The sequence below is a fragment of the Mycobacterium scrofulaceum genome (assembly GCF_002086735.1).
GTDB classification, from domain to species: domain Bacteria; phylum Actinomycetota; class Actinomycetes; order Mycobacteriales; family Mycobacteriaceae; genus Mycobacterium; species Mycobacterium scrofulaceum.
Map to the genome: position 1 here is coordinate 1 of NZ_MVIJ01000035.1, position 56,877 is coordinate 56,877.

Genomic DNA, 56,877 nt, shown 5'->3' on the forward strand with positions numbered 1-56,877 from the left:
GCCCCCGGCGACGTCGACGGCCGCGGCGCCCCCGCCCCCGACCACGACACCGACCGGGCCGCGTCAGGTGACCTATTCGGTGACCGGGACCAAGGCCCCGGGCGACATCATCTCGGTGACCTACGTCGACGCGTCCGGGCGCCGGCGCACGCAGCACAACGTGTACATCCCGTGGTCGATGACCGTCACGCCGATCTCACAGTCCGACGTGGGCTCCGTCGAGGCTTCCAGCCTCTTCCGGGTCAGCCGGCTCAACTGCTCGATCACCACCAGCGACGGCACGGTCCTCTCGTCGAACACCAACGACGCCCCGCAGACGAGCTGCTGATGGTCAGCAGATATTCGGCGTACCGCCGCGTGGCGGGGGACGACACCATTTCGCCCGACGTGGTCGACCGCATCCTGATCGGGGCATGCGCCGCCGTCTGGCTGGTGCTGCTGGGGGTGAGCGTGGCCGCGGCCGTCGCCTTGGCCGACCTGGGGCGCGGCTTTCACAAGGCCGCCAGCGGCTCCCATAGCACCTCGTGGGTGTTGTATGCGGTGATCATCGTTTCCGCGCTGATCATCGCCGGGGCGATCCCGATGCTGCTCCGTGCCCGCCGGATGGCGCAGACCGAGCCGTCTGCGCGGGGGATGACCGCGCCGAACCGCCCCCCGGTGCGGCTGATGTCGCAGGCGCCGCGCACCGCGGCGGACCGCGCGCGCCAGCCGAGGGTCCAGGCGCCCGCTCAGGAGGCCGACGCGGAGTGGTCGGGGGAGGCGGTCGATCGGGTCTGGTTGCGCGGCACCGTGCTCCTGGTGACCGCGATGGGTGCGGCGCTGATCGCAGTCGCGGCGGCCACCTATCTGATGGCTGTGGGCCACGACGGGCCGTCCTGGACCGCCTACGTCGTCGCCGCCGTCATCACGGCCGGGATGCCGGCTGTCGAGTGGCTGCACGTGCGCCAGCTGCGCCGGGCCGTCGAGGCGCAATAGCCGCGCAATAGCCGCGCAGTAGCCGCGCTACGACGCCTTGGCGTACCGGCGCACCAACTCGTCCTCGCCGAAGGTGCTGGTGTGCTGCGTGCCGTTGGCGTCGCGCCCGAAGAAGGTCCAGCGCCGGGGGGTGGTCTGCGGCCCGCTGATCATCTTGACGGTGTAACGAAGTGGCGTGGGACGGACAGTGCCGATGATGTCACCGACGCGGATCTTCGAAGGATGGATCTCTGGGGCGTCGCCCCAGTCCTGTGTAGCCATTACGCCCGTCCTCATCCTGTCGGCCCCCCGCTCACCCGGACAGCGCCACGGTCAGGCCCTCGCCACTGTAGTGCACCGGCGTGGCCGGGGCAGGTCATCAGCTGTCGGGAGCGGCCGTCCGGTCACCCTGGCCGCGCCGTACGCGCACCGTTGGCGTAGCGTCGAGCGCGAGCCGTTTCGTTGTCAGCGGTGTTGCACGCGATCGAGCGGACGGCACCCACGGGCAATGCGATTCCTCCGTCCGCCCCGCGCTCGCCGGGGCGAACGACGCCGACGTGAAGGGATCCGCCAGTGGTCGTCGCGAATCTGCCCGGCCTCAGCCAGGTCCTTCGATGATCGAAGTGTTCGAACGCCGACGCCGGGCCAACCCCGTCCGGCTGTCGGTGGCCCGTGAACTCGGCCGCGCCATCGACGGCGCGTGGTGGCCGCGCGCGGATCGCATCACCAACGAACTGCCCGAGTTGGTCGCCATCCTGACCCCGTTGCTGGGAGGCATCACCGCGATCAACGTCAACTGGCCGCCGCTGCAGCGGCCGCCCGACCTGAACTGGTCGGGCTGGGAACGCAAGCGCCAGCACGTGATGACGTTCGTCGGGGACGACTCACGCATCAACCTGTTGGTCATCCCGTACGCGACCAACAGCGCGCTGGCCCTGATGGTGCTGCGCTGCGCGGCCAACCTCCCCGTCGAAGCCGGCGACCAGATGAAGCCGGCCTTCCTGACCGCCGGCTCCATCCTGCGCGCCGCCCTGCAACAGTGCGCCACCACCGCCGGCACCGAACCGGTGCGAGGCTAGTGGTGTTCGCCGTTCTTGCCGTTCGGCGAACCGACGATGCTTTCCTGGTGCTCGCGCAGCGCGGTGAGGGCGTGTTGCTCCGAGCTGTGCGCGGCCTCGCGTAGCGCCGCGTCCTCCGACGCCGGGTCGGCGAACAGGAAGCTGCCGCTGCCCGGTGAACCCGCGGAGCCCAGCTTGTTCATCCGCTTGGGCAGCGCCGTGCCCTGGTATTCCAGCGGAATCGGGTGACCGTGGTCGTCGACCGGGCCGAGCGGCTGATGCAGCTCGATGTATGCGCCGTGCGGCAGCCGCTTGATGATCCCGGTTTCGATGCCGTGTGCGAGCACCTCACGGTCGCTGCGCTGCAGCGCGATGCACCACCGGTAGGCGGCGAAGTAGACGATCGGCGGCAGGACGACCATCCCGATACGGCCGATCCACGTCGTCGCGTTCAGCGAGATGTCGAACTTCAACGCGATGATGTCGTTCATCGCGCTCAACGTCAGCACCATGTAGAACGCGATCGCCATCGCGCCGATCGCGGTGCGCACCGGCACATCCCGCGGCCGCTGCAACAGGTTGTGGTGCGCGTAGTCGCCACTGAACCGCTTCTCCAGGAAGGGGTAGATGATCAACAGGACGAAGATCAGCCCCATGAGCAGCGCCACCCAGACGGGGGCGGGGACGGTGTGGTGCCAGAAGTAGAACTCCCACGGCGGCCAGATACGGGCCAGGCCTTCCGTCCACATCATGTAGAAGTCGGGCTGCGAGCCGGCCGAGACGTGAGATGGCTTGTAGGGCCCCAGGTTCCAGATCGGGTTGATCTGCAGCAGCCCACCCATCAGACCGAGCACGCCGACGATCGCTGCGAAGAACGCGCCGGACTTGACGGCAAAGATCGGCATGACGCGCACACCGACGACGTTGTGCTCGGTGCGGCCCGGCCCCGGGAACTGGGTGTGCTTCTGGAACCACACCATCGCCAGGTGCAGACCGATCAGCGCCAGGATGATCCCGGGAAGCAGCAGGATGTGCAGGGCGTACATGCGCGGGATGATGGTGCCCACGGTGGCGCACTCGTTACCCACACCGCCGCACGGGAAGTCACCGCCGAACAACGCCCAGTGCAGCCAGGTGCCGATCACCGGCATGCCCAGCGTGATCGAGGACAGCGCCGCCCGCAGCCCGATGCCCGAGAGCAGGTCGTCGGGCAGCGAATAGCCGAAGTACCCCTCGAACATCGCCAGGATCAGCAACAGCGAACCGATGACCCAGTTGGCCTCGCGGGGCCGGCGGAACGCACCGGTGAAGAAGATGCGGGCCAGGTGCACCATGATCGACGCGGCGAAAATCAGTGCGGCCCAGTGGTGTACCTGACGGACGAACAGGCCGCCCCGCACCTCGAACGAGATGTCGAGAGTGGAAGCGAACGCCTTGGACATGTCGACGCCACGCAGCGGCTGGTAGGCGCCGTTGTAGGTCACCTCGGCCATGGACGGGTCGAAGAACAGCGTCAGGTACACGCCGGTGAGCAGCAGCACGATGAAGCTGTACATCGCGATCTCGCCCAGCAGGAACGACCAGTGGGTCGGGAAGACCTTGTTCAGCTGCCGGCGCACCGCCGCCGAGGGGTGATAGCGGGTGTCGATGTCTTCGCCCTGACGGGCCAAGACCTCACCGATCTTGGGCGGTTTCGGGGGACTCAGTTTGGGACTCATGTTGTCGTCCTCTCCCAGAATGCCGGTCCGACGGGCTCGACGAAGTCGCCGTTGGCGACCAGATACCCGTTGGTGTCGATCGTGATGGGCAGCTGCGCCAGCGCGCGCGCCGCCGGGCCGAAGATCGGCTTGGCGAAATGCAGGGCGTCGAACTGCGACTGGTGACAGGGGCACAAGATTCGGTAGGACTGCTCCTCGTACAGCGAGGCGGGGCAACCCAGGTGCGAGCAGACCTTGGTGTAGGCGAACAACTCGCCGAAGTTGAAGCTCTCCTGGCCCTGGCGCTTGACCACGCGCGGCATGTCGGACGGCCGGACCCGGATGAGCATCACGGGGTTGCGGACGCCCTGGTTGATTGCGCGGAGCTTTTCCTGCGACTCCGGGGTCGTTCCGTCACCGTCGGACTCGCGCCAGGGAAAGACGGTCTCCATGCCGCCGGCGTCGAGGTCCTCCGGGCGCATCTTGATGAACGGCGACGCGCCGGCGGAGCCGGTGGCCCGGGCCAGGAAGATGGTCTCGCCGGCGTAGCGCGGCGTCCAACCGGACGTCCACAGCACCGCCTTCTTCCCGTTGGCGGTGGGCACCACCGGTTTCCACGGGTTCTTGATCAGCCCACCGGCGAACGCCACCAGGGTGGACAGGCCGAACGCGCCCAGGCCCAGACCCAGCGACATCCCGATCACCTTGCGCCGCCGGACGGTCGAGCCGTCCAGGGCGTCGGTCAGGTTCGCCACCACCGTCTTGCGGTCGATCTCCCGGGAGGCGCCGTCGTGCCGGTCCTGGATCGAAATCTCTTCCGGGATAAACCTTTTCTGGTAGAGGATGGTGCCGACGGCGATCGACAGGATCGACATCCCGAAGGTCAGCCCGTACAGGGGGGTGGTCAGGTCGTACAGCAGGCTGCCGGGCGCGGCCTTCGGCTTGTACTCCCACGGCCAGAACAGGAACACCAGCAGCAGCGCCAGGCCGAAACCACCGCCGAGCAACAGCCACAGGGCGACCCCACGCTCGGCGCGCTTCTCGGCCTTGGTGCCCTCGACGGGCCAGCGGGGCTCTTTGACAATCGTCTCGACGCCGTCGAGCTTGCCGCCCAGCGTGACCAGTTCCTGCTGCGACATGGCGGCCAGGGCGGCCTCGTCCGGTTCGTTCGGCGCGCCGCCCTTGTCGGTGTCAGAGCCGCGAAAGTCGTCGTTCGTCATTTTGCGCCGCTCCTCTTCATCGCTTCGGCCCCCGCAAGCAGGTGGGGGTCCCCCCAACCGCAGCGCGGTGAGGGGGCCTGCCCCCACCGCATCGTCTCGGCGCGGCTCATGATGCTCGTGCCCCAATCCACAGTGCCAAACCGATGGCGGCGACCATCCCGATGATCCACGCGGCCATGCCCTCGGGTGCGGGCCCGAACCCGCCCAGGCCGTAGCCGCCGGGCTGCCGCTCCTCGGTGACCGCCTTGATGTAGCCGATGATGTCCTTCTTCGCTTCGAAGGACAGCTGGCGGTCGGAGAATTTCGGCATGTTCTGCGGGCCGGTCCGCATCGCCGCCAGGATCTGCTGCTCGTTGGCCGGCTCCAGGGACGGCGCGTACTTGCCCGACGACAGCGCCCCACCCTTGCCGGTGAAGTTGTGGCAGGAGGAGCAGTTCAGCCGGAACAGGTCACCACCGCGGCCGAGGTCGTCGCCGCGCAGCGATTTCATGGCCAGGCTGCCGTCCGGGTTGCGCACCGTGGTCGGGCCGCCGCCGTTGGCCTGCACGTACGCGCCCAGGGCGTCGACCTGCGCCTCGTCGAAGATCGGCTCCTTGCGCGGCGCCTGGGCCTCGCCCGTCATCGCGGGCATCCGGCCGGTCGACACCTGGAAGTAGACCGCCTCCTCGCCGACGCCGATCAGGCTCGGCCCGCGGTCGGCCACGCCCTGCAGGTTGGCGCCGTGGCACGACACGCACGACGTGTCGAACAACTGTTTGCCGGTCCGCAGCAGCGCCGAGGACGACTCGTCGGCGACGGCCACCTGCGGGCGCGGCGTCAGCACGGCGGCCAGCCCGCCGGCGATGGTCAGCGCGATCAGCAGCAGCAACCCGCCCGACAGGCGGCGGCGCAGCCGCCGCCGTGAGCGGTCGCTCACGGCTTTTCGCGCCTGCCCCTGTCGCGGCTTCCGGTTTCGCATGGACCCCAGTTTCTCCAACCGAGTACTCCTGTTCATTCCTTTATTCGGAGCCGCCGGCTCATCGGATGAAATAGATCACGGTGAACAGCGCGATCCACACGATGTCGACGAAATGCCAGTAATAGGAGACGACGATGCTCGCGGTGGCCTGCGCCGGGGTGAACTTGCTCATCCCGGTGCGGGCCAGCAGGAAGATGAAGGCGATCAGACCGCCGGTGACGTGCAGGCCGTGGAACCCGGTCGCCAGGTAGAACACGCTGCCGTAGGCGCTGCCGGGGATGGTGGTGCCGTGCGTCGCCAGGTGGTAGTACTCGTAGCCCTGCCCGCAAACGAAGAACAAACCCATCAGGAACGTGATCACGTACCAGCGGCGTAGCCCGAAGACGTCGCCGCGTTCGGCCGCGAACACGCCCATCTGGCAGGTGAACGACGACGCGATCAGCACGAGCGTCACCGGCACGGCCTGATAGAGATTCAATTCGGTCGGCGGCGGCGGCCACTTCCCGCCCGATTGGGCACGCGCGGTGAAGTACATCGCGAACAGGCCAGCAAAGAACATCAGCTCGCTGGAGAGCCAAACGATGGTGCCGACACTGACCATGTTGGGTCGATTCAACGAATGAACCCGCGACGTGATTGCAGTACCTGAGGTCCCTACAGCGCTGGTCACATCCGCAAGTATGACGCTTTGTAGTTGTTCAACTCCACCCGGGGCGGCATTTGATGTTTTCGCGTCGCGACCGCGCCGTGACCGGGCGACCTTCCGCGCCGGTTGGGGCGCCGGTTGGGGGAGGTGCCGCCGCCGTGGGACCATCGGCGCGTGGCTCTGTCATCTGAGGCTTCGGCGCTCGGCGGCGCCGGCGCGGCGGCACCGTCGTGGCCGCGGATCCTGGCCCGGTTGACCGACGGCCACGACCTGGCGCGCGGCCAGGCGGCCTGGGCCATGGACCAGATCATGGCCGGCGACGCGAGCCCGGCGCAGGTGGCGTCCTTCGCCGTGGCGATGAAGATGAAGGTCCCGACGTCGGCCGAGGTCAGCGAGCTGGCCGACGTCATGCTCAGCCACGCGCGCCCGATGCCCGCCATCCGCGACGACGCCGTCGACATCGTCGGGACCGGCGGCGACGGCGTCAACACCGTCAACCTGTCCACCATGGCGGCGATCGTGGTCGCGGCCGCGGGCGTGCCGGTGGTCAAGCACGGCAACCGCGCGGCGTCGTCGTTGTCCGGCGGCGCCGACACGCTAGAGGCGCTCGGGGTGCGCATCGACCTCGAACCCGACCAGGTCGCGCGGAGCCTGACCGAGGTCGGCATCGGGTTCTGCTTCGCCCCGCTGTTTCATCCGTCCTACCGGCACGCGTCGGCGGCGCGCCGGGAGATCGGCGTCCCGACGGTCTTCAATCTCCTTGGTCCGCTTACCAATCCGGCCAGGCCGCCGGCCGGGCTGATCGGCTGCGCGTTCGCCAACCTGGCCGAGGTGATGGCCGGGGTGTTCGCCGCGCGCCGGTCCAGCGTGCTGGTGGTGCACGGCGACGACGGGCTCGACGAATTGACCACGACCACCACCAGCACGATCTGGCGGGTGCAGGCCGGGACGGTGGACAAGCTGACCTTCGACCCGGCCGGATTCGGTTTTGCCCGAGCCGATCTCGGCGATCTGCTGGGCGGGGACGCGGTGGCCAACGCGGCGGAGGTGCGTGCGGTGCTCGGTGGCGCCACGGGTCCGGTCCGGGACGCCGTCGTGCTCAACGCCGCCGGGGCGATCGTCGCCCACGCCGGGCTATCCAGCCGCGCTGAATGGTTGCCGGCGTGGGAGGACGGGCTGCAGCGCGCCGGCGCGGCGATCGATTCCGGCGCCGCCGAACAGCTGCTCGCGCGATGGGTGCGGTTCAGCCAGCAGGTGTGAATCGTGTTGGGCCGCTTGCGGCGAGATCTGTTCGTAGGCCAGCCGCGCCGACCGCGCCGTGGCCGCCCACCGTGCCCACGGGCCGGCCGAGCGCAGGGGCGAAGCCCAGCCGGCGGCGTCGGGGGCGTCGTCGACGCGGACGATGCGCACCCCCGGGCCGGCCAGCCAGCGGGCGATCAGGGCGGATTCCTCCACGAGCGCTCCGCCCAGGGGCGCCGCCGTCGGCAGGATCGCTTGCGCCCCAGCCACAATCGCGTCGACCACCGGCATCGGGGGCACGCCGCGCCGTGCGGAGCCGGCCGCCGCGAGCTGGCCATGCCGAACCACGGCGAGGTGGTAGCCGCCCTCCCCGTCGGGCGCGGCGGCGATCAGCTCGGGCAGCGTGGCCAGGGCGCGCAACCGCTGGCCGCGCCAGAGAATCTCCACCGCGGTGGCGGTGCGGTCGCGCAGGCGCGCGGCGCTCTCGAAATGCCGTCGCTCGGCCAGCGCGGTCAGCTGATCGGCGGCGGCCGACAGCGCGGCGTTGTCCATCCCGTCGATCAGCGCGGCGACGCGCGCCACGGCCGCGGCGTATTGCGTGGCGGTGATGTTGCGCGCCGCGGGGCAGGGCGAGACCTCCGCCTCGGCGCAGGCCGGTCCGTGCAGGACCGTGCGTCCCAGCCGGGCCGTGCAGGTCCGCAGGCCGGTGAAGCGGGCCAGCAGGGCGGCCGTGTCGGCGGCGTCGGCGCGCGACCGGAAGGGGCCGACGGCCCGGTCGTGGCGGGGCGCTCGCACGACCGCGAGCCGCGGGAACGCCTCGTCGGTGAGCGCCACCCACCACCACCGGTGCGGGAACCTCGACCGGCGGTTATAGGGCGGGGCGTGGGCGGCCAGCAGGCGCAGCTCGCGGACACCGGCCTCCAGCGCGTGGGCGCACTCGACGTGGTCGACGGCGGTGGCCAGGTTGACCATCTCCTTCATCCGCCCGCGCGGGTCGGCGCCGGTGAAGTACTGGCCGACCCGGCGGCGCAGGTCGACGGCGGTGCCGACGTAGAGCACCTCGCCCGACGGTCCGCGAAACAGGTAGACCCCGGGCCGGCGGGGCAGCCCCTCGGCGAGGACCCGCTTGCGCCGCTGGGCCGGGGTGACGTCCGGCAGGTAGGAGCGCAGGTCGGCGTAGGTGTGTATGCCCTGGTTGCCTACCCGTTCGATCAGCGCGTGCAGCACGTCGACGGTGGCGCGGGCGTCGTCGAGGGCGCGGTGGGTGGGCTGGGTGGTGACGTTGAACAGCCGCGCCAGGGCGGCCAGCCGCACGCTGGGGGCCTCCTCACGGCTGAGCACCCGGCGGGCCAGTCGCACGGTGCACAGGACCTTCGGTCGCGGCCAGGCGATATCGCAGCGCGCCGCCGCGGCGCGCAGGAATCCGACGTCGAACCCGGCGTTGTGCGCGACCAGCACCGCGTCACCCGCGAACTCCAGGAACATGGGCAACACCGCGTCGATCCTCGGAGCGTCGGACACCATCGCGGTGGTGATGCCGGTCAGCTGTACGACCTGCGGCGGGATGCTGCGCTCCGGGTCGACCAGCGTGGCGAACTCGCCGAGCACGGCGCCGCCGCGGACCTTGACGGCCCCGATCTCGGTGATGGCGTCGGGCGGGTTGCCGCCGGTGCCTTTCGTGCGCCCGCCGGTGGTCTCCAGGTCGACCACCACGAAGGTGGTGTCGCGCAACGAGACGTCGTCGGCGGCGGCGAAGGACGACCCCAACTCGGCGAAGCTGAGCTGAGTCGCGCCACCGGCACCCATGGCCGTGACGTTAAGTCCCGCCACCGACACCCGGGTGGGTCCCACGCCGGACGGGTCCGGGGATGTCGCCGGCGAAAACGCCGCGCGGCCGGGTTGTCGGTGGCTGCGGATACGGTTCGGGGAGTCCGACCTGACGTTCGCAATGCCTGACCGAGAGGACCGATCCTGATGGCACGAAGCAGTGGGCCCGACAGCACCGGCGCGCTGGCGCCGGACGCGGGGGCGCCGGTGGTGATCGACTGTGACGACTGCGCGGTCCGCGGACCCGGCTGCCGCGACTGCGTCGTCAGCGTGTTACTCGGGGTCCCGGAAACTTTGTTGGAGGACGAATGCGCTGCATTGGCGGTGCTTGCCGATGCTGGCCTGGCACCGCGATTGCGGCTGGTGCCCATCCGCCGCGAGCGCGATTTTGGCGTGGCCTAAGATGCTTGCGTGCCAAAGGTTTACGAGGGGGTCGGCGTCGTTCACACGATAATGACAGAAATCTTTCCAATTTCTTAACCGCTCGCTTTGGACAAACGTCGATATCGTTTCGTAACCTGTTTGAGACCTAAACCAGCTCGACGGCGCATCGGTCGTCGATGGCCGTTTAAGGAAGCAAAATCTTGAGGCTTGACTCTAGATACCCGTTTGCGCGTGTCCTCACACGATCTGCCATCGGGACGCTAGCGGGCTTCACGGTGCTATCCGGTGTCCTTGCCGCGCACGTCTCTGCCGACCCGGCCGATGACGCGCTGGCGAAGCTCAACCAGCTGTCCCGCCAGGCAGAGCAGACCACCGAGGCGATGCACAGCGCGCAGCTCGACCTCAACGACAAGGTGAAGGCCCAGCGCGCGGCGGACAAGAAGCACGACGACGCCCAAGCCGCCGTCGATGCGGCCCAGGCCCACCTGGCGTCCTACCAGAGCGCCGTCAACAAGCTCGCCGCCGCGACCTACATGGGTGGTCGGGTGGACGGCATGACGGCCATGCTGACCGCGGGTTCGCCGCAAGGGCTCATCGACAAGCTGGCCATGCAGCGGCAGATGGCGACGCAGATGGCCGACCAGATGGCGAACTTCCGGGCCGCCGGCGAGCAGGCCGCCAAGGCCGAACGGGAGGCCGCCAAGTCCGCCGCCGACGCGAAGAGCGCCGCCGAGCAGGCCGCCGCGGTGCGAGCGAGCTTGCAGTCCAAGCAAAGTCAGCTGCAGGTGCAGATCGCGGTCGTCAAGTCGCAGTACGTTTCCCTGTCGCCCCAGCAGCGCACCGCGCTCGCGGACCCCGGTCCCGTCCCGGCCGGCGCCCCGGCGCCCGGGGCGCCCGCCCCGGAGGCCGCGCCGCCCGGCGCGCCCCCGCCCGCTCCGCAGGCGCCCGGTGAGGCCCCGCCTCCCGGCGGAATGCCCGGACCGTTCGGCGGCGGGTTCGGCGGCAGTGACCGCGCGACCGTCGTGCAGGCTGCGCTGACCCAGGTCGGCTCGCCCTACGTGTGGGGCGGCGCCGCGCCCGGTGGGTTCGACTGCTCCGGCCTGGTGATGTGGGCCTTCCAGCAGGCGGGTATCTCGCTGCCGCACTCCAGCCAAGCGCAGGCCGTAGGCGGCCAACCGGTGGCGCTGTCGGACCTGCAGCCCGGGGACGTGATCACCTTCTACAACGACGCATCACACAGCGGCCTCTACGTCGGTGACGGCATGGTGATCCATTCCTCCACCTACGGCCAGCCGGTGCGGGTGGTGCCGATGAATGCCGCAGGCCCGGTCCACGACGCCCGCCGCTACTAGCGGCCCCCACCCGCGGCGCCGGCGGCTGACGCCGCTGCTGGCCTGGGTGTTCGTCGTCGAGTTGATCCTCGCGGCGGCCGTGCCGCTGCAGGCCGGACACGATGGCGGGGCCCGGCCCGCGCAGCTGGTGACCCCCGCGCCGAGCCGCGTCAGCGCCGCGAACAGGTCGCTGGTCGTCGGCGATCGCACCGTGCGGCTGCTCGGACCCGGCGGCCCGGCCGGCGACCGCCTGCTGTCGCGGGTGGCGTCCGCGATCGGCGGGGCGATCAACGCCGTCGAGGCCTTCTGGGGCGCCGACTGGTCGCGCGAGATCCCGGTCGTCGCGGCCCACACGGACGAGGAGTTCCGCGCCGCCGCCGGCGGGGGACCGGCCGCGCAGTGGGCCGACATCGCGGCCGTGACGGTCGTCGACCGGGTCGACGCCGCGCACCGCGTCGCCATCGGCGAGCGGATCGTCTTCGCGCCTGGGGCCGCCAACATGACCGCGGGAGCGCTGCGAATCGTGTTGACCCACGAGCTGTTTCACTACGCCGCGCGCGTGGACACCGCCCCGGATGCGCCCCGGTGGCTGACCGAGGGCGTCGCCGATTTCGTCGCGCGTCCCACGACCCCGGTGCCCGCCGACGGGCTGCCCGTACCGCTGACGTTGCCCTCGGACGCCGACCTGGACGCGCCCGGGTCGCAGCGCTCGCTGGCGTACGACCGCGCGTGGTGGTTCGCCCGTTTCGTCGCGGACACCTATGGGGCGGCCAAGCTGCGCGACCTGTACCTGGCCGCCTGCGGCCCCGGGCGCACCGACGTGCCCACCGCCGTCCACGACGTCCTGGCCACCGAGGTGCCCGGCCTGCTGGTGCGCTGGCACGAGTGGCTGACCCACGCGCGCTGACGGATGCCCCGCACGGACCACCCGGGCGTCACGCTAGCCTGACGCAGTGAGTCGGGTCCTGCTGGTAACCAACGACTTTCCGCCTCGGCCGGGCGGCATCCAGTCCTACCTGAGTGACTTCGTCGGCCGGCTGGTCGACGCCCGGTTGCATTCGGTGACGGTGTACGCGCCGCAATGGAAGGGCGCCGACGCCTTCGACGCCGCCGCCGACGAGGCCGGTTACCGCGTGGTCCGTCATCCCGGCACGTTGATGCTGCCCGGCCCGGCGGTGGACGCACGGATGCGCCGGCTGATCGCCGACCACCACATCGACACCGTCTGGTTCGGCGCGGCGGCCCCGCTGGCGCTGCTGGCCCAGCGCGCGCGCCAGGCCGGGGCGACCCGGGTGGTGGCCAGCACGCACGGCCACGAGGTGGGCTGGTCGATGCTCCCGGTCGCGCGGTCGGTGCTGCGCCGCATCGGCGACACCACCGACGTCGTGACGTTCGTCAGCCGCTACACCCGCGCCCGGTTCGCGCCGGCCTTCGGGCCCAACGCCTCGCTGGAGTACCTGCCGCCCGGGGTCAACACCGACCGGTTCCGCCCCGACCCGGCGGCCGGCGCCGCGCTGCGCGACCGGTACCGGCTCGGCGACCGGCCCACGGTCGTCTGCGTCTCCCGACTGGTCCCGCGCAAGGGCCAGGACACCCTGATCAAGGCGTTGCCGTCGATCCGGCGGCGCGTCGACGGGGCCGCCCTGGTCGTCGTCGGCGGCGGCCCCTACCTGGAATCGCTGCGCAAGCTGGCGCGCGAATGCGGGGTGGCCGACCATGTCACGTTCACCGGGGGCGTGCCCGCCGACGAGCTGCCCGCACATCACGCGCTGGCCGACGTTTTCGCGATGCCGTGTCGCACCCGCGGCGCCGGCATGGACGTCGAGGGTTTGGGCATCGTCTTCCTGGAGGCCTCCGCGACGGGCAAGCCGGTGATCGCCGGTGACTCCGGTGGGGCTCCAGAAGCCGTGCAGCACAACAAGACCGGGTTGGTGGTCGATGGGCGCTCGGTGAACGCGGTCGCCGGCGCCGTCGCCGAGTTGCTCGGCGACCGTGAGCGGGCCGCGGCCATGGGCGCGGCCGGTCGCGAGTGGGTGACCGCCCATTGGCGGTGGGACATGCTCGCGGCGCGGCTGGCTGAGCTCCTGCGCGGCTGACGGCTCGAACGTCACGCCAGCGTGGCGCGCGACGCCCCGCGTCACGCTGGCGTGACGCTCGGCGGTCAAGCGGTCAAGCGGTCAAGCGGTCAAGCGGACAAGGGGGCCGAGTCACAGCCCAAGCGGGTCGCTAGTCCTTTTCGTAGATCCAGTCGATGTCGGCGGCGAACTTCTCGGCGACGACGTTGCGCTTGACCTTCATCGTCGGCGTCAGCTCGCCGGTGTCCTCGGTGAAGTCGACCGGCAGGATGCGGAACTTGCGGATGGATTCGGCGTGCGACACCGCCTGGTTGGCATGCTTGACGGCCGCGTCCACTTCGGCGACCAAATCCGGGTCGGTGGCCAGCTCGGCCACCGAAGCGCCGGCCGCCTTGTGGTTGCGCTCCTTCCAGGCGCCGAACGCCTCGGGGTCGATGGTGATCAGCGCGCCGATGAACGGCTTGGCGTCGCCCACCACCATCGCCTGGCTGATCAGCGCGTGCGCCCGCAGCTGGTCCTCGAGCACGGCCGGGGCGACGTTCTTGCCGCCGGCGGTCACGATGATTTCCTTCTTGCGGCCGGTGATCTTCAGGAAGCCGTCCTCGTCGAGCGCGCCGAGATCGCCGGTCTTGAACCAGCCGTCGGTGAACGCGTCCCGGGTGGCCTGCTCGTTGCGCCAGTAGCCGCTGAACACCACGCCACCGCGCACCAGCAGCTCGCCGTCTTCGGCGATGCGCATGCTGTTGCCGGGCAACAACGTTCCGACCGTCCCGATCCTGACGTTGCCGACCTGGTTGACCGTGATGGCCGAGCTGGTCTCGGTCAGGCCGTAGCCCTCGTGGATGGTCAGGCCCACGCCGCGGTAGAAGTGGCCCAGCCGCGCGCCCAGCGGTGCGCCCCCGGAGACCGACGCGTGGCATTCGCCGCCCAGCGCGGCGCGCAGCTTGTGGTACACGAGCCGGTCGAACAACGCGTGCTTGGCGCGCAGCAGCGGACCCGGCCGCCCGCGGTCCCGCGCCTGGCTCCAGTCGACCGCGGTTTGCACGGCGGCCGCGAAGATCCGTCCCTTGCCATCGTTGACCGCGTTCTGCTCGGCGGTGTTGTAGACCTTCTCGAACACCCGCGGCACCGAGACCACCACCGTCGGTTTGAACACCGCGAACATCGGCAGCAGGTTCTTGATGTCGCTGGTGAACCCGACGGTCACCTTGTTGGCGAACGCCGACAGCGTCAGCGAGCGCGCCAGCACATGGGCCAGCGGCAAAAAGATCAGCAGCCGCTGCCCCTCGTCCAGCAGGGTCGGCAGGCATTCCTTGGCCCCGCGGGTCTCATAGAGCAGGTTGGAGTGGGTGAGTTGGCAGCCCTTGGGCCGTCCGGTGGTCCCGGAGGTGTAGATGAGCGTGGCCGGGTCGTCGGCGCGCAGCCCCTCCTGGCGCGCGGTCAGCTCGGCGGGCTCGACCGCCGCGGCCGCATCGGCGAGCTGATCGAGCGCCTTGGGGCCCGAGCCGTCGATGTGCAGCACGCGGCGCAGGGCGGGCAGTTCGGCGGTGAGCTCGGTGACCATCGCGGCGTGTGCGTCGCTCTCGGCGAAGGCCAGCACCGCCTCGGAATCCTGTAGTACCCAGCGCACCTGCTCGGCCGACGACGTCTCGTAGATCGGTACGGTGACCGCGCCCACGGACAGGATCGCCAGGTCGACGATCGCCCACTCGTAGCGGGTGGCCGAGAAGATGCACACCCGGTCACCGGCCTGGACACCGAGCCCGATCAGCCCCAGCGCCGCGGAGCGAACCTGGTCGGCCACCTCCGCGCAGGTGACGTCGGTCCAGACGCCGTCGACCTGACGCCGGAAGATGACGAGGCCGGGGTCCTCGCGCTCGTGCTCGAAGACCATGGCCGCGATGTTGTCGTGCTCGCCGACGGAGAAGCGGGCGGGGACGCTGTACTCACGCACTCTTACTGACCTCGTTTTGGCTTGGCTGACGTTCCGGTGGCCGGCTTGTTGTCTCCAGCCTAATCCGCGCATTCGCGCAGGAACGGTGGCAGCCCGCCCGCCCTCGGCGTCGCCTCCCGCGCGGGTGTGTGAAGCTGAGATGGTGAACAGCATCCAGATCGCGGACGAGACGTTCGTCGCCGCCGACGGTGCGCGGGTCGGCGCCGCTGTCGCCGATCGGTCGTGCTGGCGCCGCTGGTGGCCGGACCTGCGGCTGCAGGTCGTCGAGGATCGCGGCGACAAGGGCATCCGGTGGGCCGTCACCGGAGCGCTGACCGGCACCATGGAGATCTGGCTGGAGCCCTCGCTGGACGGGGTGGTGCTGCACTATTTCCTGCACGCCGAACCGACGGGCGTGGCGGCCTGGCAGTTGGCCAAGCTGAATCTGGCGAAAATGACGCACCGCCGTCGGGTGGCGGGCAAGAAAATGGCCTTCGAGGTCAAGACGACACTGGAACGGTCACGTCCGGTCGGAGTTTCTCCGGTAGTTTAGCCGGGTCAGGTTTGCAGGGAGAGTACCGTTTCGGACCGGAGGCCCGGGGGTCAGACCCACACGGTATTTTCCCCGCCGGCGGCGTCGACCGCCCGCGGGAGAGAGGGCAGCACCAGGTGGCGGAGAAGACGTCGCAGACCATCTACATCGAGGCCGACCCGGGCACGGTGATGGACGTCATCGCGGATATCAATTCCTACCCGCAGTGGATCTCGGAATACCGGGAAGCCGAGGTGCAGGAGACGGACGCCGACGGTAACCCGAAAGTCGCGCGGGTGGTGCTCGACGCCGCCGTCCTCAAGGACACGTTGGTGATGTCCTACGAATGGCCCAAGGACCGGCAGTCGGTGAGTTGGACGCTTGTCTCCAGCTCGCTGCTGCGCTCGCTGGAGGGCACATATCGGTTGGCGCCCAAGGGTTCTGGAACCGAAGTCACCTACGAGCTCTCGGTCGACCTCGCCGTCCCGATGATCGGTCTGCTCAAGCGCAAGGCCGAGCGCAGGTTGACCGACACCGCCCTGAAGGATCTGAAGAAACGAGTCGAGGGCTGAGTGAGTCCAACGAATCGCGGGCGCCCACCCCGGCCCGGATCAGTCTCTTCGTTGGCAAGGGCGGGGTAGGAAAATCCACGCTGGCGTGCGCCACGGCGGTCGGTGCCGCGAGCGCGGGGCAGCGGGTGCTGGTGGTGTCCACCGACCAGGCGCACTCGCTCGGCGACGTGCTCGGCGTCCCCGTGCCGCCGAGCCGCGACGAACTCGTTCGGGTCCTCGCCGATGACGCGCAGGCCGGCGGTGGCTTGCTCGACGCGCTGGCGTTGGACACCTTGGCCCTGCTCGAGGCCCGCTGGCGCGACCTGGTCGACACGCTGGATCGGCGGTTCCCTGATTCCGAGCTGAGTGCCATTGCGCCGGAAGAGCTTTCGGCGCTGCCGGGGGTTCAGGAGGTGCTCGGACTGCATGCCGTCGGTGAGCTGGCCGTCTCCGGGAGCTGGGATCGCATCGTCGTCGACTGCGCGTCGACCGCCGACGCGCTGCGGATGCTGACCTTGCCCGCCACCTTCGGGCTCTACGTCGAACGCGCGTGGCCGCGGCACCGCCGGCTGTCCGTCGGCGGCGACGACGCCCGATCGGCGGCGCTGGTGGAGCTGCTGGAGCGCGTCAGCGCCAGCGTCGAGTCGCTCAGCTCCTTGCTGACCGACGGCGAATTGGTCGGCGCGCATTTGGTGTTGACCCCCGAGCGGGTGGTCGCGGCCGAGGCCGCGCGCACGCTGGGTTCGCTGGCCCTGATGGGGGTGCGCGTCGAGGAGCTGATCGTCAACCAGGTTCTGACCGAAGACGAGTCTTACGAATACCGCAACCTGCCGGAGCACCCCGCGTTTTACTGGTACGCCGAACGCATTTCCGAACAACGTGGTGTTCTCGACGAGCTCGACGCCACCATCGGTGAGGTGGCCCTGGTGATGACTCCGCACCTGTCCGGGGAGCCGATCGGCCCTAAGGCGCTGGGCGCGTTGCTGGACAGTGCCCGCCGTCGTGGCGGAACGGCCCCGCCGGGCCCGCTGCGGCCCACGGTGGACCTGGAATCCGGAACGGGGCTTGGTGCCATTTATCGTATGCGGCTAGCGTTGCCGCAACTCGATCCGTCGGGGCTGGCGCTCGGGCGCGTCGACGACGACCTGATCATCAGCGCCGGCGGATTGCGGCGCAGGGTTCGCCTGGCGTCCGTACTGCGGCGGTGCACGGTGCTGGACGCGCACCTGCGCGGTAGCGAGCTGACCGTCCGATTTCGACCAGACCCGGAGGTGTGGCCTAAGTGAGTGGGGCTCATCCCGAAATCGGTCCGGAGCTGCGCCGTCTCGCCCAGGCGATCCTGGACGGCATCGACCCGGCCGTGCGGGCGGCCGCCGCGCTGACGGCCGGCCGCGGACCCGGGACCGGCAAGTGCCAGCAGGTGTGGTGCCCGGTGTGCGCGCTGGCGGCGGTGGCGACCGGCGATCAGCACCCACTGGTCACCGTCATCGCCGACCACAGCGTCGCCCTGCTCGAGGTGCTGCGCGCCATGCTCGACGACATCAACGGCGCGCCCAAACCGCCGCCCGACGGTCCGCCCGCCGAGGGCGTCAGCGGGACGCCGGCTCCGGACGCCCCGTCCGGGATCCGCTACCAGCCCATCCCCGTCACCGTCGAGGAGTGACCCGACCGCGCCGGAGGTGGTCGCGGCCGCACGCGGTGGGTACAGTTGGCGCAGAACACCGGCGGGCGGGCGAGAGGGAGGGCCATGTGGTACTGGCTATTCAAGTACGTGCTCCTCGGCCCGTTGCTGTACTTGCTCGGTCGGCCAAAAGTTGAAGGCCTGGAACACATTCCGAGTTCCGGCCCGGCGATCCTGGCCAGCAATCACCTGGCCGTGATGGACAGCTTCTATCTGCCGTTGGTGGTGCGCCGCCGGATCACCTTCCTGGCGAAGGCCGAATACTTCACCGGAACGGGTTTGAAGGGCTGGTTCCAGCGCTGGTTTTTCACCGCCGTGGGCCAGGTGCCGATCGACCGGACCGACGCGGACAGCGCGCAGGCCGCGCTGACCACCGCCGAGCGGCTGCTCTCGGGGGGCAAGTTGCTGGGGATGTACCCCGAAGGCACGCGTTCGCCGGACGGCCGGCTGTACAAGGGCAAGACCGGCCTGGCGCGCCTGGCCCTGCACACCGGGGTCCCGGTGATCCCGGTGGCGATGATCGGCACCAACGTCGTCAACCCGCCCGGCACGAACATGTTGCGCTTCGGGCGGGTCACCGTTCGGTTCGGCAAGCCGATGGACTTCTCCCGTTTCGAGGGCCTGGCGGGCAACCGCTTCATCGAGCGGGCCGTCACCGACGAGGTGATCTACGAGCTGATGGGTCTGTCCGGCCAGGAGTACGTGGACATCTACGCCGCCAGCATCAAGGAGCATCGCAACGGCTCGGCGGGCGAGGGATCGACCGACGAGGCGGCGCGGATCCCCGAGACCGCCGTCGGCTGAGCGCCGGTTCCTATCCCGCCGCCGTCACCGGCGTCAATCGCTCGGGCGCCGAACGCCCCGACGGCGTGCGGGCGGTAACCGTCAGGCCGGCCGCGACGAGGACCGCCAGCGCCCACCACACGTAGGACATCCCGGCGAGTTGGCGCCACCAGACCGCCGCCGCCTCATGATGCTTGGGCAGCAGGTCGATCGGCGACCATCGCATCAGCGCCACCCCGGCCACGCCGACGACGGCCAGCGCCACGCTGCGGCGCCGCCACGCCAGCACGGCGAGCACCACGACGGTCGGCAGCCCCCACACCCAGTGGTGTGACCAGGAGACCGGCGAGACCACCAGCCCGAACAGCGCGACGCAGACGACCGCCAGCGGGGGCTCGTCGGCGCGCAGCACCCTGCGCATCGCCCAGACCGTGAGCGCGAGCACGAGCAGTGAGGCCCCCACCCACAGCAGGAAGCGCTGCTGCTCACCCAGCCCGAGCCGCGCCAGCGCGCCGGCGATGTTCTGGTCGGTGTTCAACCCCGCCTCGCCGATTCGATCGGTGTGATGCAGGGTGTGCGTCCAGTACTCCCACGAATCACTCCATGCCAGAACGAAACCGATCGCCGTCGCCGCCACGAAGGACGCCAGCGCGGTCAGGGCCGCGCGGTTGTCGCGGCGCAGCAGGAAGTAGAGCAGGAACACCGCGGGCGTGAGTTTGAGCGCGATGCCCAGGCCCAGCAGCAGGCCGCGCGGCCAGGGCGTGCGGCGCGGCATGCAGTCGGCGATCACCAGGGTCATCAGCACGACGTTGATCTGGCCGAAGGCGAAGTTCGAGGTGACCGGTTCCAGCCACATCGTCGCCGCCACGGCGATCACCACGGCCAGCCACCAGCGGCGCAGCCACGCCGGGCCGGGCAGCGCCGTCGAGGCGTCCCACACGTCGAGGCGGGTCAGCACGATCACCGTCGAGACGACCAGCAGCACCAACGTCAACGCCGTGATCGCGACGCTGGCGGCCGGCATCTGCAGCCAGGCGAACGGGCAGAACACGATCGCCGCCAGCGGGGGATAGGTGAACGGCAGATTGAGCCCGATCGGTGTGTGGAACAACACATCACCGTGGTACAGCGAATGCCCCTGCATCCAGGCCTGCGCGCCCATTTGATACACGTCGATGTCGATGCGGTAGGGCGTGTGACCGAACAGTTGCCAGGCCACGTAGCCCAGCCCCGCCGCGGCCACCAGCCAAAGCCCGCACCACAGCAGGACCTGCCCGGGTTTACTGCCCGCGCCGGGCGCCCGCCATCTACTCATGTCGGACAACAGCGTAATCGGTGCCCGGGCGTGGCAGGCGGCACAGCGCGGCTCCCGCGGCCCCGGCGCCCGCAGGCGTACGTTTCAAGAGTGCTCCACTGGTTCGTGCCGCGGGTGACGCGCTGGTTCGCGCACGACATCCTCGGTGGCGGCCGGTTGCCCCTGCTGTGCTGCCTGCTGGCTTTCATCCTCACCTTCTTCGTCACGCGAACCTTCGTGCGCTTCATCCGCCACCGCGCCGAAACGGGCCGCCCGGCCAGATGGTGGCACCCGCGCAACGTCCATGTCGGCGGGGTGCACATCCACCACGTGACGTTCGGTGTGGTGCTGGTGCTGCTCTCCGGGCTGACCTTGGTCACCCTGTCCATCGACGGTCACGAACCCGAATTCACGTTGTCCGCAATCTTTTTCGGGGTCGGCGCCGCCCTGGTGCTCGACGAGTACGCGTTGATCCTGCACCTGTCCGACGTCTACTGGGAAGAGGACGGGCGCACGTCGGTCGACGCCGTGTTCGCGGCCGTCGGGGTGGCCGGTCTGTTGATCATGGGCCTGCATCCGCTGATGTTTTTCCTGCCGATATGGGAGGGCGCCGACACTTGGCCGCTGCGGGCCGCGGTGGCAGGCGCGTTGGTGTTGACGCTGCCGCTGGCCGTGGTCGTGGTGCTCAAGGGCAAGGTCTGGACCGGTCTGCTCGGCATGTTCATCGTGGTCCTGCTGGTGATCGGCGCGGTCCGGTTGTCGCGTCCGCACGCGCCGTGGGCCCGCTGGCGCTACACCACCCAACCGGAAAAGATGCGCCGCGCGCTGCAGCGGGAGCGGACGCTGCGCCGCCCGGTGGTGCGGGCCAAGCTGTATCTGCAGTGCGCGATCGCCGGCACGCCCCGGCTGCCCGACGACCGCACCGTCGACGCCCAGCTCGACCACGAGGTGCACCCCGCACCGCCGCCGACCGGGCCCATCCTGATCAGTCGATAGGCTGCTCATACCCTGTCAAGGTGCGGTATTTCTACGACACCGAGTTCATCGAGGACGGCCGCACCATCGAGTTGATCTCCATCGGGGTGGTCGCCGAGGACGGACGCGAGTATTACGCCGTCTCCACCGAATTCGACCCCGAGCGTGCCGGCGCCTGGGTGCGCGCCAACGTGCTGCCCAAGCTGCCGTCCCCGGCCTCGCAGCTGTGGCGCTCGCGCAGGCAGATCCGCCTGGACCTCGAGGACTTCTTCGACGTGCGGGGCAGCGACCCGATCGAACTGTGGGCGTGGATCGGCGCCTACGACCACGTGGCCCTCTGCCAGCTGTGGGGCACCATGCCCGAGTTGCCCCGGGCGCTGCCCCGCTTCACCCGGGACCTGCGGCAATTGTGGGAGGACCGGGGCTGCCCGCCGATGCCGCCGCGGTCGCGCGACGCCCATGACGCGCTGGTCGATGCCCGCGACCAGCTGCGCCGATTCCGGCTGATCACCTCGGCCGGCGGGACGGGCGCCGGGGGCGGCCCGGAGGGGGAAGCGCCGCCCTGAGCCCGTCCGGGCGGCGTTCGCCCTGATCAGTCACCCTCGCGACCCGGTTACGATGGACCGATGAACTGGACCGTCGACATCCCGATCGACCAGCTGCCGTCGCTGCCCCCGTTGCCCGGCGACCTGCGGGCGCGGCTGGACGCCGCACTGGCCAAGCCGGCCGCCCAGCAACCCAGCTGGCCCGCCGACCAGGCGGCGGCGATGCGCACGGTCCTGGAGAGCGTGCCGCCGGTGACGGTGCCCTCGGAGATCATCCGGCTGCAGGAGCAGCTGGCCCAGGTCGCCAGGGGTGAGGCGTTCCTGCTGCAGGGCGGCGACTGCGCGGAGACGTTCACCGACAACACCGAGCCCCACATCCGCGGCAACATCCGCGCTTTGCTGCAGATGGCCGTGGTGCTGACCTACGGCGCCAGCATGCCGGTGGTCAAGGTGGCGCGCATCGCCGGCCAGTACGCCAAGCCGCGCTCGGCCGACATCGACGCGCTGGGGTTGCGGTCCTACCGGGGGGACATGATCAACGGCTTCGCCCCGGACGCGGCCGCGCGCGAGCACGACCCGTCGCGGTTGGTGCGCGCCTACGCCAACGCCAGCGCGGCGATGAACCTGGTGCGGGCGCTGACGTCCTCGGGGCTGGCGTCGCTGCACCTGGTCCACGATTGGAACCGAGAATTCGTCCGGACGTCGCCCGCCGGCGCGCGCTACGAGGCGCTGGCCACCGAGATCGACCGGGGACTGCGCTTCATGAGCGCCTGCGGTGTGGCCGACCGGAACCTGCAGACCGCCGAAATCTACGCCAGCCACGAGGCTTTGGTGCTGGACTACGAGCGGGCCATGCTGCGGCTGTCGGAGAGCGAGGACGGCGAGCCGCAGCTGTTCGACCTCTCGGCGCACACCGTCTGGATCGGTGAGCGGACCCGTCAGCTCGACGGCGCGCACATCGCGTTCGCGGAGGTGATCGCCAACCCGATCGGCGTGAAGATCGGCCCGACGATGACCCCGGAACTGGCCGTCGAATACGTGGAAAGGCTTGACCCGCAGAACAAGCCGGGCCGGTTGACGTTGGTCAGCCGGATGGGCAACAACAAGGTGCGCGACCTGCTGCCCCCGATCGTGGAGAAGGTGCAGGCCACCGGTCACCAGGTGATCTGGCAGTGCGACCCGATGCACGGCAACACCCACGAGTCCTCCAACGGCTACAAGACCCGGCACTTCGACCGTGTCGTCGACGAGGTGCAGGGCTTCTTCGAGGTGCACCGCGCGCTGGGCACCCACCCGGGCGGCATCCACGTCGAGATCACCGGCGAGGACGTCACCGAGTGCCTCGGTGGGGCGCAAGACATTTCGGACCTGGACCTGGCGGGACGCTACGAGACGGCGTGCGACCCGCGGCTGAACACCCAGCAGTCGCTGGAGTTGGCGTTCCTGGTCGCCGAGATGCTGCGGGACTGACGCCCCGAGCGCCGCGCCCTACAGCAACCCGTTGAGGTTGCTGCCGATCGTCCACGCCGCGGTGGCGACCAGCCCGGTGAGCGCCAGTATCGCCGCCACCCAGATCAGCACCATGCGCCGGCCGTGCTGCCGCGCGTAGGCGAACTCGCTGATCGGAATGCCCGCGAATTCCCCTGTGAGGGGCTGGTATTCGTCGTCGTCGGGTTCTTCGTCGGGTTGCTGGCGCTCGGGGCGCCGCGGGCCCGGCCAGTCGTCACCGGGACCGCGGGTCAACTGGCGGGTGGGCTGGCGGACCGGCGCGGCAGCCGCCGCATGTTGCGCGGTGACCTGGGCCGCCGATCGGTGCTGCGCGGAATTGCGCGGCGCGGGGACCCGAAAGTCCGGCAGCGCAAGTTCTTCGGCGATGGCGTCGAGCTCTGCGCCCATGTCGATCGCGTCCGCGTACCGGTCGGCCGGGTCACGCGCGGTCGCGCGCCGCACGAACTCGTCGAACTGCGGTGGCACGCCGTCGATCGCCGCACTGGGCGGCGGCACGTCGGCGTCCAGCCGTCGGTAGGCGATCGACAACGGCGAGTCACCGGTGAACGGGGTGCGGCCCGTCAGGAGCTCGTAGGTGAGGATCCCGGCCGAGTACACGTCGCTGCGGGGGCTGGCGTCGCCGTGGCGCACCTGCTCGGGCGACAGGTAGGCCACGGTTCCCAAAATGACGCTGGTGGAGGTGATTCCGGCGGCCGCGACGGCGCGGACCAACCCGAAATCGGCGATCTTCACGTCGCCGTCGTCGGAGATCAGCACGTTCTCGGGTTTGACGTCACGGTGGACCAGACCGGCCCGGTGCGCGGCGGCCAGCCCGCCCAGCACCGGGCGCAGCACGGCGGCCACCGCGTAGGGCGGCATCGGGCCGCGCTCGGCCAGCAGTTCGCGCAGCGTGCCGCCCTCGATGAGCTCCATCACCAGGAAGGGGTGCCGGGCGTCCAGGCCCTGGTCGTAGACCGCGACCAGTCCGGGGTCCTTGAGCCGCGCGACCGCGCGGGCCTCGCGCTGGAACCGGGTCAGGAACTGCGCGTCGCCCGCGTACCGGGAATCCATCACCTTCACCGCGACGGGCCGGTCGAGCCGGGTGTCGAGCCCGCGGTACACCGTGGACGTGCCGCCGCTGGCGATCTTGGACTGCACCAGGTAGCGGCCGTCCACCAACTCGCTGTCCAAGGGGTCTCCCGCTCCGGGTCCGGCCACGGGGCCATCGTAGGTGTGCCCGTGCGATTGGGCGTACGAACGGGGGTTCAATCCCTGTGCCAGGGCCTACACTTGCGCGGGTGAGCAGTATTCCTGCCGGCGACGACGTTTTGGATCCCGACGAGCCGACGTATGACCTGCCGCGGGTCGCCGAATTGCTCCGGATCTCGGTCAGCAAGGTGCAGCAGCAACTCCGGGAGGGCCACCTGGTCGCGGTGAAGCGTGACGGCGGCCTGGTGGTGCCGCAGGTCTTCTTCACCAAGTCCGGTGAGGTGGTCAAGAGCCTGCCGGGCCTGTTGACGATCCTGCACGACGGCGGCTACCGCGACACCGAGATCGTCCGGTGGTTGTTCACCCCGGATCCGTCGCTGACGATCACCCACGACGGCAGCCGCGACGCCGTCAGCAACGCCCGCCCCGTCGACGCCCTGCACGCCCACCAGGCCCGGGAAGTCGTGCGCCGGGCGCAGGCCATGGCCTACTGAGCGGCCGATTCCGGTTCCGCTTCCGTGGCTGTCGATTCGGCGGCCCCCGCGTGGGGGGTGCGATAAAGGCTGTACCCGGCGAGCACCGCGCAGGCGGTGGCCAGCCCAACATGCAACCACGAGTACATCCCGTGCGAGCCATCGGGTTTGAAGATCACCATCACCCACGTCGACAGGCCGCCGATGATCGCGACCGCCCGCCGTGACTGCGCCAGCGGCGCCACCACCGCCAGCGGCCACGAGTAGTACCACGGCAGGGCCGCGGGCACGAACAGGACCACGATCAGCATCGAGAACGCGATGCCGGTCAGCGCGGCCCGGTCGTCGCGCCGGAACCGCCACCACAACAGCGGCAGCGACACCGCGATGATCGCGATTCCCACCAGGCGGGTGACGCGCAGCAGGGGATAGAAGTGCACCGCGAAGACCCCGCTGAACACGGCGTGGATGAGGTTGGCGGCCGCGGTGGGCACCGTCAGCCAGTTGATGATCTTCACTGACCCGGCCAGCGCGGTCAGCCAGCCCAGGCCGACGCCCGCCGCCGCCGACAGGATGCCGAACACCACGGCGAAGGTCAGCAGCGTCATCGCCGTGGCCGCCGCGAACGCCCAGAGCGGCCGGTATCCGCGGCGGTCGCGCAGGTGCCGGGTCCACACCCAGACCATGAACGGCAACGCGATTCCGGCCGTGGCCTTGACCGCGATCGCCACCGTGATCAGGGACGTGCCCAGCACGTGGCGGCCCGCGAAAATCAGCGCGATACCGGCGGCCATCAGCCCCACCATGAGCATCTCGTTGTGCACCCCGCCCATCAGGTGGATGAGCACCAACGGGTTGAGCGCGCAGATCCACAGCGCCGTCGAGCCGTCGGTGCCCAAGTGCCGGGCCAGCCGCGGTGCGGCCCAGATGAGCAGCGCCAGCCCCGGCAGCATGCACAGCCGCAGCAGCGCGGTTCCGGCAACCACGTTGTTGCCGACGGCCATGGTGACGAACTTCGCCACCAGAATGAACGCCGGGCCATAAGGCGCGGTGGTGATCGTCCAGATGGGACTTACGTTGTCCAGCAAGATGTTCGGGTTGGCGACCGGTCCGACCGCGTAGGGATCCAGGCCGTCGCGCAGCAGCGCGCCCTGGGCCAGGTAGGAGTAGGTGTCCCGGCTGAAGACGGGCACCGACAGCAGCAACGGCGCCAGCCAGAAGCCGGTGGTGGCCTTCATCATGAACTCGGTCAGCTCACCGGCCAGCACGCGCCGGCCCAGCCCCAGCCACGCGATCAGCATCAGGCCCACGCCGGCCCACAGCACGATGGAGGACAACACCAGGCCGTGGCCGAAACGCAGCCAGGACATGTGCATCGACTCCAGCAGCGGGTCATGCTGCCGGGTGCTGCCCGCGCCCAGGCCACCCAGGGCGATCAGCAGCGAACCGACCATGCCCAGCTTCGCCGGACGGGACTGCACGGCAGCGAGGAACGCGCGCAACTGCGAAAACCATTCGGCGCCAGATGCTTTCGTCGCTGGCAGGTCGGGCGGCGAACCGGACGGCGGGGTGTGCGTCGGGGTGGTCATCGGCTCAGGCGGACCGGTCGGTGGCCATTCTGGCCAGTTCGGCCAGCCCCGCTTTGGCCGCCGTGCTGATGGGGGCGGCGGCCAGGGCGGCCAGCGCGCGTTGCGTCAGTTCGGCGATGCGTCGCTCCGCCGCGGCCAGGGCGCCCACCGACGCGATGACCTCGCGCAGCCGGTCCACCTCGGCGTCGGTCAGCTGAGCTCCGATCGAGTCACGTAACAGCTTGGCGGCCAACGGATCCGACTTGTCCGCCAGCTCCACCGCCTCGGCGAGCAAGACGGTGCGTTTGCCCGACCGCAAATCGTCACCCGACGGCTTGCCGGTCACCGCCGGATCCCCGAACACGCCCAGCACGTCGTCACGGAGCTGGAACGCCACCCCGATGTCCGTTCCGAACCGGCCGAAGACGTCTTGCACGTCGGGTCGGTCGGCGGCGGCGGCGACCCCCAGCTGCAGCGGCCGCGACACGGTGTAGTAGGCGGTCTTGTAGGTGTCGACGTTCATCGCCGACGCGATCGACTCCGCGCCGCTGGCTTCGGCGACGATGTCCAGGTATTGACCGCCCAGCACCTCGGTGCGGATTTCGGCCCACACCCGCTGGACCCGTCGCGCCGCGCCGGGTGCCAGCTCGGCGCGAAACACGATGTCGTCGGCCCAGGACAGCGCCAGGTCACCGAGCAGGATGGCGGCCGACATGCCGAACTGCTCCGGCGAGCCGCGCCACCGCCGGGCGCGGTGCAGCTCGGCGAATCGGACGTGCGTGGTCGGCCGGCCGCGGCGCGTGGAGGAGTCGTCGATCACGTCGTCGTGCACCAGCGCGCAGGCGTGCAGCAGCTCCAGTGCGGAAAACAGCAGCAGCACTTCGGAATCGGGCTCGTCGGCGGCCACCGCGCGCCAGCCCCAGTAGGCGAAGGCGGGCCGCAGCCGCTTGCCCCCGTTCAGCGCGAAGTCTTCCAGGGCGGCGACCAGGTCCTCGTAATCGCTGCCGATGTAGGCCGTGTCGGCGCGCCGGTCGTGCAGATACCGCCGGAGCCGATCGGTGATCGCGCCGGTCAACTCGACGGTTGCCGCTGCAGCTGGGGCTTTTGGGCTCAGCGCGGCGCCCCTTTCTGCTCGGCGTGGGCCTGGTGTGGCGGGCCCGACCAGTGTATTCGGCGCGGCCCTGGGGAGCCGTGCAACCTGGCGTTGCCGCGCGACCGCGTTTGCTTCGACTGCCTCACTATTCCCCCGCAAGCGGGCGACGCACCCCCGCCTATGCTGGCGGGGGTGTCGAGGCCGCCCGCTGATGTGCGGCCGGGAGACGCCCCACCCTTCGTCGGATGGAGAGAAGCCGCGTGACACTCAACACCATTGCGCTCGAGCTGGTGCCGCCCAACGCCGACGAAGGCCGGGAGCGGGCGCTGGAAGACGCGCGAAAGGTGGTGCAGTACTCGGCGGAATCCGGTCTGACCGGCCGGCTCCGGCACGTGATGATCCCGGGCATCATCGCCGAGGACGACGACCGTCCCATCACGATGAAGCCAAAGCTGGACGTGCTGGATTTCTGGTCGATCGTCAAGCCCGAACTGGCGGGGATGCACGGTTTGTGCACCCAGGTCACCGCGTTCTCCGACGAGCCGACGCTGCGCAAGCGGCTGACTGATCTGCGCGAGGCCGGGATGGAGGGCGTGGTCTTCGTCGGCGTCCCGCGCACGATGAACGACGGGGAAGGCTCGGGCGTCGCACCGACCGACGCCCTGTCCATCTATCGCGAGTTGGTGCCCAACCGCGGTGTGATCCTGATTCCCACCCGCGACGGCGAACACGGCCGGTTCAACTTCAAGTGCGACCAGGGCGCGACCTACGGCATGACCCAGCTGCTGTACTCCGACGCGATCGTGGGATTCCTGCGTGAATTCGCCAAGAACACCGATCACCGGCCCGAGATCTTGCTGTCGTTCGGGTTCGTCCCGAAGATGGAGAGCCGCGTCGGCCTGATCAACTGGCTGATCCAGGACCCCGGTAACCCGGCGGTGGCCGCCGAGCAGGAGTTCGTCAAGCGGCTGGCCGCCAGCGAACCGCCCCAGAAGCGCCAGCTCATGGTCGACCTGTACAAACGCGTCATCGACGGCGCGGCCGAGCTGGGCTTCCCGCTGAGCATCCACCTCGAGGCCACCTACGGCGTGTCGGCACCCGCGTTCCAAACTTTCGCGGAGATGCTGGCGTACTGGTCACCCGCCCAGGGGGCCTAGCCCGGTGGCGGCTGGTCGCCCGGCGCGGTGAAGCGCGGCGAACGGTCGCGGTTCATCCAGGCCAACAGCGCGACCACGCCGGCCGCCGCGAACGACGCGATGCCCAGCCACACGCCCGCCCCGGTGAAGGAGCGCGTGTTCGGGTCGGTGTAGCGGGCCTGGGCGGTCATGGTGCTCACCACGCCCGGTTTGAGCTTCCAGGACACCACCGTGGACTCGACCCGGTCGCCGTTGGTGGAGGTCACCACGCCGGGGAAGGCGACGGTCAGCTCGACGTCGGCTTCGGAATCGGTCAGCGAGGTGAGGTCGGCGCGACCCTCCAGGATCACCAGGTTGCCGTTGCGGCGCAGGGTCAGGTTGACGCCCTGCGCGTCGGAGTTCATGTTCGCCAGCTGCGGCAACTCGGCGAACGTCAGGTCGGAGAACACCGCCTGCGATCCCACGTAGCCGTCGCTGTCGTAATTCGACACCGCCACCTTCTGGCTGAACGGCAGGTTGTTGCTGTCGAGCTGGGGGCCGGTGTCCTTGGGCGTCTTGGGTTTGGCCGCGGCGACGATCTCGCCGGACACCAGGTCGTCGGGCGAGATGGTGAGCGACGCCCGCACCCGCAGGCACCCGCTGAGCAGCGGAATCAGCATCAGCAGCAGCGCGATGGCCACCAGCCGGCGCCGCCGAGCGGTGAACCCTCGGGTTCGGGACGGGGTGAGGCGGGCGCGCACCAGGTCATCGTGCCAGATCCGGCCTGCCGCTTCCGCACCTCGGCCGGGGCGCGCCCTCGTCCCGCCGGTCACAGCGGAAGCTTGCGGCCCAGGATGGCGAACGGCCGTGGGTCACCCGCGAAGTGGTAGCCGCGGATCACGTCGGCGAAACCCAGCCGGCGGTACAACCGCCAGGCGCGGTTGGGCTCACCGTTGGTCTCCGGCGTGGACAGCAGGACGTTCTCTTCGGGCCGCCCGGCGAGGAGCCGCCGGGCCAGCGCCTCACCGAGGCCGCGGCCCTGCGCGCGCGGATGGATGTGCAGCTCGGTCAGCTCGAAGTAGCTGTTCATCAGGCCGGCGATCTCCTGGGGCGGCAGGCCGCCGCGCTGCAATCCGAGGATGACCTGCTGCTGCCACCACTGGCCGGGGGCGCCCGGGTAGCCGTAGGCCACGCCGAGCAGCGGAGCGTTGCTCAGTTCGGCCGCCGGGGGGATCGGGCCGTCCGCGTCGGCCTGCTCGGCCTCCACCACGCCGACCCCTTGCCACCCGCTCCGGTGGATGTGTTCGAGCCACATCGGCGCGCGCTGGTTCTCGGTGCCCCGCGGGTACCGCATCGCGTCGACGTACACCTTCAGGGCCTCGCCGAGGCGGCGCTCCATATCGGTGGGTGGCAGATCGATGAGGAATAGCGCCAACTCGCGATGCCTCCTCATCCTGTGCTCGGCTCCGTCCGGCCGCCTGCCGCGCCGGCATCGTCGTTATCGGAGCCATTATCGGACCCGGGACAGCTCGTCCGACGAGCGGTCGCGGCAACCGGCCCGCGAGCCGCCCGGGTTGGGGAAGCCGGTTGTAGCGCACGGCCGTTCCGGCTCCTGTGGGGGGCGGGCGCCGGCCAGGATAGAATCGCCACCGAACCAGTGGTATGGCGCAGATTGACCTCGTATCATTTCAATTAGTTGCCCCCGCAACGGGCATCCGCGTGCTATCGATAGTTACGCGCCAACTGTCGGCAAGGAGGGACGAATGCCACTCTCCGATCATGAGCAGCGGATGCTCGATCAGATCGAGAGCGCTCTCTACGCCGAAGACCCCAAATTCGCGTCGAGCGTCCGCGGCGGAGGGTTTCGTGCGCCGACCGCGCGCCGCCGCCTGCAGGGCGCGGCGCTGTTCGTCATCGGCCTGGCGATGCTGGTTTCCGGGGTGGCGTTCAAGGCCACGATGATCGGAAGTTTCCCGATTCTCAGCGTCTTTGGATTCATCGTGATGTTCGGCGGTGTGGTGTTCGCCATCACCGGTCCGCGGCTGGCCGGCCGGCCGGACCACCCGGGAGCGGCGCCCGGGTCGTTGCGTCAGCGCCGTAACAAAGGCGGTGGGGGTTCGTTCACCAGCCGGATGGAAGACAGGTTCCGCCGCCGCTTCGACGAGTAGCGGCGTCGCCAACGCACAGGGGTAGCCGCCGGCTACCCCTTTTTTCACGCTTCTTTCACTACCTTTTCCCGCCCTTCGTCGCGCCCTCGGCGCGATCGTGGCAGACGCGCCGGACGCGGCCGGGCACCGCCGTGCCGCCGTCGCCGTTTTGACGCCGGATCGTGCCCTAATCGAGCGTCGGGGCAGGATGCGGGCCCCACCCGGCCCCACCTGAACCCCCCACGACGCCCCACACGGCCCGCATGAAGTCCGTGACGTGTGGTTTCCTCCCGCGCGCCGCGGTGCCCGGCGTCGCCGCCGAAGCTGGACTTCGACGGCGACGGCCGCCTCGAGTGGCTGATAACCCGGAAAACCGCGCCGCGACACTCCAAGAATGGGGCGAAGTGGGGGATTGTGGGGTATGGTGGCTGCAGTGTTTGGGTGACCCCGAGCGGGGAGGTGAGCTGGTGTTTCTCGGCACCTACACGCCCAAACTCGACGACAAGGGGCGGCTGACGTTGCCCGCCAAATTTCGTGACGCGCTGGCAGGGGGGTTGATGGTCACCAAGAGCCAGGACCACAGCCTCGCCGTCTACCCGCGGGGGGAATTCGAGCAGCTCGCGCGCCGGGCGAGCAAGGCCTCGCGCAGTAACCCCGACGCCCGCGCGTTCCTGCGCAACCTCGCCGCCGGCACGGACGAGCAGCATCCCGACGCGCAGGGACGCATCACGTTGTCGGCCGACCACCGGCGCTACGCGAACCTGTCGAAGGACTGCGTGGTGATCGGCGCCGTCGACTACCTCGAGATCTGGGATGCGCAAGCCTGGCAGGACTACCAACAGACCCACGAAGAGAACTTCTCCGCGGCCAGCGATGAAGCACTCGGCGACATCATCTGAGGCGCATGCCCGTGCAACGTGGCCTCTGCCCGAACCGACCCTGGCGTACTTCCCCAACGCCAGGTTCGTGCCTTCGGACAGGGACCTCGATGCAAGGGCGGCCCTGAGGGCCGCCGGGCGCCTCCAAACCCCGGGAGGCGTTGCGGTGGCTGACGATTCATCGGACTTCGGGCATGTGCCCGTCCTGCTGGACCGCTGCGTCGAACTGCTCACCCCGGCGCTCACCCGGCACGCCGTCGACGGCTCGGGCGCCGTCCTTCTCGATGCCACCCTCGGCGCGGGTGGGCATGCCGAACGGTTCCTCACCGACTTGCCGGGGCTGCGGCTGATCGGACTCGACCGCGACCCCAACGCGCTGGAAATCGCGCGGGCCCGGCTGGCGCGATTCGCCGACCGGATCACACTGGTGCACACCCGATACGACGGCCTCGCCGCGGCTCTGGCCGAATCCGGCTGTGGGGCAGTCGAATCCGTCGACGGGATGCTGTTCGACCTCGGTGTGTCGTCCATGCAGCTCGACCGCGCGGAACGGGGCTTCGCCTACGCCCAGGACGCGCCGCTGGACATGCGGATGGACCCGGAATCGCCGCTGACGGCGGCCGACATCCTCAACACCTACGACCAAGCGGCGCTGGCGGACATCTTGCACCGCTACGGCGAGGAGCGGTTCGCGCGCCGGATCGCCGCGCAGATCGTGCGCCGGCGCGCCCGCGCCCCGTTCACCTCTACCGCGGAATTGGTGGCGCTGCTCTACCAAGCGATTCCGGCCCCGGCCCGGCGCACCGGGGGGCACCCCGCCAAGCGCACCTTCCAGGCCCTGCGGATCGCCGTCAACGACGAATTGAACTCGTTGGGCGCCGCGATCCCGGCCGGGCTGGACGCGCTCGCCGTGGGCGGGCGCATGGTGGTGCTGGCCTACCAATCGCTGGAGGACCGGATCGTCAAGCGGTTGTTCGCCGACGCGGTCGCGTCCCGCACACCGGTCGACCTGCCGGTCGAGCTTCCCGGCCACGAGCCGCGATTCCGGTCGCTGACGCACGGCGCCGAACGCGCCGACGCCGCTGAGGTCGAACGCAATCCGCGCAGCGCGGCGGTGCGGCTACGAGCTGTCCAACGGGTCCAGCAGTCAACCGGAAAGGGCGACGCATGAAAGCAAAGCGGGAGACGCCGAATCGCCGCGGGAACCGCGACGGTTCCGTCCGGCGCGCCAGGCGCTCGACGGCCGATCCCGGTTCGGTGCGCCGCACCCGACCGGGGCGGACCTCGGCGCCGACCCGCGAAAGCCGCGCGCCCAAGTCCGGTCCGCAGACCAGCCCGATCGCCCGGCCGGTCGAGAGGCCGGCGCGCCCCAAGAACACGAGTCAGGCCAAGGCGCGGGCCAAGGCGCGTAAAGCCAAGGCGCCCAGAGTTGTTCGTCCTCGCCTGAGCGAACGCCTGGCGACCCGGCTGGCTTCGATCGACCTGCGGCCGCGCACCCTGGCGAGCAAGGTCCCGTTCGTCGTGTTGGTCATCGGTGCGCTCGGCGTCGGTCTGGGTCTCACGCTGTGGTTGTCCACGGACTCCGCCGAGCGCTCCTACAAGCTGAGCCACGCCCGCGAGAAGACCCGGCTGCTGCAACAGCAGAAGGAGGCGCTGGAACGCGACGTGCGCGAGGCGGAATCCGCACCGGCCCTTGCGGAGGCGGCCCGCAAACAGGGCATGATCCCCACGCGCGACACCGCGCACCTGGTCCAGGACCCGTCCGGGAACTGGGTGGTGGTCGGTACGCCGAAGCCGGCAGACGGGGTGCCGCCGCCACCGTTGAACAGCAAGCTTCCCGATCAGGCTCCGCCGCCCCCGGCGCCGCCAGCGCCGCAGCTGGAGGTGCCGGTCCGGGTGCAACCGGACCCCGCGGCGCCCGCGCCGGCGAGGTCCGGGCCCGAGGCGCTGCTGCGCGCACCGGACGGGGCGTCGACGCTGGGCGGCCAGCACCTGGGACAAGCCGGACCTCAGTTGCCGGGCATGCCGGCCGCCCCGGGGGTACCGGCCACCGGACAGGTTCCGGGCGCGCTGCCCGGGCTAGGCGCGCCGCTGCCGGGGCTGCCCGCGCCGGCGGCCCCCGCGCTCCCGCCGGTCCCCGCCGAGGTGCCGATCCCATTGGGCGGTATGCCTATCCCGCCCCCCGGACAGCTGCCCGCGCCGCTACCCGCCGAGGTGCCGGTCCCGGTCCAGCGCGGAATCCCCCCCGTCGTCCCGGGTGCGCCGGTGCTCGCGCCGCAGCCCGTGGCGCCGGGACCGGCCGCGACGCCAGGTGCGGCCCGGTGAGCCGCGGCGACTCCATCCGCGCCCGCCGGTCGGAACCGTCGCGCGGTCCCCGTAAGGCGCAGGACGGCAAGGCGGTTCGCCAGCCGAAGCGGCGCGCCAAGCAACAGCAAGCCGCGGATGTCCGCGAGCCGAAGCGGTTCCGGAAGGCCAAGGCGGACAAGGTCTCCAACAAGGGCCGCCCGGCCGACCGGCTGGACGCGGTGGCGACCGGGCACTCGGCGCGGGAGCGGCGCACCCGGCAGCTCGTGCAGGCGGGCACGCGCGGCGCGTCGTTCGTCTTCCGGCATCGCGCCGGCAACGCGGCCATCGGGTTCTTGATCGTGGTGGCGGCGGTGCAATTGTTCGTCCTGCAGGTCACCAACGCCCCGACGCTGCGCGCCCAGGCCGCGAGCCAGCTCAAAGTCACCGACGTAGAGAAGGCGGTGCGCGGCAGCATCGTCGACCGCAATAAGGACCAGCTGGCGTTCACCACCGAGTCGCGGGCGCTGACGTTCCAGCCCAAGAGGATTCGCAAGCAGCTGGACGAGGCCAGGAACAAGAACTCGGCGGCCCCCGACCCCCAGCAGCGACTGCGGGACATCGCCAAGGAGGTCGCGACTCGGTTGGGTAACAAGCCGGATTCCGCGACCGTGTTGAAGAAGCTGCAAAGCGACGAGAACTTCGTCTATCTGGCGCGCGCCGTCGACCCCGCCGTCGCCAGCGCCATCTCCGACAAGTACCCCGAAGTCGGATCGGAGCGGCAGGATCTGCGGCAGTACCCCGGCGGGTCACTCGCGGCCAACATCGTCGGCGGCATCGACTGGGACGGCCACGGACTGCTGGGCCTCGAGGAGTCCCTGGACTCGGTGCTGTCCGGCACCGACGGCTCGGTCACCTACGACCGCGGATCCGACGGCGTCGTCATTCCCGGCAGCTACCGCAACCGGCACCGGGCGGTCAACGGTTCGATGGTCCAGCTGACCCTCGACGACGACATCCAGTTCTACGTGCAGCAGCAGGTCCAGCAGGCCAAGGATCTTTCCGGCGCGCACAATGTTTCGGCCGTCGTGCTGGACTCGAAGACCGGCGAAGTGCTGGCCATGGCCAACGACAACACCTTCGACCCGTCGCAGGACATCGGGCGCCAGGGCGACAAACAGCTGGGCAACCTGGCGGTGTCCTCACCGTTCGAGCCCGGCTCGGTGAACAAGGTCATCACCGCGTCGTCGGTGATCGAGTACGGCCTGTCCAACCCCGACGAAGTGCTGCAGGTGCCCGGGTCGATCCAGATGGGTGGGGTGTCCATCCACGACGCGTGGGATCACGGCGTGATGCCCTACACCACCACCGGCGTGTTCGGAAAGTCCTCCAACGTCGGCACGTTGATGCTCGCCCAGCGCGTCGGCCCGGAGCGCTTCTACGACATGGTCCGCAAATTCGGGCTGGGCCAACGCACCAACGTGGGGCTGCCCGGGGAAAGCGCCGGGCTGGTGCCGCCGATCGACCAATGGTCGGGCAGTACCTTCTCGAACCTGCCGATCGGGCAAGGTCTTTCGATGACACTGCTGCAGATGGCCGGCATGTACCAGACGATCGCCAACGACGGGGTGCGGATACCGCCGCGGATCGTCAAGGCCACCATCGCGCCCGACGGCACCCGCACCGAAGAGCCGCGCCCCGAAGGCGTGCGGGTGGTCTCGGCGCAGACGGCGCAGACCGTGCGCAACATGCTGCGCGCCGTCGTGCAACGCGACCCGATGGGGTACCAGCAGGGCACGGGGTCCGCCGCGGCGGTGACGGGCTATCAGATGGCGGGCAAGACGGGCACCGCGCAGCAGATCAACCCGGCCTGCGGCTGCTACTTCGACAACGTGTACTGGATCACCTTCGCCGGCATGGCCACCGTCGACAACCCGCGTTACGTCATCGGCATCATGATGGACAACCCGGATCGCAACGCGGACGGTACGCCGGGCCATTCGGCGGCCCCGCTGTTCCACAACATCGCCGGCTGGCTGATGCAGCGCGAGAACGTCCCGCTCTCGCCCGACCCGGGCCCGCCGCTGACGTTGCAGGCCACCTAGCTGTACTCGGCCGTCTGACCCGGCGGCGATCGCAAGCGCGGCGATCGATTGTGCGGTGACGGCGTTGGGTGTGCGCTCAGGGCGGAATTCGGGCGGATATCACGCCCTCAGCGCACGCTGAAGGCCCTCGACGCACACTGCAGGCCCTCGGGCACCCTGAAGGACGCTCAACCGACGAGCCACCTGGGCGGCAGGTGCTTCTCGGTAGGGTGTCATGGCCGATCATGAGGATCACGTGCGTGGACGGGAGGTGTGTCGGTGCCCACTGGTTTGCGGCCCAGCGCTGGCGCGGGCACGCCGTTGCCCGCGCTGGCCGCGCAGGTCGGGGCGGTTCTCGCCGACCGGGCCGCGGCGGTGCCCGACGTGGCCGTCACCGGCGTGACGCTGCGCGCCCAGGACGTGCGGCCCGGCGACCTGTTCGCGGCCCTGCCCGGCTCGTCGACGCACGGCGCCCGGTACGCGGCCGAGGCGATCGACCGCGGCGCGGTCGCCGTCCTGACCGACGCCGACGGGGTCGGGGAGATGGGCGCTTCGGCCTCGGCCGTGCCGACACTGGTGCACCCGGGGCCCCGCGGCGTGCTCGGCGCCCTGGCGGCGGCGGTGTATGGCAACCCGTCGGAGCGCACGACGGTCATCGGGATCACCGGAACCTCCGGCAAGACCACCACCACCTATCTGGTCGAATCCGGGCTGCGCGCCGCCGGGCGCACGGCCGGCCTGATCGGCACCGTCGGCATCCGCATCGACGGCGCCGACGTGCCGAGCGCGCTGACCACCCCGGAGGCTCCCGCCCTGCAGGCGCTGTTCGCGGCGATGGCCGAGCGCGGGGTGGACACCGTCGTCATGGAGGTGTCCAGCCACGCGCTGGCGCTGGGCCGGGTCGACGGCACCGGATTCGCGGTCGGCGCCTTCACCAACCTGTCGCGCGACCACCTCGACTTTCACCCCACCATGGCCGACTACTTCGAGGCCAAGGCGAAGCTGTTCGATCCCGCGTCGCCACTGCGGGCGCGCCGGGTGGTGGTCTGCATCGACGACGAGGCCGGGCGCGCCATGGCCGTGAGGGCCATGAAGGGTGGGGCGGCCGCGATCACCGTCAGCGCCGCCGGCCAGCCCGCGCACTGGCGCGCCATGGACGTCATCCCGCTGGGCACCGGCGGGCAGCAGTTCACCGCGACCGACCCCGCCGGCGTGCGCCACCGCGTCGGCATCCGGCAGCCCGGGCATTACAACGTCGCCAATTGTCTCGTGGCGCTGGCCATTCTGGATGCGGTGGGGGTTTCGCCCGAGCAGGCGGCGCCGGGGCTGCTGGAAACCCGGGTGCCGGGCCGCATGGAAGAAATCGACTGCGGCCAGGATTTCCTCGCCCTGGTCGACTACGCGCACAAGCCGGGTGCGCTGCGGGCGGTGCTGACCACCCTGGCCCGCCCCGGGCGCCGGCTGGCGGTGGTGTTCGGCGCCGGCGGCGAGCGCGATCCCGGCAAGCGGGCGCCGATGGGCGCGACCGCGGCCGAGCTGGCCGACCTCGTCGTCGTCACCGACGACAACCCGCGCGGCGAGGATCCCGCCGCGATCCGCCGGGAGATCCTCGCCGGGGCGGCCGCCGGCGGCGGTGCGGCCGAGGTGGTCGAGATCGGCGACCGGCGCGCGGCGATCGAACGCGCCGTGGCCTGGGCCGGCCCGGGCGACGTGGTCCTGGTGGCGGGCAAAGGCCACGAAACGGGGCAGCGCGCCGCGGGGGAGGTCCGCCCGTTCGACGACCGGGTGGAGCTGGCGGACGCGCTCAAGGCCCTGAGGGGCCGGTCATGATCGACCTGACCGTCGCGCAGATCGCCGACATCGTGGGCGGCACGCTGGCCGGCATCTCGCCACAGGAAGCCGCCGAGCTGCGCGTCACCGGCAGCGTCGAATTCGACTCCCGCGCCGTGGGTCCCGGCGGGTTGTTCCTCGCGCTGCCGGGGGCCCACGCCGACGGGCACGACTACGCGGGCGCCGCGGCGGAGGCCGGCGCGGTCGCCGCGCTGGCCGCCCGGCCGGTGGGGGTGCCGGCCGTCGTGGTGCCCCCGGTGCCGCAAGCCCCCGACGGCCTGGCCGGGGTGCTCGAACACGACACCGACGGCTCGGGCGCGGCGGTGCTGGCCGCCCTGGCCAAGCTGGCCAAGGCGGTGGCCGCGGAGCTGGTGGCCGGCGGGCTCACCATCATCGGGATCACCGGCTCGTCGGGCAAGACGTCGACCAAAGATCTGGTGGCCGCGGTGCTCGAGCCGCTGGGCGAGGTGGTGGCCCCGCCCGGCTCGTTCAACAACGAGCTTGGACACCCGTGGACGGTGCTGCGCGCGACGCGGCGCACCGACTACCTGGTCCTCGAGATGTCGGCCCGCCACCCCGGCAACATCGCCGCGCTGGCCGAGATCGCGCCGCCGTCGATCGGGGTGGTCCTTAACGTCGGCACCGCCCACCTGGGCGAGTTCGGTTCCCGCGAGGCCATCGCGCGCACCAAAGCCGAACTGCCCCAAGCGGTCCCGTCGTCCGGTGTGGTCGTCCTCAACGTCGACGACCCGGTGGTGGCGGCGATGGCCAGCGTCACCGGCGCGTGGGTGGTCCGGGTCAGCCGATCCAGCCACACCGATTCCGGGCCCAGCGACGTCTGGGCCGACGGAGTGTCGCTGGACGAACTGGCCAGGCCGCGCTTTACCCTGCACGCGATGAACGCCCAAGGCACGGTGGAGGTCGGGGTGCAGCTGGGCGTGTCCGGCGACCACCAGGTCACCAACGCCCTGTGCGCCGGGGCCGTGGCGCTGCAGTGCGGGGCCACGGTCGAGCAGGTCGCCGCCGCGCTGGAGCAGGCCGGGCCGGTCTCACGGCACCGGATGCACGTGACGACGCGCGCGGACGGGGTCACGGTCATCGACGACGCCTACAACGCCAACCCCGACTCGATGCGGGCCGGTCTGCAGGCGCTGGCCTGGATCGCCCACGGCGATGGCGCCGGCGGAAAGCGCAGGAGCTGGGCGGTGCTCGGCGAAATGGCCGAGCTCGGCGACGACGCGGTAGCCGAGCACGATCGCATCGGCCGGCTGGCGGTGCGCTTAGATGTGTCTCGACTTGTTGTCGTGGGAAGTGGGAGGTCGATGAGCGCCATGCACCACGGAGCGGTCATGGAAGGCTCGTGGGGAGCCTCCGGTGAGAGGGGGGCGGTCACCGTGGCCGACGCCGACGCCGCCCTGGCGCTGTTGCGGGCCGAGCTGCGGCCCGGCGACGTCGTCCTGGTCAAGGCCTCCAATGCCGCCGGGCTGGGGGCGCTGGCCGACGCGCTGGCCCGTGACGATCGCGAGGGCGGCGAAGCCGGGCGAAGCGGGTCGTCACGATTGGGCGGTGACGATCGCGAGGGCGGCGAAGCCGGGCGAAGCGGGCCGTCACCATTGAGCGAGGGTCCCGCGAACACCGGCGGCGGGACGGGCTCGTGAGGCAGATCCTCATCGCGGTGGCCGTCGCGCTCGCCGTGTCAATCCTGTTGACCCCGGCCCTGATTCGGCTATTCACCCGGCAGGGTTTCGGCCACCACATCCGCGAGGACGGCCCGCCCAGCCATCACACCAAGCGGGGCACGCCGTCGATGGGCGGAGTGGCCATCCTGGCCGGTATCTGGGCGGGTTACCTGGGCACGCACCTGGCCGGGCTGGCGTTCGACGGGGAGGGCGTCTCGGCGTCCGGTCTGCTGGTTTTGGGTCTGGCCACCGTGCTCGGAGGCGTCGGCTTCCTCGACGACCTGATCAAGATCCGCCGCTCGCGCAACCTCGGGCTGAACAAGACCACCAAGACGATCGGGCAGGTGGCCGCCGCGGTGCTGTTCGGGGTGCTGGCGTTGCGGTTTCGCAACGGCAGCGGGTTGACGCCGGCCAGCTCGGACCTGTCGTACGTGCGCGAGATCGCCACCGTCACGTTGGTGCCGGGCCTGTTCGTGTTGTTCTGCGTGGTCGTCGTCAGCGCCTGGTCCAACGCGGTCAACTTCACCGACGGCCTGGACGGGCTGGCCGCCGGCTGCATGGCGATGGTCACCGCCGCCTACGTGCTGATCACCTTCTGGCAGTACCGCAACGCCTGCGTCACCGCGCCGGGCCTCGGCTGCTACAACGTGCGCGACCCGCTGGACCTGGCGCTGGTCGCGGCCGCCACCGCCGGCGCCTGCATCGGCTTCCTGTGGTGGAACGCCGCGCCCGCAAAGATTTTCATGGGCGACACGGGGTCGCTGGCCCTGGGCGGCATCATCGCCGGCCTGTCGGTCACCAGCCGCACCGAGATCCTCGCCGTCGTGCTGGGGGCGCTGTTCGTCGCCGAGGTCACCTCGGTGGTGCTGCAGATCCTCGCCTTCCGCACCACCGGCCGCCGGGTGTTCCGGATGGCGCCCTTTCACCACCATTTCGAGCTGGCCGGCTGGGCCGAAACGACCGTGATCATCCGCTTCTGGCTGCTGACGGCCATCACCTGCGGTCTGGGCGTGGCGCTTTTCTACGGTGAATGGCTGGGCGCGATCGGTGCCTGAGCTGCCCGGGCTCGACCCCTTGGCCCCGGGCGCGCCCGTGCTGGTGGCCGGGGGCGGCGTCACCGGCAAGGCGGTGCTGGCCGCCCTGTCCCGATTCGGCGCGGCGCCCACCCTGTGCGACGACGACCCGGTCACGCTGCGGCGCTACGCCGACACCGGGGTGGCGACCGCGACCATGTCGGCGGCCACGCAGCGCGTCGCCGCGTACGCCCTGGTGGTCACCAGCCCCGGGTTCGCGCCGGACACCCCGCTGCTGGTCGCGGCTGCGGCGGCGGGCGTGCCCGTCTGGGGCGACGTGGAATTGGCCTGGCGGCTGGACGCCGCGGGCCGGTACGGACCGCCGCGGCGCTGGCTGGTGGTGACCGGCACGAACGGCAAGACGACCACCACGTCGATGCTGCACGCCATGTTGACCGCCGCGGGCCGGCGCAGCGTGCTGTGCGGCAACATCGGCGATCCGGTCCTGGACGTGCTGGACAGCCCCGCCGACCTGCTGACCGTCGAGCTGTCCAGCTTCCAGCTGCACTGGGCGCCCTCGGTGCGGCCCGAGGCGGGTGTCGTCCTCAACATCGCGGAGGACCACCTGGACTGGCACGCCACGATGGCCGAGTACACGGCCGCGAAGGCGCGGGCGCTCGACGGCCGGGTGGCCGTGGTCGGGCTCGACGACGCCCGGGCCGCCGCGTTGCTGGACACCGCCGCGGCGCCGGTGCGCGTCGGCTTCCGCCTGGGCGAGCCGGTGCCGGGCGAACTGGGCGTGCGCGACGGCCTGCTGATCGACCGCGCCTTCGCCGATGACCTCGCGCTGCTGCCCGTCGACTCGATCCCGGTGCCGGGACCGGTCGGGATCCTGGACGCCCTGGCCGCGGCGGCGCTGGCGCGCAGCGTCGGTGTGCCGCCCGACGCGATCGCGGACGCGATCGCGGCCTTCCGGGTGGGCCGGCACCGCGCCGAGGTGGTCGCCGTCGCCGACGGGGTCACCTACGTCGACGACTCCAAGGCCACCAACCCGCACGCGGCCGAGGCGTCCGTGCTGGCCTACCCGCGCGTGGTCTGGGTGGCCGGCGGTTTGCTCAAAGGCGCTTCGGTCGACGCCGAGGTCGCCAGGATGGCCCACCGGCTGGTCGGCGCGGTGCTCATCGGGCGAGATCGCCAAGAGGTTGCAGAGGCGTTATCGCGACACGCGCCGGATGTCCCCGTCGTCCACGTTGTGACAGGCGAGGATGCTGATATGAATGCGACGGCTGTGGTTATTGGTGCAAATGTGACAGAAGTGAAACATGCGGGCGGGGATCTCGGCGCTTCCGTCATGACCGCGGCCGTCGCCGCGGCCCGCAACCTCGCACGCCCCGGCGACACCGTGCTGCTGGCCCCCGCCGGCGCGTCGTTCGACCAGTTCAGCGGGTACGCCGACCGCGGCGACGCCTTCGCTGCCGCCGTGCGCGCGGCCACCCGGTAGGCGGGCGTGGGTAACCCGCTGGCCCGGTTGAGACGCCGGGGCAAAGACACTTCCGAATCAGCATCTGAGCCGGCTTCCGAGGCTGCTTCCGAGGCTGCTTCCTGGGCCGCATCCGAGACCAGCGCCGAGACCGCGGCGGGGGAGCCGGCCGAATCCGACGGCGGCGAGGCGACCGACGCCACCGGACCCATCGCGGGTACGTCGGAAGCCAAGCCGGCCGCGAAAGCCGCTGCCGCCGAGCGCAACCGGTTCGGCGCGTGGCTGAGCCGGCCCATGACCTCGTTTCACCTCATCATCGCGGTGGCCGGGCTGCTGACCATCCTGGGCCTGATCATGGTCCTCTCGGCGTCGGGCGTGCGGTCCTACGACGCCGACGGGTCGGCCTGGGTGATCTTCGGCAAGCAGGTGTTGTGGACCGTGATCGGCCTGGTCGCCTGTTACGCCTCGCTGCGGATGTCGGTGCGGTTCATCCGCCGGGTCGCCTTCACCGGCTACGTCGTCACCGTCATCCTGCTGGTGCTCGTGCTGGTTCCCGGCATCGGGAACCTTGCCAACGGCTCGCGGAAGTGGTTCGTCGTCGCCGGTTTCTCGATGCAGCCGTCCGAGCTGGCGAAAATCGCCTTCGCCATCTGGGGTGCGCATCTGCTGGCCGCCCGCCGGCTGGAGCGGGCCTCGCTGCGCGACCTGCTGATCCCGCTGGTGCCGGCCGCCGTCATCGCGCTGGCGCTGATCGTGGCGCAGCCCGACCTCGGGCAGACGGTGTCGCTGGGCATCATCCTGCTGGCGTTGCTGTGGTATGCCGGCCTGCCGCTGCGCGTCTTCGCCACCTCGCTGCTGGCCGTCTTCATGGCCGGGGCGATCCTGGCCATGTCGGCGGGTTACCGCTCCGACCGGGTGAAATCCTGGATGAACCCCGAGAACGACCCCATGGACACCGGTTACCAGGCGCGCCAGGCGAAGTTCGCGCTTGCTCACGGCGGCATCTTCGGCGACGGCCTGGGCCAGGGCGTCGCCAAGTGGAACTATCTGCCCAACGCGCACAACGACTTCATCTTCGCCATCATCGGCGAGGAACTCGGCTTCGTCGGCGCATTCGGCCTGCTGGTGCTCTTCGGGCTGTTCGCCTACACCGGGATGCGGATCGCCCGCCGCTCGGCCGACCCGTTCCTGCGGCTGCTGACGGCCACCACGACGATGTGGGTGCTGGGTCAGGCGTTCATCAACATCGGCTACGTGATCGGCATCCTGCCGGTCACCGGCATTCAGCTGCCGCTCATCTCCGCGGGTGGGACCTCCACGGCCGCAACACTTTTCATGATCGGGATCATGGCCAATGCGGCCCGTCACGAACCCGAGGCGGTGGCCGCCCTGCGGGCCGGACGCGACGACAAGGTGAACCGGTTCCTGCGGCTGCCGCTGCCCCAGCCGTACGCGCCGACCCGGCTGGAGTCGTTCCGTGACCGCAAACGTGGGGGCAACCCGCCGGGTCAGGGCGCCGGTTCCCGCAACGGCGCGCGGAAGGCGGCCCAGGCGGCCGCGGGCAAGGCGGCCCGCAAGGCGCCCCGGAAGGCCACCCGCAATGCCGCCCGCAATGCCGCCCGTAGCGCCTCCCACCAGGACGGCGAACCGCTGCGGCCGGCGTTCTCGCGCACAGCCGCCCGGCCGGCCCGCAGGGCGGTGCATCATGGATCTGGCCAGCGCTCTGCCAGTCGGGGAGCCGGCCAGCGTCAGGCACGGCGCGATCGCGCACTGGAAGGTCAGCGTTACGGGTGAACGACACGGTGAGCATGCCGGCCGGCGGGCTGGGGGACACCCCCCAGCCCGCCGGTGCCGCGTTGTCGGCTTTCGAGCCGCTCAAGCCCCTGTCGGTGGTGCTGGCGGGCGGCGGCACCGCCGGCCACGTGGAGCCCGCGATGGCGGTGGCCGACGCGCTCAGCGCGCTCGATCCGCAGGTGCGCATCACCGCGCTGGGCACCCACCGCGGGCTCGAGACCCGACTGGTGCCCGAGCGCGGTTACCACCTCGAACTGATCACGCCGGTGCCGCTGCCGCGTAAGCCCAGCGGCGACCTGGCGCGGCTGCCGCCGCGGGTGTGGCGCGCGGTCCGGGAGACCCGCGCCGTGCTCGACGCCGTGGACGCCGACGTCATCGTCGGTTTCGGCGGCTACGTGGCGCTGCCGGCCTACTTGGCCGCCCGCGGGATCCCCCGCGGCCCGGGCCGCAGGCGCCGCGTCCCGGTGCTCATCCACGAAGCCAACGCCAGCGCCGGGCTGGCCAATCGGGTGGGCGCCCGCCGCGCCGACCGCGTGCTCTCGGCCGTGCCCGATTGCGGGCTGCCGCGCGCCGAGGTGGTCGGGGTGCCGGTGCGCGAGGCCATCACCTCCCTGGACCGCGCGGCGCTGCGCGCCGAGGCGCGCAGGCATTTCGGCTTCGCCGACGACGCGCGGGTGCTGCTGGTGTTCGGGGGCTCGCAGGGCGCCGTGTCGCTGAACCGCGCGGTGTCCGGGGCCGCCGCCGCCCTGGCCGCCGCGGGCGTCTCGGTGCTGCACGCGCACGGGCCGAAAAACACCCTCGAGCTGCCGGAGAGCCGACCCGGCGATCCGCCGTACCTGGCCGTGCCCTATCTCGACCGGATGGACCTGGCCTACGCCGCCGCGGACCTGGCGATCTGCCGGTCCGGCGCCATGACCGTCGCCGAGGTCTCGGCGGTCGGATTGCCCGCCATCTACGTGCCGCTGCCGATCGGCAACGGCGAGCAGCGGCTCAACGCGCTGCCGGTGGTCAACGGCGGGGGCGGCATGCTGGTCGCCGACGCCGCCCTGACCCCGGAGCTGGTCGCCCGCGAGGTGGCCGGGCTGCTCAACGACCCGCCGCGGCTGGCGGCGATGACCAGGGCCGCCGCGCGCGTCGGGCATCCCGACGCCGCGCGCCAGGTGGCGCAGGCGGCGCTCGACATCGCCAGGAAGGCAGCTGCGGGAGGACCGCGGTGAGCGCCGGACAGCCGCCGCCCGAGCTGCCCCCCGAGCTGCACAGGGTGCACATGGTGGGTATCGGGGGAGCTGGCATGTCGGGCATCGCCCGCATCCTGCTGGACCGCGGCGCGCTGGTGTCGGGGTCGGACGCCAAGGAGTCGCGCGGCGTGCACGCGTTGCGGGCCCGCGGCGCGTCGATCCGCATCGGCCACGACGCGTCGTCGCTCGACCTGCTGCCCGGCGGCCCGACCGCGGTGATCACCACCCACGCGGCCATCCCGAAGACCAACCCCGAACTCGTCGAGGCGCGCCGGCGCGGCATCCCGGTGATCCTGCGGCCGGCCGTGCTGGCACGGCTGATGGAGGGGCGCACCACGCTGATGGTCACCGGCACCCACGGCAAGACGACGACGACGTCGATGCTGATCGTGGCGCTGCAGCACTGCGGGCGCGATCCGTCGTTCGCGGTCGGCGGCGAGATGGGCGAGGCCGGAACCAACGCCCATCACGGCAGCGGGGACTGCTTCGTCGCGGAGGCCGACGAGAGCGACGGCTCGCTGCTGGAATACACGCCCAACGTCGCGGTGGTCACCAACATCGAGACCGATCACCTCGACTTCTACGGCAGCGCCGACGCGTACGTCGGGGTATTCGACGCGTTCGTGGAACGGCTCGCGCCTGGGGGAGCGCTGGTGGTGTGCGTCGACGACCCGGGTGCGGCCGCGCTGGCGGAACGCACCGCCGAGCTGGGGATCCGGGTGCTGCGGTACGGGTCCGGGCCGGCTGAGGGCCACGCCGCCACGCTGTTGTCCTGGGAGCAGCAGGGCACCGAGGCGGTCGCGCACATCCAGCTGGCGGGCGAATCGCACCCCCGCGTGATGCGGCTGTCGGTCCCCGGCCGGCACATGGCGCTCAACGCGCTGGGTGCGCTGCTGGCGGCGCTGGAGATCGGCGCCTCGGTCGACGCGGTGCTCGACGGGTTGGCCGGCTTCGAGGGGGTGCGCCGGCGGTTCGAACTGGTGGGCAACGCGGGGTCGGTGCGCGTCTTCGACGACTACGCTCACCATCCCACCGAGATCAGCGCCACGCTGGCGGCGGTCCGCACGGTGCTCGAGCAGAGCGGCGGCGGTCGCAGCCTGGTGGTGTTTCAGCCGCATTTGTATTCGCGGACAAAAGAATTCGCCGAGCAGTTTGGTCGCGCGCTGGACGCCGCGGACGAGGTGTTCGTCCTCGACGTCTACGGCGCGCGCGAGAAACCGCTCGCGGGGGTCAGCGGTGCCAGCGTCGCCGAGCACGTCAGCGTGCCCGTGCGCTACCTGCCCAACTTCTCCGCGGTCGCCGAACAGGTGGCCGCGGTGGCCGGCCCGGGTGACGTCATCGTCACGATGGGAGCGGGCGACGTGACCTTGCTGGCGCCGGAGATCGTGACCGAGTTGCGGATCCGGGACAACCGCAGCGCGCCGGGCAGGCCGGGAGTGTTGCGATGACCCAGCCCAACGACGCGACGCCCACCGACCGCCAGGGCGACCTGGGCGTGCAGGAGCCGGCCGGCGAGGCCGTCACCGAGCCACTCTTCGTCGGGGGGCCCGCGACAGAAACCGCCGAAACTCCCGAAATCCCGGATGGCGCCGACGAATTCGAGGGCCCGCGCCGGCGGGCCCGCCGAGAACGCGCCGAACGCCGCGCCGCGCAGGCGCGTGCGACGGCCATCGAAGAGGCCCGCCGGGAGGCCAAGCGCCGGGTCAGCGGGCGTGCGGTCAACGAGCCGAAACCCGTCGCCCGGGGCGTCGTTCGCGGCCTGAAGATGCTGTTGGTGACGGTGCTCCTGGTCGTCCTGGGCGTCGGGCTCGCGCTGGTCCTCTACTTCACCCCCGCGATGTCGGCGCGCAGCATCGTCGTCGTCGGCACCGGGGTGGTGACCCGGGAAGAGGTGCTGGACGCCGCGCGGGTGCGGCCCGGGACGCCGCTGCTGCAGATCAACACCAACCAGGTGGCCGACCGGGTGGCGGCGATCCGGCGGGTGGCCAGCGCGCGGGTGCAGCGCCAGTATCCGTCGGCGCTGCGCATCACCATCGTCGAACGGGTCCCGGTGGCGGTGAAGGACTTTCCGGACGGCCCGCACCTCTTCGATCGCGATGGCGTCGACTTCGCGACCGGTCCGCCGCCGCCCGCGCTGCCGTACCTCGACGTCGCCAACCCCGGCCCCACCGACCCGGCGACCAAGGCCGCACTTCAGGTATTGACCGCGTTGCGGCCCGAGGTCGCCGGCCAGGTGAGCCGGATCGCGGCCCCCTCGGTGGCCTCGATCACGCTCACGCTGGGCGATGGCCGCGTGGTCATCTGGGGGACGACCGATCGCACCGACGAGAAGGCCGAGAAGCTGGCCGCCCTGCTGACCCAGCCCGGGCGGACCTATGACGTTTCCAGTCCCGACCTGCCCACGGTGAAGTAGCGGCGGTGAAGTAGCGGCGGTGAAGTAGCCCCTCTCCGCGGCCGCCGTGTGACGGCCGCAACAGAAAAAATTTGCGAGCCGCGTGTCGGCGCGCCTGCCGGGTTAGGGCGCGCCATGCCCATACCGTTCTGGTTGCGCGGAACTACTTGACATAACTCTAACTCTATGGTTGAGGTTGAGGGTTTGCCAGGGCGGACCGCGAACGTCCGGGAGGACCCCGTCGCGAAGAACTGAGCCCACCATTGGGAGGAAAACGAATGATGACCCCCCCGCATAACTACCTGGCCGTCATCAAGGTCGTGGGTATCGGTGGCGGCGGTGTCAACGCCGTTAACCGGATGATCGAACAGGGCCTCAAAGGCGTCGAGTTCATCGCGATCAACACCGACGCGCAGGCGCTGTTGATGAGCGATGCCGACGTCAAACTCGACGTCGGCCGCGACTCCACCCGCGGCCTGGGCGCCGGCGCGGACCCGGAGGTCGGCCGCAAGGCCGCCGAGGACGCCAAGGACGAGATCGAGGAGCTGCTGCGCGGCGCGGACATGGTGTTCGTCACCGCAGGTGAGGGCGGCGGCACGGGCACGGGCGGCGCCCCCGTGGTGGCCAGCATCGCCCGCAAGCTGGGCGCGCTGACCGTCGGCGTGGTCACCCGGCCGTTCTCCTTCGAGGGCAAGCGGCGAGGCAATCAGGCAGAAAGCGGCATCGCTTCGCTGCGGGAGAGCTGCGACACGCTCATCGTCATCCCCAACGACCGGCTGCTGCAGATGGGCGACGCCGCGGTGTCGCTGATGGACGCGTTCCGCAGCGCCGACGAGGTGCTGCTCAACGGCGTGCAGGGCATCACCGACCTGATCACCACGCCGGGTTTGATCAACGTCGACTTTGCCGACGTCAAGGGCATCATGTCCGGCGCCGGCACCGCGCTGATGGGCATCGGGTCGGCGCGCGGGGAGGGCCGGTCGCTCAAGGCCGCGGAGATCGCCATCAACTCCCCGCTGCTGGAGGCGTCGATGGAGGGCGCCCAAGGCGTGCTGATGTCGATCGCCGGCGGCAGCGACCTGGGCCTGTTCGAGATCAACGAGGCGGCCTCGCTGGTGCAGGACGCCGCCCACCAGGACGCGAACATCATCTTCGGCACGGTCATCGACGACTCGCTGGGCGACGAGGTGCGCGTCACCGTCATCGCCGCGGGCTTCGACGCGGTCGGCGCCGGCCGCAAGCCGGTCATGGGTGCCACCGCCGGTGAGAAGGCCGGTGGTGCGCACCGGATCGAGTCGGCGAAGTCCGGCAAGCTCAGTTCGACGCTTTTCGAGCCCGTCGACGCCGTCAGCGTGCCGGTTCACACGAATGGCGCCACGCTGAACATCGGCGGCGATGACGACGACGTCGACGTGCCGCCGTTCATGCGCCGCTGAGGGTCTCGATCTGCTTGCCAGTGCGCGACGAACCGGCCACGAAAGACAGGGGAGGGATGGCGCTGCCCGCTGGCCCGCGCCGCACTCCGGATACTGAACAGGTGAGCGTGCGCATCCGGCGGGTGACCACCACCCGCGCGGGCGGTGTTTCGGGCCGACCGTTCGACAGCTTCAACCTGGGCGACCACGTCGGTGACGAGCCGGCGGCGGTGGCCGCCAACCGAAATCGGCTGGCCACCGCGATCGGTCTCGGCCCGGACCGGGTGGTGTGGATGAACCAGGTGCACGGTCAGCGGGTCGAGGTCGTCGACGGGCCCCGCGGGGGCGCGGTCGATCAGACCGATGCGCTGGTGACGACCACCCCGCGACTGGCGTTGGCGGTGGTGACCGCGGACTGCGTGCCGGTGCTGCTCGCCGACGCCCGCGCCGGCGTCGCGGGGGCGGCGCACGCCGGTCGCGTCGGCGCCCAGCTCGGGGTGGTGGCCCGCACTGTGGAGGCGATGCTGGCGCTGGGCGCGCACGTCGAAGACATCTCGGCCCTGCTGGGGCCGGCGGTCAGCGGGCGCAACTACGAGGTCCCCGCGGCCATGGCCGACGAGGTGGAGGCCGCGCTGCCCGGCAGCCGCACCACGACGGCCGCCGGCACCCCCGGCCTGGATCTACGTGCCGGGATCGCTTGTCAATTAAAGGGTTTGGGTATCGCGGCCATCGACGTCGACCCCCGGTGCACGGTCGCCGACCAGGCGTTGTTCAGCCACCGCCGGGACGCGCCGACCGGACGGCTCGCCTCGCTGGTGTGGATGGAGTGACCGCGATGGCGGACAGGACGGCGGGCGCAGCGGCTCACAGCGACCGCGAAACGGAATTGACGCACGCATTGGCGGCCGTGCGCTCACGCTTGGCGGCGGCCGCGGAAGCGGCGGGTCGGAATGTGGGTGAAATCGAACTCCTGCCGATTACCAAATTCTTTCCAGCAACCGATGTCGTGACTTTGTCGCGATTGGGTTGCCGGGCCGTCGGCGAATCGCGGGATCAGGAGGCGTCGGCAAAAGTGAGCGAAGTCACCAAACTGTTGGCGGCCTCCTCGCGGTCGGATGCACCGGCCTTGCGCTGGCACATGGTGGGCCACATTCAGCGGAACAAGGCCCGCTCGGTTGCCCGCTGGGCGCACACCGCCCATTCGGTCGACAGCGCGCAGCTCGTCAGCGCCCTCGACAAGGGGGTGTCGGCGGCCATCGCGGAGGGCCGCCGCGCCGATCCCATGCGGGTCTACGTCCAGATCAGCCTCGACGGCGACGCGTCCCGGGGCGGGGTCGACATCTCGGCGCCGGGGGCGGTCGACCAGCTGTGCGCCCGAGCCGACGAGGCAAAACACCTGGAACTGGCGGGGTTGATGGCCATCCCGCCGCTGGGCTCGGATCCGGACGCGGCCTTCGGGCGGCTGCGAACGGAGCACCTGCGGGTGCTGCAATCCCACCCGAACGCGGTCGGCCTGTCCGCGGGCATGTCCGACGATTTCGAAATTGCCGTCAAACACGGTTCGACATGTGTGCGTGTCGGTACCGCGCTATTGGGCCCGCGGCCGCTACCGTCACCGTATTGAGTCACTGTAGTCACATCTTCATCACTGACACCAAGCATCAGGGGCTAGAAGGGGTCAACGCAATGAGCACACTGCACAAAGTCAAGGCGTATTTCGGTATGGCCCCGATGGACGACTACGACGACGAGTATTACGACGACCACGCACCCTCGCGCGGCTTCCCGCGCCCGCGTTTCGACGACGGGTACGGCCGCTACGAGGGCCGCGACTATGACGACCCGCGCGAGCCCGCGGACTACCCACCGCCCGGCGGCTACCGCGGCGGCTACGGCGACGAGTCACGCTACGGCGCGGTCCATCCCCGCGAGTTCGAGCGGCCCGACATGGCCCGGCCCCGCTTCGGTTCGTGGCTGCGCAACTCCACCCGCGGCGCGCTGGCGATGGACCCGCGCCGGATGGCGATGATGTTCGAGGAGGGTCACCCGCTCTCGAAGATCACCACGCTGCGGCCGAAGGACTACAGCGAGGCCCGCACCATCGGCGAGCGGTTCCGCGACGGCACCCCGGTCATCATGGACCTGGTGTCGATGGACAACGCCGACGCCAAGCGGCTCGTCGACTTCGCGGCCGGGTTGGCCTTCGCGCTGCGGGGCTCCTTCGACAAGGTGGCGACCAAGGTGTTCCTGCTCTCGCCCGCCGACGTCGACGTGTCCCCCGAGGAGCGCCGCCGGATCGCCGAAACCGGCTTCTACGCTTACCAATAACCCGGTTCGGCGGCCCCGGTTCGCCGACCCTGTCTGGCTGGCTGTCGTTCGCCGGGCCGGCTGAAATGTGGATCGACGCTCGGAGTCGGTACGCTGGCAGGCGCCGCGCATGCCCGCGGCGCTTGACATCTCATCGGTAAGGTCGGGGCTCTTCAGTTGGTGCTGTTCTTTCAGATCCTTGGGTTTGCGCTGTTCATCTTCTGGCTGCTGCTCATCGCCCGAGTCGTCGTCGAGTTCATTCGCTCGTTCAGCCGTGACTGGCATCCCACCGGCATCACCGTGGTGATCCTGGAGATCATCATGTCGATCACCGATCCGCCGGTGAAGCTGCTGCGCCGGCTGATCCCGCAACTCACCATCGGCGCGGTCCGTTTCGACCTGTCCATCATGGTGTTGCTGCTCGTCGCGTTTATCGGCATGCAGCTGGCCTTCGGCGCCGCGGCGTAGGCCGGGTTGGGGCCCGCGGCGCGCCGGCTTCCGGCCCGAAATCCAGCCCGGAAACCAGCCCCGGAACCAGCCCGGAGACGGTTCGGCCACGTTTTAGCGTCGGTTTGGTTCCTGCGATTTGAAATTTCTAAGGATTCGGATTTTATTGCCCTGAGTGTTTGAAATTGGTTCTTATTTATTGGCCTAAACAGCAACGGTCGCGCCTGGTGTGACAGGATGGACGGCAGTTGCACGACGGCTACCACTGCGTTCTACACTTTCCAGAACGTTAGACAGGAACTTGAGGGGACGAAACAATGCCGCTTACACCAGCCGACGTCCACAATGTGGCGTTCAGTAAGCCACCGATCGGCAAGCGGGGCTACAACGAAGATGAGGTCGACGCCTTCCTCGATCTGGTCGAGGCCGAGCTGACGCGGCTCATCGAAGAGAACAGCGATCTGCGCCAGCGGATCGAGGAGCTGGACCAGGAGCTGGCCTCCGGCGGTGGCGCCGGCGCCAGTTCCGCCGCCGCGGCTGCGCCCACCCAGGCGATCCCCGTCCCCGAGCCGGAGCCGGCGCCGAAGGCCGCACCGGCGGCCGCCGCCGCACCTGCCGCCAGCAACGAGGAGCAGGCCATGAAGGCCGCCCGCGTGCTGAGCCTGGCCCAGGACACCGCGGACCGGCTGACCAGCACCGCCAAGGCGGAATCGGACAAGATGCTGGCCGACGCCCGCGCCAACGCCGACCAAATCCTCACCGAGGCCCGCCAGACCGCCGAGACCACGGTCGCCGACGCTCGGCAGCGCGCCGACGCGATGCTCGCGGACGCGCAAACCCGCTCCGAGACGCAGCTGCGCCAGGCGCAGGAGAAGGCCGACGCCCTGCAGGCCGATGCCGAACGCAAGCACTCCGAGATCATGGGCACGATCAACCAGCAGCGCACCGTCCTGGAAGGCCGCCTCGAGCAGCTGCGCACCTTCGAACGCGAATACCGGACCCGGCTCAAGACCTACCTCGAGTCGCAGCTCGAAGAGCTCGGTCAGCGCGGATCGGCGGCGCCCGTCGACTCCAGCGCCGACGCCGGCGGGTTCGATCAATTCAACCGGGGTAACAACTAACCTCTCAGGCGGACCTGCACGCTGTCCCGCTCGTCGCTTGGAGGATGACCGATGCTGATCATTGCGCTGGTACTGGCCCTGGTCGGGCTCGTCGCGTTGGTGTTCGCCGTGGTAACCAGCAATGAGTTGGTGGCCTGGGTCTGCATCGGCGCCAGCGTGCTCGGTGTGGTGCTGTTGATCGTCGACGCGCTGCAGGAGCGGCAGCGACGTGACGCGGCCGGCGCTGACCCGGAGCACGTGGACGAGGCGCCCGCGGCGGAAGAGACCGTCGACTACCCCGAGGAAGCCCCGCACGAGGGCGTCCATGAATCAGGCGTCCATGAATCAGGCGTCCATGAATCGTCGGAGGAACAACCGGCGGTGCCGGCGGAGGGCCGCGGCGACGAGACCGCCAAGTAACAGCTCAGCGGGTGGGCGTGGCGAGCGTCTCGCGCACCTCGTCGTCGTTGACCTGGTGAAAATCCGCGTACACCTGCCCGACGGCTTCGAAACCCGGCGGCGTCGTCACGCACACCACGTCGTCGGCCTCGAGCGCGAGCTCATGGCAGGTCGACGGCGGACCCACCGGGACGGCGACCACGATTGACTTGGGGGCCGCGCCGGGCCTGCCCCCGCGCAGCGCCCGGACGGCGGCCAGCATGCTGGCGCCGGTGGCGATCCCGTCGTCGACCAGGACGACCACCTTGCCCGCCGGGTCGGTCAGCGGGCGGCCGCCCCGATACGCGTCTTCGCGCCGAGCGAGTTCGACGGCCTCGCTGTCGATCACCTCGCGGACCTGCTCGTCGGCGATGCCCAGACTGGCCACCACGTCGTCGTTCATCACCACACCACCGCCGCTGGCCAAAGCGCCCATGGCGAGTTCCGACCAGCGCGGCACCCCGAGCTTGCGGACGAGAAACACATCGAGGGGCGCGCGCAGCGCCGCGGCGACCTCCCAGGCCACCGGCACGCCGCCGCGCGCCAGCCCGAACACCAGCACGTCGTCCCGGTCCCGGTAGGGCATCAGCCGCTCCGCCAGCGCGCGGCCGGCATCACGACGGTCGCGGAACGTACGCGTCGCAGTGTGGGGAAGGAATTTGTTGGGTGCCATCGGTCGCCACCCAGCCTACGGGCCGGCGCAGCGTCGGTCAGCGCACTCGGGTTTCTCCCGGAGCCTTCCGGCCCCGGTGGTCGGAGCCCGCCGTTCCCCCGTCGGACGCGACGAGGTGCTCGAACGTTCCGGTGACGTCGAGGATGCGATCCAGGAATCGCGGTCGGTTGTCCAGGTGCAGCTGCGCGCCCGCCTGATGGCTCCGGCGATGGACGAGGAGCAGCCCGGACAGGCCGGCGGAATCACAGAATTCCAGGTCGCCGAGGTCGAGGTGCAGGTGCGCGGGGGCCGGCCGTTGGCCGAGTAGCCGACCGGCGGCTTCGACCATGGCGTCCACGGTCTCGTAGACCAGGTCACCGCAAACCTGCAGGCGGACCGTCCGCCCGGTGCTGGCGACGTTCAATGAGAGGTTCATTAGGACGCTCCTGGGCCGGTGACAGCGGTGAGGGCGTCCTTTGCTGTCTGCAGTAGACGCTGGCTGCGGGGAAAGTCGTTGAGTTGGACCGCCAGCAAATCCAGCGCCGGGTGCAGCGACGCCGCGGGGACGACGCGGGCGGCGAGGATCTCTGCGGTCCAGGTCACGAAGTCGGCGAACAACGCGTCGTCGTCGGTGTAGAGGCTCACGGTGAGGAAGTCGACGATGTGGGCGACGTCCTCGACGGTGCGCTGATGCTGCTCCGCGGAGTAGACGCGCATGGCGGGAAAGCGATCCTCCAGGTCGGTGACGGTGGACTTGACGAGCTGTGCCGCGCTTCGGCTCACCATGGTGTATTCCTGGTCGGCCAGGTGCGGCAGGTCATCGACGGGCTGCCGGTTGGGAACACGTCGTACGGCGGGGAATCCGCGGCGCAGGCGGTCCTCGGCGGTCCGGGCGTCGGGCGCCCACGCGTCGGTGCCCAGCTGGCGGGCGAAGCGGCCGTCGCGCCCGAAGGCGGCGCCGCCGGCCAGCACGGGGAACCCGGCGGTCTGGCACGCGACGATCGCGGCGTGGGCGTTGGGCAACCGGGTGGGGATCGAGCAGGAAAGCGCCACCACGTCGGGGCCGTGCTGGTGCAGGTGCGCGATCAGATGCGGGGTCGGGACCTGCGCGCCGAGGAAGTCGACCTGCCAGCCGCGCAGCCGCAGCACCTCGGCCAGCAGCCGGGCGGGCAAAGCGTGCCACTCGCCGTCGACGCAGGCCAGGGTGACCCGGCCGCCGTGGGCCGAGACTTTGCTGGCGGGGTGATGAGCAAGCGCCGCGATGACGCGGTCGTTGATGGCCGTCGCCGCGTGTTCCTGCGCGACACTGATGCGGTTGGCGGCCCACTCGGCGCCTACCTTGTGCTGGATGGGGGCGATCACCTCGAGCAGCACGTCCTCGGGCGTCATCCCCGCGTCCAGCGCGGCGAACACGGTGGCAGCCGCCGCGTACTCGTCGCGGTCGGCGAGGGCGCCCCACAGCCGCTCACGGACCAGCAGTTCGTCGGCGGCCCCGGTGTCGGGGGACGCGGTCGTATCGGTGTCGTAGGACGTCATGCGACGTACCTGCCCCGGGTGTGGCCGTCGACTGCGCTCAGGTGGGTCCGCTGCGGGGCGGTGATGGCCACGACGGCGATGTCGTCGTGCACGCGCTGCCCCACCCACTCCGAGGCCAGCATCAGGACGCGTTCGACGACCGCCTCGGCCGGCATGCCGGCGCATCCGGTCAACGCGGCCGCGAGGCGCTGCTCACCGAAGAAGTCGTTGCCAAGCGGGCCGCCGCGGGCCTCGGTGATGCCGTCGGTGTACAGCACGCACGTTTCGCCCGGGGCGAGGTGGGTCTCGAACGATTGCACGGTGATGCGCTCCAGGGCGCCGACCAGCGTGCCCTTGGTGTCGGCTTCTTCCACCCGCCCGTCGTCGCGCACGATCAACGGCGGTGGGTGCCCGGCGCAGGTCAACCGGAGCGCCACCTGCCCGTCCCGGCAGGCGACCGAGGCCAGCACCAGCGTGGCGAACCTGGTGTGGTCCGAGGACAGCATGGCGCGATTGAGCAGGGTGAGCACGCCCTCGTGGTCCTCGGCCAGCGGCGTCAGCGCCTGCAGCGTGTTGCGGATCTTGCCGGTCATCACGGCGGCGTCCAGTCCCTTGCCGCACACGTCGCCCAGCACCACCAGGGTTTCGTCCTCGGGACGCACCGCCGGGTGGAAGTCGTAGAAGTCGCCGCCGACCACCTCGTAATCCTTGGAGGCCCGGTAGCCGCCGGCGAACTCGATGCCGTGCAATCCGTGCAGCGGCGGCGGCAGCAGGTCACGCATCAGCGTGCGGGTGATGGCGGCCTGCTCGGCGTAGAGGCGCGCGGCGGACAGCGCCGCCCCGGCCCGCGCGGCGAACAGGCCGGCGAACATCTCTTCGTCGGCGCTGTACACCGGCCGACCGGTGCGCCGCAGCAACACCAACGCCCCCGCCGAAAGGCCGTGCCCCGGCAGCGTCAAGATCATCACGGACCCGACCGGACCCGGGAAATGTTGTGGGACAAGCCAATCTGGCACGCTTGCGGGATCGATCCAACCGGAGGAAACGGGCGGGAACCCGTGCAGGGCCTCGCTCAAACCCGCCACAACCGCGGGGTCGGCGTCGACACTGCACTGCTCCACCGGCCCTGTCACGTCGCTGTAGAAGACCGGCAGCCGCCGGCCGCGGCCCGCCGGGGCTACCAACACCGCCGCGTCCGCCAGGTGGCGGGCGGCCATCTGCACCGTCGCTTCCCGGCAGCGATCGACGTTCAGCGACGCGGTCAGAACGGAGGACGCCTCGAGCAGGATCGCCGTGCGCTCCTGCTCCCGCGCCAGCGCTTCCTGCGCCTCGCGTAACAACTGGCCGGTGTCCTCGACCAGCGACCACGCCACCTCGCCGCTGGGCAGGACCGCGGCGTGCGCGTCGAATTTGCGGCTGCCCACACTGCCCGAGACGACCGACGCGTCCCGGTCGACGGCGCCGGGGGGAAATTCGACGAGATGATGGTGTGCGCTGGAAAGCCAGTCGACCGACTCGTCGATCCTGCCGCCCTGCACCGCGCCCGGCAGCAGGGA

54 protein-coding genes and 2 pseudogenes (1 of these 56 only partly in view) are annotated in these 56,877 nt (G+C 70.5%); 38 read left to right on the forward strand and 18 right to left on the reverse strand.

Translation table 11 applies throughout. From position 1 onward, the window contains the following. The coding region (locus tag BST44_RS20225) for an MmpS family transport accessory protein (RefSeq protein ID WP_083178885.1) at positions 1-328 on the forward strand (328 nt) is incomplete at its 5' end. Next, on the forward strand, positions 328-975 hold the full coding sequence (locus tag BST44_RS20230) for a DUF2561 family protein (RefSeq protein WP_083178886.1): 648 nt from the start codon (positions 328-330) through the stop codon (positions 973-975). The genes BST44_RS20225 and BST44_RS20230, both read left to right, overlap by 1 nt. Before the next feature lie 27 nt (positions 976-1,002). On the opposite strand, the gene BST44_RS20235 is transcribed toward BST44_RS20230, so the two are convergent. Beyond that, a complete protein-coding gene (locus BST44_RS20235; RefSeq protein ID WP_083178887.1) occupies positions 1,003-1,236 on the reverse strand; it encodes a hypothetical protein in 234 nt (77 codons plus the stop codon). A 332-nt stretch (positions 1,237-1,568) separates the two neighbouring features. Here BST44_RS20235 and BST44_RS20240 point away from each other — a divergent pair, with 332 nt between their 5' ends. After that, positions 1,569-2,033, forward strand: coding sequence for a DUF5994 family protein (locus tag BST44_RS20240; protein WP_083178888.1), 465 nt, complete (start codon positions 1,569-1,571; stop codon positions 2,031-2,033). Here the strand turns inward: BST44_RS20240 and qcrB are convergent. The 5 genes and pseudogenes from qcrB to ctaE all read right to left on the reverse strand — a co-directional run bounded on the left by qcrB (position 2,030) and on the right by ctaE (position 6,557). After that, positions 2,030-3,730: a cytochrome bc1 complex cytochrome b subunit gene (gene qcrB / locus BST44_RS20245; RefSeq protein ID WP_083178889.1), complete on the reverse strand. Its 1,701-nt coding sequence runs from the start codon at positions 3,728-3,730 to the stop codon at positions 2,030-2,032. The genes BST44_RS20240 and qcrB overlap by 4 nt on opposite strands. Then, on the reverse strand, positions 3,727-4,929 hold the full coding sequence (gene qcrA / locus BST44_RS20250) for a cytochrome bc1 complex Rieske iron-sulfur subunit (protein WP_083178890.1): 1,203 nt from the start codon (positions 4,927-4,929) through the stop codon (positions 3,727-3,729). Before qcrA ends, qcrB begins: the two co-directional genes overlap by 4 nt. 3 nt (positions 4,930-4,932) lie before the next feature. Continuing rightward, positions 4,933-5,037, reverse strand: a pseudogene (locus BST44_RS31715) (hypothetical protein); the annotation flags it as partial. Then, positions 5,036-5,905: a cytochrome bc1 complex diheme cytochrome c subunit gene (gene qcrC, locus BST44_RS20255; RefSeq protein ID WP_439330744.1), complete on the reverse strand. Its 870-nt coding sequence runs from the start codon at positions 5,903-5,905 to the stop codon at positions 5,036-5,038. The pseudogene BST44_RS31715 and the gene qcrC, both read right to left, overlap by 2 nt. A 40-nt stretch (positions 5,906-5,945) precedes the next feature. Continuing rightward, positions 5,946-6,557 (reverse strand): aa3-type cytochrome oxidase subunit III, encoded by a 612-nt coding sequence (gene ctaE, locus BST44_RS20260; protein ID WP_040623608.1) that lies wholly within the window; start codon positions 6,555-6,557, stop codon positions 5,946-5,948. A 150-nt stretch (positions 6,558-6,707) separates the two neighbouring features. On the opposite strand from ctaE, the gene trpD reads away from it, so the two are divergent. Then, the gene (gene trpD, locus BST44_RS31015; protein ID WP_158086668.1) at positions 6,708-7,793 is read left to right on the forward strand and encodes an anthranilate phosphoribosyltransferase; all 1,086 of its coding nucleotides are present in this window, start codon (positions 6,708-6,710) and stop codon (positions 7,791-7,793) included. Here trpD and BST44_RS20270 read toward each other — a convergent pair. After that, positions 7,731-9,578 (reverse strand): annotated as a pseudogene (locus BST44_RS20270) (DEDD exonuclease domain-containing protein); the annotation flags it as partial. The gene trpD and the pseudogene BST44_RS20270 overlap by 63 nt on opposite strands. A 168-nt stretch (positions 9,579-9,746) precedes the next feature. Here BST44_RS20270 and BST44_RS20275 point away from each other — a divergent pair. The 4 genes from BST44_RS20275 to pimB all read left to right on the forward strand — a co-directional run bounded on the left by BST44_RS20275 (position 9,747) and on the right by pimB (position 13,410). After that, positions 9,747-10,001: a hypothetical protein gene (locus tag BST44_RS20275; protein ID WP_083178892.1), complete on the forward strand. Its 255-nt coding sequence runs from the start codon at positions 9,747-9,749 to the stop codon at positions 9,999-10,001. Between the two features lie 182 nt (positions 10,002-10,183). Then, positions 10,184-11,335 (forward strand): peptidoglycan hydrolase RipC, encoded by a 1,152-nt coding sequence (ripC, locus tag BST44_RS20280; RefSeq protein WP_083178893.1) that lies wholly within the window; start codon positions 10,184-10,186, stop codon positions 11,333-11,335. Positions 11,336-11,381: 46 nt separating this feature from the next. Continuing rightward, entirely contained in the window at positions 11,382-12,221 is an 840-nt protein-coding gene (locus BST44_RS20285) for a hypothetical protein (protein WP_083178930.1), read from the forward strand. Between the two features lie 46 nt (positions 12,222-12,267). Then, positions 12,268-13,410 (forward strand): GDP-mannose-dependent alpha-(1-6)-phosphatidylinositol monomannoside mannosyltransferase, encoded by a 1,143-nt coding sequence (gene pimB / locus BST44_RS20290; protein WP_083178894.1) that lies wholly within the window; start codon positions 12,268-12,270, stop codon positions 13,408-13,410. A gap of 130 nt (positions 13,411-13,540) precedes the next feature. Here the strand turns inward: pimB and BST44_RS20295 are convergent, their stop codons facing one another. Beyond that, positions 13,541-15,343, reverse strand: a complete 1,803-nt coding sequence (locus BST44_RS20295; protein ID WP_083178895.1) for an AMP-dependent synthetase/ligase — start codon at positions 15,341-15,343, stop codon at positions 13,541-13,543. 142 nt (positions 15,344-15,485) lie between these two features. On the opposite strand from BST44_RS20295, the gene BST44_RS20300 reads away from it, so the two are divergent. From BST44_RS20300 to BST44_RS20320, 5 genes are all read left to right on the forward strand, one after another. After that, the gene (locus BST44_RS20300) at positions 15,486-15,875 is read left to right on the forward strand and encodes a hypothetical protein (RefSeq protein ID WP_040623682.1); all 390 of its coding nucleotides are present in this window, start codon (positions 15,486-15,488) and stop codon (positions 15,873-15,875) included. Between the two features lie 116 nt (positions 15,876-15,991). Then, on the forward strand, positions 15,992-16,426 hold the full coding sequence (locus BST44_RS20305) for an SRPBCC family protein (protein WP_083178896.1): 435 nt from the start codon (positions 15,992-15,994) through the stop codon (positions 16,424-16,426). Then, on the forward strand, positions 16,423-17,691 hold the full coding sequence (locus BST44_RS20310) for an ArsA family ATPase (RefSeq protein WP_208619848.1): 1,269 nt from the start codon (positions 16,423-16,425) through the stop codon (positions 17,689-17,691). Before BST44_RS20305 ends, BST44_RS20310 begins: the two co-directional genes overlap by 4 nt. Beyond that, positions 17,688-18,068: a hypothetical protein gene (locus BST44_RS20315; protein WP_083178897.1), complete on the forward strand. Its 381-nt coding sequence runs from the start codon at positions 17,688-17,690 to the stop codon at positions 18,066-18,068. Before BST44_RS20310 ends, BST44_RS20315 begins: the two co-directional genes overlap by 4 nt. 84 nt (positions 18,069-18,152) lie before the next feature. After that, positions 18,153-18,890 (forward strand): lysophospholipid acyltransferase family protein, encoded by a 738-nt coding sequence (locus tag BST44_RS20320; RefSeq protein WP_083178898.1) that lies wholly within the window; start codon positions 18,153-18,155, stop codon positions 18,888-18,890. 10 nt (positions 18,891-18,900) lie between these two features. On the opposite strand, the gene BST44_RS20325 is transcribed toward BST44_RS20320, so the two are convergent. Further along, positions 18,901-20,184: a glycosyltransferase 87 family protein gene (locus tag BST44_RS20325; protein ID WP_083178899.1), complete on the reverse strand. Its 1,284-nt coding sequence runs from the start codon at positions 20,182-20,184 to the stop codon at positions 18,901-18,903. Positions 20,185-20,274: 90 nt separating this feature from the next. Here BST44_RS20325 and BST44_RS20330 point away from each other — a divergent pair, with 90 nt between their 5' ends. The 3 genes from BST44_RS20330 to BST44_RS20340 are packed head-to-tail and all read left to right on the forward strand — an operon-like array spanning position 20,275 to position 23,153. After that, a complete protein-coding gene (locus tag BST44_RS20330; RefSeq protein ID WP_083178900.1) occupies positions 20,275-21,159 on the forward strand; it encodes a hypothetical protein in 885 nt (294 codons plus the stop codon). Between the two features lie 20 nt (positions 21,160-21,179). Beyond that, positions 21,180-21,704, forward strand: coding sequence for a polyadenylate-specific 3'-exoribonuclease AS (locus BST44_RS20335; protein ID WP_083178901.1), 525 nt, complete (start codon positions 21,180-21,182; stop codon positions 21,702-21,704). Positions 21,705-21,764: 60 nt separating this feature from the next. Next, positions 21,765-23,153, forward strand: coding sequence for a class II 3-deoxy-7-phosphoheptulonate synthase (locus tag BST44_RS20340; protein ID WP_083178902.1), 1,389 nt, complete (start codon positions 21,765-21,767; stop codon positions 23,151-23,153). A gap of 18 nt (positions 23,154-23,171) precedes the next feature. On the opposite strand, the gene BST44_RS20345 is transcribed toward BST44_RS20340, so the two are convergent. Beyond that, on the reverse strand, positions 23,172-24,389 hold the full coding sequence (locus BST44_RS20345) for a protein kinase domain-containing protein (RefSeq protein ID WP_208619846.1): 1,218 nt from the start codon (positions 24,387-24,389) through the stop codon (positions 23,172-23,174). 80 nt (positions 24,390-24,469) lie between these two features. On the opposite strand from BST44_RS20345, the gene BST44_RS20350 reads away from it, so the two are divergent. Then, positions 24,470-24,874, forward strand: a complete 405-nt coding sequence (locus BST44_RS20350; protein WP_083178904.1) for an Rv2175c family DNA-binding protein — start codon at positions 24,470-24,472, stop codon at positions 24,872-24,874. Here the strand turns inward: BST44_RS20350 and BST44_RS20355 are convergent. Both BST44_RS20355 and idsA2 read right to left on the reverse strand, forming a co-directional pair. Beyond that, entirely contained in the window at positions 24,868-26,442 is a 1,575-nt protein-coding gene (locus tag BST44_RS20355) for an alpha-(1->6)-mannopyranosyltransferase A (protein WP_083178905.1), read from the reverse strand. The genes BST44_RS20350 and BST44_RS20355 overlap by 7 nt on opposite strands. A gap of 4 nt (positions 26,443-26,446) precedes the next feature. Further along, positions 26,447-27,496 (reverse strand): bifunctional (2E,6E)-farnesyl/geranyl diphosphate synthase, encoded by a 1,050-nt coding sequence (gene idsA2, locus BST44_RS20360; RefSeq protein ID WP_083178906.1) that lies wholly within the window; start codon positions 27,494-27,496, stop codon positions 26,447-26,449. Positions 27,497-27,774: 278 nt separating this feature from the next. On the opposite strand from idsA2, the gene BST44_RS20365 reads away from it, so the two are divergent. Beyond that, a complete protein-coding gene (locus BST44_RS20365; protein WP_083178907.1) occupies positions 27,775-28,671 on the forward strand; it encodes a mycobacterial-type methylenetetrahydrofolate reductase in 897 nt (298 codons plus the stop codon). Here BST44_RS20365 and lppM read toward each other — a convergent pair. Together lppM and BST44_RS20375 are read right to left on the reverse strand one after the other, a co-directional pair. After that, positions 28,668-29,309 carry a lipoprotein LppM gene (gene lppM / locus BST44_RS20370; RefSeq protein WP_142274601.1) on the reverse strand — a complete coding sequence of 214 codons (642 nt, stop codon included), beginning with the start codon at positions 29,307-29,309 and terminating at the stop codon, positions 28,668-28,670. The two genes, BST44_RS20365 and lppM, sit on opposite strands and share 4 nt — an antisense overlap. A 149-nt stretch (positions 29,310-29,458) precedes the next feature. Next, positions 29,459-30,064, reverse strand: coding sequence for a GNAT family N-acetyltransferase (locus tag BST44_RS20375; RefSeq protein ID WP_083178908.1), 606 nt, complete (start codon positions 30,062-30,064; stop codon positions 29,459-29,461). Between the two features lie 328 nt (positions 30,065-30,392). Here BST44_RS20375 and BST44_RS20380 point away from each other — a divergent pair, with 328 nt between their 5' ends. The 20 genes from BST44_RS20380 to BST44_RS20475 all read left to right on the forward strand — a co-directional run bounded on the left by BST44_RS20380 (position 30,393) and on the right by BST44_RS20475 (position 53,136). Continuing rightward, the gene (locus BST44_RS20380; protein WP_083178909.1) at positions 30,393-30,797 is read left to right on the forward strand and encodes an SCO2097 family morphological protein; all 405 of its coding nucleotides are present in this window, start codon (positions 30,393-30,395) and stop codon (positions 30,795-30,797) included. A 446-nt stretch (positions 30,798-31,243) separates the two neighbouring features. Continuing rightward, positions 31,244-31,675 (forward strand): division/cell wall cluster transcriptional repressor MraZ, encoded by a 432-nt coding sequence (mraZ, locus tag BST44_RS20385; protein ID WP_007170790.1) that lies wholly within the window; start codon positions 31,244-31,246, stop codon positions 31,673-31,675. Then, complete coding sequence (rsmH, locus tag BST44_RS20390) at positions 31,650-32,825, forward strand: 16S rRNA (cytosine(1402)-N(4))-methyltransferase RsmH (RefSeq protein ID WP_142274597.1); 1,176 nt, start codon at positions 31,650-31,652, stop codon at positions 32,823-32,825. The genes mraZ and rsmH overlap by 26 nt, the downstream gene beginning before the upstream one ends. Beyond that, on the forward strand, positions 32,822-33,979 hold the full coding sequence (gene ftsL, locus BST44_RS20395; protein WP_083178911.1) for a cell division protein FtsL: 1,158 nt from the start codon (positions 32,822-32,824) through the stop codon (positions 33,977-33,979). Before rsmH ends, ftsL begins: the two co-directional genes overlap by 4 nt. Next, positions 33,976-36,042 carry a peptidoglycan D,D-transpeptidase FtsI family protein gene (locus BST44_RS20400; protein WP_142274598.1) on the forward strand — a complete coding sequence of 689 codons (2,067 nt, stop codon included), beginning with the start codon at positions 33,976-33,978 and terminating at the stop codon, positions 36,040-36,042. Before ftsL ends, BST44_RS20400 begins: the two co-directional genes overlap by 4 nt. 252 nt (positions 36,043-36,294) lie before the next feature. Further along, entirely contained in the window at positions 36,295-37,851 is a 1,557-nt protein-coding gene (locus BST44_RS20405) for a UDP-N-acetylmuramoyl-L-alanyl-D-glutamate--2,6-diaminopimelate ligase (RefSeq protein ID WP_083178912.1), read from the forward strand. Continuing rightward, positions 37,848-39,509, forward strand: a complete 1,662-nt coding sequence (locus BST44_RS20410) for a UDP-N-acetylmuramoyl-tripeptide--D-alanyl-D-alanine ligase (RefSeq protein WP_083178913.1) — start codon at positions 37,848-37,850, stop codon at positions 39,507-39,509. Before BST44_RS20405 ends, BST44_RS20410 begins: the two co-directional genes overlap by 4 nt. After that, positions 39,506-40,585 (forward strand): phospho-N-acetylmuramoyl-pentapeptide-transferase, encoded by a 1,080-nt coding sequence (mraY, locus tag BST44_RS20415; RefSeq protein ID WP_083178914.1) that lies wholly within the window; start codon positions 39,506-39,508, stop codon positions 40,583-40,585. Before BST44_RS20410 ends, mraY begins: the two co-directional genes overlap by 4 nt. 1 nt (position 40,586) lies before the next feature. Continuing rightward, positions 40,587-42,044, forward strand: coding sequence for a UDP-N-acetylmuramoyl-L-alanine--D-glutamate ligase (murD, locus tag BST44_RS20420; protein WP_142274602.1), 1,458 nt, complete (start codon positions 40,587-40,589; stop codon positions 42,042-42,044). Between the two features lie 6 nt (positions 42,045-42,050). Then, on the forward strand, positions 42,051-43,817 hold the full coding sequence (ftsW, locus tag BST44_RS20425) for a putative lipid II flippase FtsW (protein ID WP_083178915.1): 1,767 nt from the start codon (positions 42,051-42,053) through the stop codon (positions 43,815-43,817). Continuing rightward, entirely contained in the window at positions 43,814-45,034 is a 1,221-nt protein-coding gene (murG, locus tag BST44_RS20430) for an undecaprenyldiphospho-muramoylpentapeptide beta-N-acetylglucosaminyltransferase (protein WP_083178916.1), read from the forward strand. Before ftsW ends, murG begins: the two co-directional genes overlap by 4 nt. A gap of 50 nt (positions 45,035-45,084) precedes the next feature. Then, positions 45,085-46,503, forward strand: coding sequence for a UDP-N-acetylmuramate--L-alanine ligase (gene murC / locus BST44_RS20435; protein WP_208619850.1), 1,419 nt, complete (start codon positions 45,085-45,087; stop codon positions 46,501-46,503). After that, a complete protein-coding gene (locus tag BST44_RS20440; RefSeq protein ID WP_083178917.1) occupies positions 46,500-47,468 on the forward strand; it encodes a cell division protein FtsQ/DivIB in 969 nt (322 codons plus the stop codon). The genes murC and BST44_RS20440 overlap by 4 nt, the downstream gene beginning before the upstream one ends. A 260-nt stretch (positions 47,469-47,728) precedes the next feature. Next, positions 47,729-48,883, forward strand: coding sequence for a cell division protein FtsZ (gene ftsZ / locus BST44_RS20445; protein WP_083178936.1), 1,155 nt, complete (start codon positions 47,729-47,731; stop codon positions 48,881-48,883). 101 nt (positions 48,884-48,984) lie between these two features. Next, on the forward strand, positions 48,985-49,692 hold the full coding sequence (gene pgeF, locus BST44_RS20450; RefSeq protein ID WP_083178918.1) for a peptidoglycan editing factor PgeF: 708 nt from the start codon (positions 48,985-48,987) through the stop codon (positions 49,690-49,692). A 5-nt stretch (positions 49,693-49,697) separates the two neighbouring features. After that, a complete protein-coding gene (locus BST44_RS20455) occupies positions 49,698-50,486 on the forward strand; it encodes a YggS family pyridoxal phosphate-dependent enzyme (RefSeq protein WP_083178937.1) in 789 nt (262 codons plus the stop codon). Between the two features lie 62 nt (positions 50,487-50,548). After that, positions 50,549-51,190 carry a cell division protein SepF gene (locus BST44_RS20460; protein WP_083178919.1) on the forward strand — a complete coding sequence of 214 codons (642 nt, stop codon included), beginning with the start codon at positions 50,549-50,551 and terminating at the stop codon, positions 51,188-51,190. A 156-nt stretch (positions 51,191-51,346) separates the two neighbouring features. Then, positions 51,347-51,637, forward strand: coding sequence for a YggT family protein (locus BST44_RS20465; protein ID WP_007170773.1), 291 nt, complete (start codon positions 51,347-51,349; stop codon positions 51,635-51,637). Positions 51,638-51,933: 296 nt separating this feature from the next. After that, positions 51,934-52,737: a DivIVA-like cell division protein Wag31 gene (wag31, locus tag BST44_RS20470; protein WP_083178920.1), complete on the forward strand. Its 804-nt coding sequence runs from the start codon at positions 51,934-51,936 to the stop codon at positions 52,735-52,737. Positions 52,738-52,788: 51 nt separating this feature from the next. Next, positions 52,789-53,136 carry a hypothetical protein gene (locus BST44_RS20475; protein WP_083178921.1) on the forward strand — a complete coding sequence of 116 codons (348 nt, stop codon included), beginning with the start codon at positions 52,789-52,791 and terminating at the stop codon, positions 53,134-53,136. Between the two features lie 4 nt (positions 53,137-53,140). Here BST44_RS20475 and BST44_RS20480 read toward each other — a convergent pair whose 3' ends face one another. The 4 genes in view from BST44_RS20480 to BST44_RS20495 are tightly spaced (at most 37 nt apart) and all read right to left on the reverse strand, a layout consistent with a single transcriptional unit that may run on beyond the window. Beyond that, positions 53,141-53,827 carry a phosphoribosyltransferase gene (locus tag BST44_RS20480; protein ID WP_083178922.1) on the reverse strand — a complete coding sequence of 229 codons (687 nt, stop codon included), beginning with the start codon at positions 53,825-53,827 and terminating at the stop codon, positions 53,141-53,143. Positions 53,828-53,864: 37 nt separating this feature from the next. Next, a complete protein-coding gene (locus tag BST44_RS20485) occupies positions 53,865-54,242 on the reverse strand; it encodes an STAS domain-containing protein (RefSeq protein WP_083178923.1) in 378 nt (125 codons plus the stop codon). Next, entirely contained in the window at positions 54,242-55,342 is a 1,101-nt protein-coding gene (locus BST44_RS20490) for a cobalamin B12-binding domain-containing protein (protein ID WP_083178924.1), read from the reverse strand. The genes BST44_RS20485 and BST44_RS20490 overlap by 1 nt, the downstream gene beginning before the upstream one ends. After that, on the reverse strand, positions 55,339-56,877 hold the 3' portion of the coding sequence (locus tag BST44_RS20495; protein WP_083178925.1) for a PP2C family protein-serine/threonine phosphatase. Its footprint extends 123 nt past the window's final position; 1,539 of the gene's 1,662 nt are visible here — the last part of the coding sequence; the start codon falls outside the window, past its right edge; it ends in the stop codon at positions 55,339-55,341. Before BST44_RS20495 ends, BST44_RS20490 begins: the two co-directional genes overlap by 4 nt.

Excerpts from the sequence above, each read along its gene's own strand:
- BST44_RS20230 (WP_083178886.1), top strand. The coding sequence starts at position 328 with ATGGTCAGCAGATATTCGGCGTACCGCCGCGTGGCGGGGGACGACACC.
- BST44_RS20235 (WP_083178887.1), bottom strand. The coding sequence starts at position 1,236 with ATGGCTACACAGGACTGGGGCGACGCCCCAGAGATCCATCCTTCGAAG.
- BST44_RS20240 (WP_083178888.1), top strand. The coding sequence starts at position 1,569 with ATGATCGAAGTGTTCGAACGCCGACGCCGGGCCAACCCCGTCCGGCTG.
- qcrB (WP_083178889.1), bottom strand. The coding sequence starts at position 3,730 with ATGAGTCCCAAACTGAGTCCCCCGAAACCGCCCAAGATCGGTGAGGTC.
- qcrA (WP_083178890.1), bottom strand. The coding sequence starts at position 4,929 with ATGACGAACGACGACTTTCGCGGCTCTGACACCGACAAGGGCGGCGCG.
- BST44_RS20275 (WP_083178892.1), top strand. The coding sequence starts at position 9,747 with ATGGCACGAAGCAGTGGGCCCGACAGCACCGGCGCGCTGGCGCCGGAC.
- BST44_RS20320 (WP_083178898.1), top strand. The coding sequence starts at position 18,153 with ATGTGGTACTGGCTATTCAAGTACGTGCTCCTCGGCCCGTTGCTGTAC.
- BST44_RS20325 (WP_083178899.1), bottom strand. The coding sequence starts at position 20,184 with ATGAGTAGATGGCGGGCGCCCGGCGCGGGCAGTAAACCCGGGCAGGTC.
- BST44_RS20340 (WP_083178902.1), top strand. The coding sequence starts at position 21,765 with ATGAACTGGACCGTCGACATCCCGATCGACCAGCTGCCGTCGCTGCCC.
- BST44_RS20355 (WP_083178905.1), bottom strand. The coding sequence starts at position 26,442 with ATGACCACCCCGACGCACACCCCGCCGTCCGGTTCGCCGCCCGACCTG.
- lppM (WP_142274601.1), bottom strand. The coding sequence starts at position 29,309 with ATGCTGATTCCGCTGCTCAGCGGGTGCCTGCGGGTGCGGGCGTCGCTC.
- BST44_RS20380 (WP_083178909.1), top strand. The coding sequence starts at position 30,393 with ATGCCACTCTCCGATCATGAGCAGCGGATGCTCGATCAGATCGAGAGC.
- rsmH (WP_142274597.1), top strand. The coding sequence starts at position 31,650 with ATGAAGCACTCGGCGACATCATCTGAGGCGCATGCCCGTGCAACGTGG.
- ftsL (WP_083178911.1), top strand. The coding sequence starts at position 32,822 with ATGAAAGCAAAGCGGGAGACGCCGAATCGCCGCGGGAACCGCGACGGT.
- BST44_RS20410 (WP_083178913.1), top strand. The coding sequence starts at position 37,848 with ATGATCGACCTGACCGTCGCGCAGATCGCCGACATCGTGGGCGGCACG.
- murC (WP_208619850.1), top strand. The coding sequence starts at position 45,085 with ATGGTGGGTATCGGGGGAGCTGGCATGTCGGGCATCGCCCGCATCCTG.
- BST44_RS20440 (WP_083178917.1), top strand. The coding sequence starts at position 46,500 with ATGACCCAGCCCAACGACGCGACGCCCACCGACCGCCAGGGCGACCTG.
- ftsZ (WP_083178936.1), top strand. The coding sequence starts at position 47,729 with ATGACCCCCCCGCATAACTACCTGGCCGTCATCAAGGTCGTGGGTATC.
- BST44_RS20455 (WP_083178937.1), top strand. The coding sequence starts at position 49,698 with ATGGCGGACAGGACGGCGGGCGCAGCGGCTCACAGCGACCGCGAAACG.
- BST44_RS20460 (WP_083178919.1), top strand. The coding sequence starts at position 50,549 with ATGAGCACACTGCACAAAGTCAAGGCGTATTTCGGTATGGCCCCGATG.
- wag31 (WP_083178920.1), top strand. The coding sequence starts at position 51,934 with ATGCCGCTTACACCAGCCGACGTCCACAATGTGGCGTTCAGTAAGCCA.
- BST44_RS20475 (WP_083178921.1), top strand. The coding sequence starts at position 52,789 with ATGCTGATCATTGCGCTGGTACTGGCCCTGGTCGGGCTCGTCGCGTTG.
- BST44_RS20480 (WP_083178922.1), bottom strand. The coding sequence starts at position 53,827 with ATGGCACCCAACAAATTCCTTCCCCACACTGCGACGCGTACGTTCCGC.
- BST44_RS20485 (WP_083178923.1), bottom strand. The coding sequence starts at position 54,242 with ATGAACCTCTCATTGAACGTCGCCAGCACCGGGCGGACGGTCCGCCTG.
- BST44_RS20490 (WP_083178924.1), bottom strand. The coding sequence starts at position 55,342 with ATGACGTCCTACGACACCGATACGACCGCGTCCCCCGACACCGGGGCC.